The 57,671-nt window shown below is 37.6% G+C and carries 58 protein-coding genes (1 of these 58 running past the window's edge); 26 read left to right on the top strand and 32 right to left on the bottom strand.

What is annotated here, in order from left to right; genetic code table 11:
• A protein-coding gene (asd, locus tag DK865_RS07010; protein ID WP_023583371.1) for an aspartate-semialdehyde dehydrogenase crosses the window boundary here: on the bottom strand, nt 1–617 show its 5' portion. It extends 490 nt beyond the left edge of the window; only the first 617 of its 1,107 coding nucleotides appear in the window; its start codon is at nt 615–617; its stop codon lies beyond the left edge, outside the window.
• 471 nt (nt 618–1,088) lie between these two features.
• Between asd and DK865_RS07005 the strand changes: the two genes are divergently transcribed.
• Nucleotides 1,089–1,658 carry a class I SAM-dependent methyltransferase gene (locus tag DK865_RS07005; protein WP_036914532.1) on the top strand — a complete coding sequence of 190 codons (570 nt, stop codon included), beginning with the start codon at nt 1,089–1,091 and terminating at the stop codon, nt 1,656–1,658.
• 55 nt (nt 1,659–1,713) lie between these two features.
• Here the strand turns inward: DK865_RS07005 and pdxR are convergent, their stop codons facing one another.
• A complete protein-coding gene (pdxR, locus tag DK865_RS07000) occupies nt 1,714–3,189 on the bottom strand; it encodes a MocR-like pyridoxine biosynthesis transcription factor PdxR (protein ID WP_109391538.1) in 1,476 nt (491 codons plus the stop codon).
• 127 nt (nt 3,190–3,316) lie between these two features.
• Between pdxR and DK865_RS06995 the strand changes: the two genes are divergently transcribed.
• Nucleotides 3,317–3,775: a GNAT family N-acetyltransferase gene (locus DK865_RS06995; protein ID WP_109391537.1), complete on the top strand. Its 459-nt coding sequence runs from the start codon at nt 3,317–3,319 to the stop codon at nt 3,773–3,775.
• Nucleotides 3,776–3,869: 94 nt separating this feature from the next.
• Here DK865_RS06995 and DK865_RS06990 read toward each other — a convergent pair whose 3' ends face one another.
• The gene (locus DK865_RS06990) at nt 3,870–4,607 is read right to left on the bottom strand and encodes a tetratricopeptide repeat protein (protein ID WP_109391536.1); all 738 of its coding nucleotides are present in this window, start codon (nt 4,605–4,607) and stop codon (nt 3,870–3,872) included.
• Between the two features lie 108 nt (nt 4,608–4,715).
• Here DK865_RS06990 and murQ point away from each other — a divergent pair, with 108 nt between their 5' ends.
• Nucleotides 4,716–5,615 carry an N-acetylmuramic acid 6-phosphate etherase gene (murQ, locus tag DK865_RS06985; protein ID WP_109391535.1) on the top strand — a complete coding sequence of 300 codons (900 nt, stop codon included), beginning with the start codon at nt 4,716–4,718 and terminating at the stop codon, nt 5,613–5,615.
• 35 nt (nt 5,616–5,650) lie between these two features.
• On the opposite strand, the gene DK865_RS06980 is transcribed toward murQ, so the two are convergent.
• Both DK865_RS06980 and DK865_RS06975 read right to left on the bottom strand, forming a co-directional pair.
• Nucleotides 5,651–5,872, bottom strand: coding sequence for a type II toxin-antitoxin system Phd/YefM family antitoxin (locus DK865_RS06980; RefSeq protein ID WP_109391534.1), 222 nt, complete (start codon nt 5,870–5,872; stop codon nt 5,651–5,653).
• Between the two features lie 169 nt (nt 5,873–6,041).
• The gene (locus DK865_RS06975; RefSeq protein ID WP_036914536.1) at nt 6,042–6,905 is read right to left on the bottom strand and encodes a YicC/YloC family endoribonuclease; all 864 of its coding nucleotides are present in this window, start codon (nt 6,903–6,905) and stop codon (nt 6,042–6,044) included.
• Between the two features lie 126 nt (nt 6,906–7,031).
• Between DK865_RS06975 and rph the strand changes: the two genes are divergently transcribed.
• Nucleotides 7,032–7,748, top strand: a complete 717-nt coding sequence (gene rph / locus DK865_RS06970) for a ribonuclease PH (protein WP_036914539.1) — start codon at nt 7,032–7,034, stop codon at nt 7,746–7,748.
• Nucleotides 7,749–7,829: 81 nt separating this feature from the next.
• Nucleotides 7,830–8,474 carry an orotate phosphoribosyltransferase gene (gene pyrE, locus DK865_RS06965; RefSeq protein ID WP_099073912.1) on the top strand — a complete coding sequence of 215 codons (645 nt, stop codon included), beginning with the start codon at nt 7,830–7,832 and terminating at the stop codon, nt 8,472–8,474.
• A gap of 308 nt (nt 8,475–8,782) precedes the next feature.
• On the opposite strand, the gene slmA is transcribed toward pyrE, so the two are convergent.
• The 3 genes from slmA to coaBC form a co-directional block, all read right to left on the bottom strand.
• On the bottom strand, nt 8,783–9,385 hold the full coding sequence (gene slmA / locus DK865_RS06960; protein ID WP_023583381.1) for a nucleoid occlusion factor SlmA: 603 nt from the start codon (nt 9,383–9,385) through the stop codon (nt 8,783–8,785).
• Between the two features lie 112 nt (nt 9,386–9,497).
• A complete protein-coding gene (dut, locus tag DK865_RS06955; RefSeq protein ID WP_006534255.1) occupies nt 9,498–9,956 on the bottom strand; it encodes a dUTP diphosphatase in 459 nt (152 codons plus the stop codon).
• The gene (gene coaBC, locus DK865_RS06950) at nt 9,940–11,151 is read right to left on the bottom strand and encodes a bifunctional phosphopantothenoylcysteine decarboxylase/phosphopantothenate--cysteine ligase CoaBC (protein WP_109391533.1); all 1,212 of its coding nucleotides are present in this window, start codon (nt 11,149–11,151) and stop codon (nt 9,940–9,942) included. Before coaBC ends, dut begins: the two co-directional genes overlap by 17 nt.
• A 302-nt stretch (nt 11,152–11,453) precedes the next feature.
• On the opposite strand from coaBC, the gene radC reads away from it, so the two are divergent.
• The 7 genes from radC to DK865_RS06910 all read left to right on the top strand — a co-directional run bounded on the left by radC (nt 11,454) and on the right by DK865_RS06910 (nt 17,480).
• The gene (radC, locus tag DK865_RS06945) at nt 11,454–12,125 is read left to right on the top strand and encodes a RadC family protein (RefSeq protein ID WP_109391532.1); all 672 of its coding nucleotides are present in this window, start codon (nt 11,454–11,456) and stop codon (nt 12,123–12,125) included.
• A gap of 247 nt (nt 12,126–12,372) precedes the next feature.
• Nucleotides 12,373–12,609 carry a 50S ribosomal protein L28 gene (gene rpmB, locus DK865_RS06935; protein ID WP_036914542.1) on the top strand — a complete coding sequence of 79 codons (237 nt, stop codon included), beginning with the start codon at nt 12,373–12,375 and terminating at the stop codon, nt 12,607–12,609.
• A gap of 11 nt (nt 12,610–12,620) precedes the next feature.
• On the top strand, nt 12,621–12,788 hold the full coding sequence (gene rpmG / locus DK865_RS06930) for a 50S ribosomal protein L33 (protein WP_006534250.1): 168 nt from the start codon (nt 12,621–12,623) through the stop codon (nt 12,786–12,788).
• A gap of 148 nt (nt 12,789–12,936) precedes the next feature.
• On the top strand, nt 12,937–14,064 hold the full coding sequence (locus DK865_RS06925) for a glycosyltransferase family 4 protein (RefSeq protein ID WP_109391531.1): 1,128 nt from the start codon (nt 12,937–12,939) through the stop codon (nt 14,062–14,064).
• A gap of 138 nt (nt 14,065–14,202) precedes the next feature.
• Entirely contained in the window at nt 14,203–15,204 is a 1,002-nt protein-coding gene (locus DK865_RS06920; protein WP_109391530.1) for a glycosyltransferase family 9 protein, read from the top strand.
• 3 nt (nt 15,205–15,207) lie between these two features.
• Nucleotides 15,208–16,311 (top strand): glycosyltransferase family 4 protein, encoded by a 1,104-nt coding sequence (locus DK865_RS06915; protein ID WP_109391529.1) that lies wholly within the window; start codon nt 15,208–15,210, stop codon nt 16,309–16,311.
• The gene (locus DK865_RS06910; protein WP_109391528.1) at nt 16,311–17,480 is read left to right on the top strand and encodes a glycosyltransferase family 4 protein; all 1,170 of its coding nucleotides are present in this window, start codon (nt 16,311–16,313) and stop codon (nt 17,478–17,480) included. The genes DK865_RS06915 and DK865_RS06910 overlap by 1 nt, the downstream gene beginning before the upstream one ends.
• 1 nt (nt 17,481) lies before the next feature.
• Here DK865_RS06910 and rfaL read toward each other — a convergent pair whose 3' ends face one another.
• Nucleotides 17,482–18,750 carry an O-antigen ligase RfaL gene (rfaL, locus tag DK865_RS06905; RefSeq protein WP_109391527.1) on the bottom strand — a complete coding sequence of 423 codons (1,269 nt, stop codon included), beginning with the start codon at nt 18,748–18,750 and terminating at the stop codon, nt 17,482–17,484.
• Nucleotides 18,751–18,849: 99 nt separating this feature from the next.
• Between rfaL and mutM the strand changes: the two genes are divergently transcribed.
• Nucleotides 18,850–19,674 (top strand): bifunctional DNA-formamidopyrimidine glycosylase/DNA-(apurinic or apyrimidinic site) lyase, encoded by an 825-nt coding sequence (mutM, locus tag DK865_RS06900; protein ID WP_109391526.1) that lies wholly within the window; start codon nt 18,850–18,852, stop codon nt 19,672–19,674.
• Here the strand turns inward: mutM and coaD are convergent.
• The 6 genes from coaD to rfaQ form a co-directional block, all read right to left on the bottom strand.
• Complete coding sequence (gene coaD / locus DK865_RS06895; protein WP_109391525.1) at nt 19,671–20,156, bottom strand: pantetheine-phosphate adenylyltransferase; 486 nt, start codon at nt 20,154–20,156, stop codon at nt 19,671–19,673. The genes mutM and coaD overlap by 4 nt on opposite strands.
• Nucleotides 20,146–20,925 (bottom strand): glycosyltransferase family 2 protein, encoded by a 780-nt coding sequence (locus DK865_RS06890; RefSeq protein WP_109391524.1) that lies wholly within the window; start codon nt 20,923–20,925, stop codon nt 20,146–20,148. Before DK865_RS06890 ends, coaD begins: the two co-directional genes overlap by 11 nt.
• Entirely contained in the window at nt 20,925–22,202 is a 1,278-nt protein-coding gene (waaA, locus tag DK865_RS06885; protein WP_023583392.1) for a lipid IV(A) 3-deoxy-D-manno-octulosonic acid transferase, read from the bottom strand. The genes DK865_RS06890 and waaA overlap by 1 nt, the downstream gene beginning before the upstream one ends.
• An 81-nt stretch (nt 22,203–22,283) precedes the next feature.
• Nucleotides 22,284–23,387 (bottom strand): glycosyltransferase, encoded by a 1,104-nt coding sequence (locus DK865_RS06880; protein ID WP_109391523.1) that lies wholly within the window; start codon nt 23,385–23,387, stop codon nt 22,284–22,286.
• Nucleotides 23,384–24,517: a glycosyltransferase family 4 protein gene (locus tag DK865_RS06875; RefSeq protein ID WP_109391522.1), complete on the bottom strand. Its 1,134-nt coding sequence runs from the start codon at nt 24,515–24,517 to the stop codon at nt 23,384–23,386. The genes DK865_RS06880 and DK865_RS06875 overlap by 4 nt, the downstream gene beginning before the upstream one ends.
• Nucleotides 24,517–25,584, bottom strand: a complete 1,068-nt coding sequence (gene rfaQ / locus DK865_RS06870; RefSeq protein ID WP_109391521.1) for a putative lipopolysaccharide heptosyltransferase III — start codon at nt 25,582–25,584, stop codon at nt 24,517–24,519. The genes DK865_RS06875 and rfaQ overlap by 1 nt, the downstream gene beginning before the upstream one ends.
• A gap of 159 nt (nt 25,585–25,743) precedes the next feature.
• On the opposite strand from rfaQ, the gene DK865_RS06865 reads away from it, so the two are divergent.
• Complete coding sequence (locus DK865_RS06865; RefSeq protein WP_109391520.1) at nt 25,744–26,706, top strand: polysaccharide deacetylase family protein; 963 nt, start codon at nt 25,744–25,746, stop codon at nt 26,704–26,706.
• 1 nt (nt 26,707) lies between these two features.
• Nucleotides 26,708–27,781 (top strand): glycosyltransferase family 9 protein, encoded by a 1,074-nt coding sequence (locus DK865_RS06860; protein WP_109391519.1) that lies wholly within the window; start codon nt 26,708–26,710, stop codon nt 27,779–27,781.
• 21 nt (nt 27,782–27,802) lie between these two features.
• Here DK865_RS06860 and rfaC read toward each other — a convergent pair whose 3' ends face one another.
• From rfaC to rfaD, 3 genes are read right to left on the bottom strand one after another with little or no spacing between them, the layout of a single operon-like run.
• Complete coding sequence (gene rfaC, locus DK865_RS06855) at nt 27,803–28,762, bottom strand: lipopolysaccharide heptosyltransferase RfaC (RefSeq protein WP_109391518.1); 960 nt, start codon at nt 28,760–28,762, stop codon at nt 27,803–27,805.
• Complete coding sequence (gene rfaF, locus DK865_RS06850; protein WP_109391517.1) at nt 28,759–29,811, bottom strand: ADP-heptose--LPS heptosyltransferase RfaF; 1,053 nt, start codon at nt 29,809–29,811, stop codon at nt 28,759–28,761. Before rfaF ends, rfaC begins: the two co-directional genes overlap by 4 nt.
• 9 nt (nt 29,812–29,820) lie before the next feature.
• Nucleotides 29,821–30,759, bottom strand: a complete 939-nt coding sequence (gene rfaD / locus DK865_RS06845; RefSeq protein ID WP_023583401.1) for an ADP-glyceromanno-heptose 6-epimerase — start codon at nt 30,757–30,759, stop codon at nt 29,821–29,823.
• 270 nt (nt 30,760–31,029) lie between these two features.
• On the opposite strand from rfaD, the gene DK865_RS06840 reads away from it, so the two are divergent.
• Nucleotides 31,030–32,229, top strand: a complete 1,200-nt coding sequence (locus DK865_RS06840) for a glycine C-acetyltransferase (RefSeq protein ID WP_109391516.1) — start codon at nt 31,030–31,032, stop codon at nt 32,227–32,229.
• Nucleotides 32,230–32,238: 9 nt separating this feature from the next.
• Nucleotides 32,239–33,264, top strand: coding sequence for an L-threonine 3-dehydrogenase (gene tdh, locus DK865_RS06835; protein ID WP_109391515.1), 1,026 nt, complete (start codon nt 32,239–32,241; stop codon nt 33,262–33,264).
• A gap of 50 nt (nt 33,265–33,314) precedes the next feature.
• Here tdh and DK865_RS06830 read toward each other — a convergent pair whose 3' ends face one another.
• From DK865_RS06830 to rimO, 3 genes are all read right to left on the bottom strand, one after another.
• Nucleotides 33,315–34,280 carry a divergent polysaccharide deacetylase family protein gene (locus DK865_RS06830; protein WP_109391514.1) on the bottom strand — a complete coding sequence of 322 codons (966 nt, stop codon included), beginning with the start codon at nt 34,278–34,280 and terminating at the stop codon, nt 33,315–33,317.
• A 2-nt stretch (nt 34,281–34,282) separates the two neighbouring features.
• Nucleotides 34,283–35,575, bottom strand: coding sequence for a murein hydrolase activator EnvC (envC, locus tag DK865_RS06825; protein WP_023583404.1), 1,293 nt, complete (start codon nt 35,573–35,575; stop codon nt 34,283–34,285).
• Between the two features lie 215 nt (nt 35,576–35,790).
• Nucleotides 35,791–37,119: a 30S ribosomal protein S12 methylthiotransferase RimO gene (rimO, locus tag DK865_RS06820; protein WP_109391513.1), complete on the bottom strand. Its 1,329-nt coding sequence runs from the start codon at nt 37,117–37,119 to the stop codon at nt 35,791–35,793.
• A 359-nt stretch (nt 37,120–37,478) separates the two neighbouring features.
• On the opposite strand from rimO, the gene DK865_RS06810 reads away from it, so the two are divergent.
• The 5 genes from DK865_RS06810 (at nt 37,479) to DK865_RS06790 (ending at nt 40,933) form a co-directional block, all read left to right on the top strand.
• A complete protein-coding gene (locus DK865_RS06810; RefSeq protein ID WP_023583406.1) occupies nt 37,479–37,916 on the top strand; it encodes a rhodanese-like domain-containing protein in 438 nt (145 codons plus the stop codon).
• A 69-nt stretch (nt 37,917–37,985) separates the two neighbouring features.
• Complete coding sequence (gene secB, locus DK865_RS06805) at nt 37,986–38,456, top strand: protein-export chaperone SecB (protein ID WP_006534205.1); 471 nt, start codon at nt 37,986–37,988, stop codon at nt 38,454–38,456.
• Nucleotides 38,456–39,472 carry an NAD(P)H-dependent glycerol-3-phosphate dehydrogenase gene (gene gpsA, locus DK865_RS06800; RefSeq protein ID WP_109391512.1) on the top strand — a complete coding sequence of 339 codons (1,017 nt, stop codon included), beginning with the start codon at nt 38,456–38,458 and terminating at the stop codon, nt 39,470–39,472. The genes secB and gpsA overlap by 1 nt, the downstream gene beginning before the upstream one ends.
• Before the next feature lie 94 nt (nt 39,473–39,566).
• On the top strand, nt 39,567–40,388 hold the full coding sequence (cysE, locus tag DK865_RS06795) for a serine O-acetyltransferase (RefSeq protein WP_036914561.1): 822 nt from the start codon (nt 39,567–39,569) through the stop codon (nt 40,386–40,388).
• Nucleotides 40,388–40,933, top strand: coding sequence for a serine acetyltransferase (locus DK865_RS06790; RefSeq protein WP_109391511.1), 546 nt, complete (start codon nt 40,388–40,390; stop codon nt 40,931–40,933). The genes cysE and DK865_RS06790 overlap by 1 nt, the downstream gene beginning before the upstream one ends.
• 30 nt (nt 40,934–40,963) lie before the next feature.
• On the opposite strand, the gene DK865_RS06785 is transcribed toward DK865_RS06790, so the two are convergent.
• The 10 genes from DK865_RS06785 to cpxR form a co-directional block, all read right to left on the bottom strand.
• The gene (locus tag DK865_RS06785) at nt 40,964–41,947 is read right to left on the bottom strand and encodes a hypothetical protein (protein ID WP_109391510.1); all 984 of its coding nucleotides are present in this window, start codon (nt 41,945–41,947) and stop codon (nt 40,964–40,966) included.
• A 115-nt stretch (nt 41,948–42,062) separates the two neighbouring features.
• Entirely contained in the window at nt 42,063–42,566 is a 504-nt protein-coding gene (gene trmL, locus DK865_RS06780; RefSeq protein WP_109391509.1) for a tRNA (uridine(34)/cytosine(34)/5-carboxymethylaminomethyluridine(34)-2'-O)-methyltransferase TrmL, read from the bottom strand.
• 33 nt (nt 42,567–42,599) lie between these two features.
• Entirely contained in the window at nt 42,600–43,391 is a 792-nt protein-coding gene (locus tag DK865_RS06775) for a glycosyltransferase family 2 protein (RefSeq protein WP_109391508.1), read from the bottom strand.
• A 36-nt stretch (nt 43,392–43,427) separates the two neighbouring features.
• Entirely contained in the window at nt 43,428–44,594 is a 1,167-nt protein-coding gene (locus DK865_RS06770; protein ID WP_109391507.1) for a nucleotide sugar dehydrogenase, read from the bottom strand.
• Between the two features lie 36 nt (nt 44,595–44,630).
• Nucleotides 44,631–45,788 (bottom strand): glycosyltransferase, encoded by a 1,158-nt coding sequence (locus tag DK865_RS06765; protein WP_109391506.1) that lies wholly within the window; start codon nt 45,786–45,788, stop codon nt 44,631–44,633.
• Entirely contained in the window at nt 45,772–46,983 is a 1,212-nt protein-coding gene (locus DK865_RS06760) for a lipopolysaccharide biosynthesis protein (protein ID WP_109391505.1), read from the bottom strand. The genes DK865_RS06765 and DK865_RS06760 overlap by 17 nt, the downstream gene beginning before the upstream one ends.
• Entirely contained in the window at nt 46,973–48,214 is a 1,242-nt protein-coding gene (locus tag DK865_RS06755; RefSeq protein WP_109391504.1) for a hypothetical protein, read from the bottom strand. Before DK865_RS06755 ends, DK865_RS06760 begins: the two co-directional genes overlap by 11 nt.
• Nucleotides 48,198–49,334 carry a glycosyltransferase family 4 protein gene (locus tag DK865_RS06750; RefSeq protein ID WP_109391503.1) on the bottom strand — a complete coding sequence of 379 codons (1,137 nt, stop codon included), beginning with the start codon at nt 49,332–49,334 and terminating at the stop codon, nt 48,198–48,200. The genes DK865_RS06755 and DK865_RS06750 overlap by 17 nt, the downstream gene beginning before the upstream one ends.
• Nucleotides 49,335–49,663: 329 nt before the next feature.
• Nucleotides 49,664–51,055, bottom strand: coding sequence for an envelope stress sensor histidine kinase CpxA (cpxA, locus tag DK865_RS06745; RefSeq protein ID WP_109391502.1), 1,392 nt, complete (start codon nt 51,053–51,055; stop codon nt 49,664–49,666).
• A gap of 12 nt (nt 51,056–51,067) precedes the next feature.
• On the bottom strand, nt 51,068–51,766 hold the full coding sequence (cpxR, locus tag DK865_RS06740; RefSeq protein WP_023583423.1) for an envelope stress response regulator transcription factor CpxR: 699 nt from the start codon (nt 51,764–51,766) through the stop codon (nt 51,068–51,070).
• Between the two features lie 198 nt (nt 51,767–51,964).
• Here cpxR and cpxP point away from each other — a divergent pair, with 198 nt between their 5' ends.
• Together cpxP and DK865_RS06730 are read left to right on the top strand one after the other, a co-directional pair.
• Nucleotides 51,965–52,507 (top strand): cell-envelope stress modulator CpxP, encoded by a 543-nt coding sequence (cpxP, locus tag DK865_RS06735; RefSeq protein ID WP_023583424.1) that lies wholly within the window; start codon nt 51,965–51,967, stop codon nt 52,505–52,507.
• A 395-nt stretch (nt 52,508–52,902) separates the two neighbouring features.
• Nucleotides 52,903–53,952 (top strand): glycosyltransferase, encoded by a 1,050-nt coding sequence (locus tag DK865_RS06730; protein ID WP_109391501.1) that lies wholly within the window; start codon nt 52,903–52,905, stop codon nt 53,950–53,952.
• Between the two features lie 65 nt (nt 53,953–54,017).
• Here the strand turns inward: DK865_RS06730 and fabG are convergent, their stop codons facing one another.
• Nucleotides 54,018–54,773 (bottom strand): 3-oxoacyl-ACP reductase FabG, encoded by a 756-nt coding sequence (gene fabG, locus DK865_RS06725; RefSeq protein WP_109391500.1) that lies wholly within the window; start codon nt 54,771–54,773, stop codon nt 54,018–54,020.
• Nucleotides 54,774–55,305: 532 nt separating this feature from the next.
• Here fabG and pfkA point away from each other — a divergent pair.
• On the top strand, nt 55,306–56,283 hold the full coding sequence (pfkA, locus tag DK865_RS06720; RefSeq protein WP_023583426.1) for a 6-phosphofructokinase: 978 nt from the start codon (nt 55,306–55,308) through the stop codon (nt 56,281–56,283).
• Nucleotides 56,284–56,551: 268 nt separating this feature from the next.
• On the top strand, nt 56,552–57,553 hold the full coding sequence (locus DK865_RS06715) for a sulfate ABC transporter substrate-binding protein (RefSeq protein WP_109391499.1): 1,002 nt from the start codon (nt 56,552–56,554) through the stop codon (nt 57,551–57,553).
• The last annotated feature ends 118 nt before the right edge of the window (nt 57,554–57,671 follow it).

Here is a 57,671-nt window from a genome sequence, read left to right as displayed (position 1 = left end):
TGAGTGACTTTACGTTCAATATCTAAGATTGCAGATGCTGGGTTTTCTAGCTCTTTAACCACTTGATTATGTAAAGAGCCCATCTGTGACAGTAACTCTCTCATATGGCGAGCACCCGCCCCAGAAGCGGCTTGATAAGTCGATACGCTTGCCCATTCCACTAAATTGTGAGTAAACAGTCCACCTAATGACATCAGCATTAAACTAACGGTGCAGTTACCGCCAACAAAGGCTTTAATACCTTTATTTAAGCTGTCTTGAATATGCTGTCCATTAACAGGATCGAGAATAATAACAGCATCATCATTCATACGCAGTGCTGATGCGGCATCAATCCAATAACCTTGCCAACCTGCTTGGCGAAGTTTCGGATAGATTTCATTAGTGTAGTCACCACCTTGGCAACTAATAATAATATCGAGTGATGCTAAGGTATCAATGTCATAAGCATCTTGCAGAGTGCTACGGTGATGACCATAAGCGGGTGCTGCTTCACCTAATTGAGATGTGGTGAAGAAAACAGGGTTTATCCCATCAAAATCGCGTTCTTCAACCATTCTTTGCATTAAAACGGAGCCGACCATACCACGCCAGCCCACAAAACCAACATTTTTCATTGTAATTACCCTGTCTTTATCTGTAGGAATAGTGAGAGACCTCACACTAACCTGACAAAATATAGAGATAGGTGCAAGTTAATTTATTGATTATTTACCAAAGAATTAGAAGTGTTTCTTATAGTCTTCGTAGAGTTAACAAAAGAAAGCCACAGAACGAACAAATATCAATGAGTTGTTAAAAAAGAAAAATAGAAAACATAAAAGTGTAAGAATATTCTGCTATATCTTATTTTCTTTTTTAGGATAAATAAAAATATATTCTTGTTTAAGAAAATAGAGTAAAAATAGAAAAATGTAAAATAGTGTAATATATAAGAAAAACGTATTTACTTAGAGATGACTCCAAGCTTTATACTGAAAGTCATTATTCACTAGATGATGTATTTTCATAAATAAAAATAATGATGAATGTTCTTCATTTAATCTAAATTTTATTTTACCTTAATTAAAAGGCACTGGGAGGCGAAGATGGATATATCCACATTCATTCCATTATCCACATACTACTCATATTTAAAACGGTTTGTGATCTCACCAACCACGATGGGTACTATCGCGCCTTCATCTCGTTGGTTATGTTATGAAATGTTAGATAAACTTAATTGGCAGCAGGATCTTCAGGTTGCGGAGTTAGGTGCTGGCACAGGTGTTATTACGCAACAAATCTTAAAAAGAATGTCGGTAAACTCATCATTAGATGTTTTTGAAATAGAACCCAGTTTTGCGACAGAGTTAGATAAAATTAACGATAATCGATTGAAGGTTTATACCGCATCAGCAGAGAAATTAAATAGTCATTATAATATGATTATTTCAGGGCTACCTTTTTTATCTATTCCTAAAAAAACAGGTTTAAGAGTTTTAAAACGAGTGCATAACGAGTTATTAAAAACCCAAGGTTGTTTTGTCTTATTCCAATATACAACTCGATATGAAAAAACGTTATCTCGTTATTTTCATTTAGAAAAAAAATTAGTTATACGGAATGTTCCCCCTGCTTGGGTTTATTATTGTACGCCAAAAAATAAAATAGGGTAAATGTAATGCTTGCTCGACATTTATATTGTCAATGATAATTAAGAATAGATGTTATTTATTTAGACAATGTTTGAGCAAGCAAAACAATACACTTTTCAATTTCAATAGGATCATGAGCAGCATATCCTAATAATATGCCTTGTTTCGGATAAGGTTGAATACAGTAACGTGATAAAGGCTGTATGGCTAATCCGATTTCGCGTGACTTTTTCACGATATATTCTTCTGTATAGCCAGCCTGAAGCCAGCAGACAATATGGATGCCAGAGTCTGTCGGTTCAACACAAAAAACATGAGATAGATGGGTTTTTATCGCATTAGTTAACACTTGATAGCGTTCATAGCAGGCTTTTCGTATACGCCTAACATGACGTGCATAATGCCCTTGAGAAATAAATAGCGCTAATGTTGCTTGCTCTAAAAAGCCAGAATGTGAATCGGTGTAGTATTTAGCGACTTTAAATGTATCAACTAAAGGTAAAGGAACCACTAAAAAGCCTAAACGAAACCCGGGATACATCATTTTTGAGAACGTACCGGCATAAATAACGCGCTGGTATTTATCTAAACCTTGTAGAGATTGAATGGGTTTAGAGTGATAACGAAACTCGCTATTGTAGTCATCTTCGAAGATCCACACATTATTGGATGACGCCCACTCTAATAACGCAAGACGGCGTGAAAGTGAAAGCGTATTACCTAAAGGAAATTGATGTGAAGGGGTAGTAAAAACAAGTTTTGTTTCTGGGCATTGCTCGATCCCTTGGGCAATATCCATTCCATCGATATCTGAATTTATTGGGTATGATTTTATACCATAAGACGTGAAGATCCCTCGTGCGCTGTCATAACCAGGATCATCTAACCAAACGGTATCACCTTCTGTTAATAATACTCTGGTGGTGAGGTTAATCGCTTGCTGTGTTCCATTTACAATAATGATTTGTTCAGGTTGGCAATAAAGACCTCGAGTTGATTGCATATATTGGCATATCATCTCTTTTAATGGTGTATAGCCTGTTGGTGAATTAAATGTGGCAAGTGCTTTTTTTGATTGTCGCCAAACTCGTCCTAATAATCTTCCCCAAAGCTCATGTGGGAAAAGATCTACACACCCAACACCAACATGAAATATCGGATTACTATTGATATTTGGTTGCGACTGTTGCCAAAACGCTTGTGCTTTTTGCATATTGGGATTTAGCGTTTCAATGGATGGTGAAGAAGTCGCGTGAGTTGTTTTGATCCACTTATCTGAAATAATAGCATCAGGGATTGTGTTTGCCACGAAAGTTCCTGCACCGCGTCGAGTCAATAAATAGCCTTCATCAATTAAACGTTCAAATCCTGCAATAACAGAATTACGGGAAATCGACATCATTTCAGCTAAAGTACGGCTAGAGGGTAGACGACTGCCTGATGTTAAGCGCCCATCTAAAATAGCCTTTCTCATCGCGTGATAAACCTGAGAACCAATAGGCCCTTCTTCTAAAACAAGGTTAGGAAAATAAGCTGTTTTTTTCTGTTTCATAAAGTGGACCCTATAAAAACACAAAAAGTGTACCTTATTGAGAGCCAAAATTAAACGTACCATGACCACGATTAAAGGCAGGTGATACCGTGTTATCGCATTTATAAAAGTAGAAGGAAGTGAAAAGATGAGCACAACACCAATAACTGTTTCAATTCAGTTTGTTGAACAAGAGCATTATGCTCAATGGTTGCCGCATTGGTTAAATTATCAAGCATTTTATAAAGTTGAATTATCAGAAGAGATAACATTAAAAACCTGGGCGCGTTTTTTTGATGAGAAAGAGCCTGTTTATTGTGCTGTCGCGATGGAAAGTGAAAAGGTATTGGGTTTTGTTCATTATCTTTTTCATCGTTCAACATGGGCTGAACGCGATTTTTGTTATTTAGAAGATTTATTTGTTTCACCAGATACCCGCGGTCGCCATGTAGGTAAGCAACTTATTGAGTTTGTAAATCAACAGGCTAAACAGCGTGATTGTGCTCGTTTGTATTGGCATACGCAGGAAACCAATTTACGAGGTCAGCGCTTATATAACTGGGTTGCCGAAAAACCGGGTGTGATTGAATACCGTATGGCGCTATAAAAGAACGTTAGGTAGGACAGATAGGGTATAAAAGAGAGGGCAAGATTTGCCTTCTCTTTTCTGAGTTAGGGTTATTTATTCGATTTAATTTGGGTTAATTAAACGCTTGTTGGCAATAAAACTCATTGCCAACTTTTTTTGCTTCTTCACAAGCCTGTTTCATTAATTCGTCAGCTTTTTGCTTATTCGGTTCAATAATATGATATTGACCAGAGAACATAAAAGAAGCCATTGCTTGAGCAAATCCTTCAAAAGTCATTTCGTTCGCTTTCGCAAACCACATATTCGCTTTTTCCGTATCTACAGGCACAGTACCCACCCCGCTATAAAGAACACCTAACCAAATTGGGGCATAGACAAATTCGGTTTGATGAGTTGTTGCTGCTTCTTCTAGTAATACAATGGCTTTTTTGTAATCTGTTTCACCAGATAAAGGTGATATCAGCGCGGTTGCTAGGCTTATTTTTCCTCTTATACTTCCTTTATCCGCTGCAATGGTTGCTAATTTTCTCGCTTCAACATAATGGTTTTTAAAATAAGGATCAGTACTGAATAAATAGAGATCAGCAAGTAATGCATAGGCATCGGCATAGTCGTTTTTTATAGACTCATTTGCCCACAATTGTGCGTTAAATAAGTTTTTTTCAACACCGGTTCCCATTAAATACATTTCAGCTAATTGATATTGAGCCTGTGCATTATGGTTTAGTGCTTCTTTGCGAGTATCTTCAAATTTTCTTTTGTCTTGTTCTTCAAAATTAGCATGCAAAGAAAAGGAGAAAAAAAGTGTCAGTAGACTGATAAAGGTCGAAATGGATTTAATAAATGTCATGTAGAGTACCGTTTGTAATGATTTTGAAAATCTTACCAATAATAATGGTATAAAAGCAGTTTATTTCTTCGGCTTAACCAAATAAATAACAATCTAGGGAGAGTAATAATGGCGATTGACCTTAGCAATCTTGTTACTGAAAGTAGAAATCATAACAGTAAAAATATAGACACGCTTTCAACATTAGACATGCTAAAAGTTATTAATAATGAAGATAAAAAAGTGCCATTAGCTGTCGAGAAAACGTTACCTGACATTGCTCAATTAGTTGATAAAGTTGCAATTGCTTTTTCTCAAGGTGGTCGTCTTATTTATTGCGGAGCAGGCACCTCGGGACGATTAGGGATTTTAGATGCCAGTGAATGCCCTCCAACTTATGGCACACCTCATGACATGGTGGTGGGGTTAATTGCCGGGGGGCATAAAGCCATTTTACAAGCGGTCGAAAATGCCGAAGATGACCAAGAACTTGGTGAGCAAGATCTACGTCAGCTTAAATTTAATCAGAAAGATGTGCTGGTGGGTATTGCAGCAAGTGGCAGAACACCTTATGTGATTGGTGCATTGAATTACGCTAAATCATTAGGTGCAACAACAGGGGCGATTAGTTGTAATCCTGAAAGTGCTATCGCTAAAATTGCCGATATCGCTATTACACCTATTGTGGGGGCTGAAGTTATTACCGGTTCATCACGCATGAAAGCAGGCACGGCGCAAAAACTTATTCTTAATATGATCACGACAGGTGCGATGATCAAAATGGGTAAAGTTTTTGGTAATTTAATGGTGGATGTTGAAGCCACTAACGCTAAGCTTGTTGAGCGTCAAATTCGTATCGTTATGCAAGCCACTGAGTGTGAAAGATCTGTCGCTGAAGCGGCATTGTCACAATGTCAGCGTCACTGTAAAACGGCGATTTTGATGATCTTAGCAAATATAGATGCCCCACAAGCGACAAAAATGCTTAATGAAAATAGAGGATTTATTAGAAAGGCGTTAGGTGAGTGATTAAAAAGCAATGACTTCTTTTGCATTTACCCAACTCATCGGTTTGTTAATGCCTTTATTGTATGCCCATGATGTTGCATTATTATATTGAATTCAGTATCCAGTTTTGCGCTTTGGTATGCTTCAAATTCAACCTTACTAATAACTACGGCAGATGTATCATCTCTGCGGGTTATTTCTACAGGCTCACCATGAATAGCGGTGTCTAAAACTTCAGAAATATGAGCCCGAGCTTGAGTCGAGGGATAAGTATGCATAATATTTTCTCACATTATTTAATGTACATTTGAATTGTACATTTTAGGTGTATAAATTTTCATTTATAAAAATGAAGCTAACTAAAATTAGAAAATTTTTATAACAAAAAAGCCAGCAAATACAAGGTATCTACTGGCTTAATGATGGGCTGTAAACAGCTAAGAAATCTTACTCAATATTTTGGATCTGCTCGCGCATTTGTTCAATTAAAACTTTTAATTCAATGGCTGAATTGGTGACTTCTGTATTAATTGATTTTGACGCTAATGTATTCGATTCACGGTTAAATTCTTGCATCATAAAATCAAGACGGCGACCTACCGCTTCTTTTTTAACGAGGATTTTGCGTGTTTCTTTAACGTGAGCTTCTAATCTATCCAGCTCTTCAGCGACATCTAAGCGTTGCGCTAACATCACTAACTCTTGTTCTAAACGATTATTATCAATTTGAACTTGCGCTTCTTCTAATTTGCTGGTTAAGCGTTCACGTTGCCATTGTAAAATTTCTGGCATTTGTGCTCTTACTTTAATAACTTCTTCGCTAACTGCATCTAAACGCTGCTCAATTAGCGCTTTAAGTGCTTGCCCCTCGGTTTCACGGCTCGCAATAAAAGCATCAATTGCCAAATCTAATTCCGCTAAAAGCTCAGTACCAATGGCATCTAAATCTTGCTCTTGTGCTGAAATAACACCGGGCCAACGTAAAATATCAAATGGGCTAATAGTGCCTTCGTGGCTGTGGCTTTTTACCCAGTTGGCAGAAACAATGAGTTGTTTTGCGAGATTTTCATCCAGGTTAAGTTCGCCTTGAAAGCGAGCATTAAGATCAAACCGTAAGTTACATTCAATTTTACCGCGTGTTAAGCGATTACGTAGACGTTCACGAATAACAGGTTCTAAACTACGTAATTGCTCAGGTAAACGAATATAAGTTTCAAGGTAACGTTGGTTTACGGAACGCAGTTCCCATGCAGCGCTACCCCAGTCTTTTTTAATGTCTCTGCGAGCAAAAGCGGTCATGCTACGGATCATAATAGGGTCTCAATAGTGTAAAAGATGATACGATTATAACCCTATGCATCAATACAAGGATAGGCATAAGCCATTTTAGGTCGTATAATGCGCCCCCAATATGTCAGAGAAAGCGGAGATAACACCATGCGTCCAGCAGACAGACAAGCAAACCAAGTACGTCCTATTACCATTACTCGCCACTATACAAAACATGCTGAAGGTTCTGTATTAGTTGAATTTGGTGATACTAAAGTCTTGTGTAATGCCACTGTAGAAGACGGTGTACCACGTTTTCTTAAAGGACAAGGGCAAGGATGGGTGACCGCAGAATACGGCATGCTTCCTCGCGCAACAAATAGTCGAAATGCACGTGAAGCGGCTCGTGGTAAACAAACGGGTCGTACTATGGAAATTCAGCGCTTAATTGCACGCTCATTACGTGCTGCTGTTGATTTAAAAGCATTAGGTGAATTTACCATCACTGTCGATTGTGATGTTATTCAAGCGGATGGTGGTACACGGACTGCCTCTATTACTGGTGCTTGTGTCGCATTAGTTGATGCTTTAAATAAAATGGTTGAAGAAGGTAAACTGAAAAAGAGTCCTCTTAAATCAATGGTCGCTGCTGTATCTGTGGGGATTGTTGATGGTGAACCATTATGCGATCTTGAATATGTTGAAGATTCTGCCGCAGAAACAGATATGAATGTGGTGATGATTGACGATGGTCGAATGATTGAAGTTCAAGGCACGGCAGAAGGTGCACCATTTAGCCATGAAGAATTACTTGCTTTACTCGCCCTTGCAAAGGGGGGATTAGAGAAAATATTTGAAGCGCAAAAAGAGGCGCTTAAGCAATAAATTCTATTTTTAAAGGCGACTGAGAAGTCGCCTTTTTTATGCCTAAAATTTGTCATCAAGTAACGTAGAGAGGAGAAAAAAATGAAAGCCTACCAACGCCGCTTTATCGAACTAGCATTAGCAAAAAATGTCCTGAAATTTGGTGAGTTCACGCTGAAATCAGGAAGGGTGAGTCCTTACTTTTTTAATGCCGGTTTATTTAATACAGGGCGTGATTTGGCTTTGTTGGGGCAATTCTATGCGCAAACATTATTAGATAATAATGTGTCTTGTGATGTGCTGTTTGGACCCGCTTATAAAGGGATCCCGATTGCAACTACAACGGCAGTCGCATTGGTTGAACATCATGATATCGATATCCCTTACTGTTTTAATCGCAAAGAGGCTAAAGATCATGGTGAAGGAGGAACATTAGTAGGAAGCCCATTGAAAGGTAATGTAGTGATTGTTGATGATGTGATTACAGCAGGTACTGCAATTCGTGAGTCAATGGAAATCATCAAACAGCATGATGCAACGCTGTCTGCGGTGTTATTAAGTCTGGATAGACAAGAGAAAGGGCGAGAAGAACTTTCTGCAATACAAGAGTTAAAACGTGATTATCAATGCCAAGTGTATTCGATTATTACTTTGGATGATTTAATTAGCTACCTTAGTGAGAGTGAGACTCTGTCTGAGCATTTACCTGCAGTTAAAGCTTATCGTGAGCGCTATGGTGTGAATTAATAAAGTTAATACGCGATAAACGAGTTGGTCGATTATAAATAAAAAAAAGCCCTCGCCCAATTATGGGCGGGGTGAGTAGTACAATGAATCTTCTGTGACAAATATCACAGATATTGAAATATAAAAAGGACTTTTACAGCAGGGGCAAAGCGAGTCGCTAATGCCACAAAATAGGAACTGCACGAGTGCCATTCCTGATAAATACATTTAGGTAACTCTGTACCAGAGGACGCATGTTAACACAAATAAGAAAAAAACGGCATATCTGTAAATTTCAAATTGTTGAGTTAAATCACGAGTCCATCATTTCATTGTAACTGTGCCAAAATTAATGGCCAGCGAGCTTCAAATTCTTGAGTGGGTTGATAGCGAAACTCTGTACGAACAAAGCGTGCTAGCATACCTTCACAAAACGCGAGTAGTTGTGAAGCAAGTAACGCTTCATCATGCAAGAAAGCACTACCTTCACGAATTTTACGCTCTTTAATGACCTGTCGTAGTTGAACCTCAATGCGCTCATAAAGTTGGTTTATTCGCCCTTGCAATCTGTCTTGTTCAAACATCAATGCATGACCAGTCAAAATTCGAGAGAGTCCTGGGTTTTTCTCAGCAAAACCGAGGATCAAGATAAGAATTAAGCGAATTCTTGCAACAGCGTCTTTTTCGTCTTTTAAAATCAAATTAATACGGGAGACTAAGCTATCTTCGATAAACTCAATTAAGCTATCAAACATTTTAGTTTTACTTGGAAAATGTCGATAGAGCGCAGCTTCAGATACACCTACAGTGGCGGCAAGCTTTGCCGTTGTGATGCGCTGACTACCATCACTTGATTCCAACATTTGGGCAAGTGACTGTAAGATTTCATCCCGTCTATTTCTTTTCTTTTTGGTTTCTTTTTCTTCTGCCATGACTGATAAGGCCCCTGCTAAAAGCAAAACAAATCAGTAAACCTTTGCACTAAGGTTGTTAGTGCAAAGGGAGTGATATCGTCATTGATATAATTAATGCAAGACGTCTTTATTATTGGCGGCCAGAGTGACCAAAGCCACCGCTACCACGTTCCGTTGCGGTAAAATCTTCAACAATATTAAATTCAGCTTGAACTACAGGTACGATAATCATTTGAGCAATACGCTCACCCGGTTCGATGGTGAACGCTGTTTGACCGCGGTTCCAAACTGACACCATCAGTTGACCTTGGTAGTCAGAATCAATCAGCCCGACTAAGTTACCCAATACAACACCGTGTTTATGACCTAAACCTGAACGAGGAAGCACCATTGCTGCTAATCCTTCATCGGCAATATGTACAGCAAGACCTGTAGGTAATAATTCGGTTTGCCCTGGTTCAAGAACCAATGGTGCATCAAGGCAAGCACGTAAATCTAAACCAGCAGAGCCTGTTGTGGCATAAGCAGGAAGTGGATATTCTTGACCAATACGTGCATCAAGGATTTTAACATCAATTTTTTTCATCATAATGTTTGGCTATCTCGTCAAGTAGGCGATGGCTAAGTTGTGCTTTACTACTGTGTGGTAAGCGCGTTTCTCCATTAGCCCAAATAAGGTGTAATGCATTGTTATCACTGTTAAAGCCTTGATTTTCTACTGAAACATCATTGGCACAGATTAAATCGAGCTGCTTTTGTTCTCGTTTTTTGCGGGCATATTCTTCCACATTCTGGGTTTCGGCTGCAAATCCAACAACAAAAGGACGGTGTTCAACCATTTTTCCGACACTCGCGACAATGTCGGGGTTTTTTACCATAGTGATGGTGACTTCATCACCTTGTTTTTTTATTTTTTCAGCCGCGATAAGTTTAGCGCGGTAATCTGCAACCGCAGCGCAACCAATAAAAATATCTTGTGAAGGTGCAATTAACATCACTTGTTCGTACATTTCTTGTGCGCTTTCAACGTCAATACGTTTAACACAAGCCGGTGTCGGTAATGTGACAGGCCCTGCGATAAGCGTGACATCAGCACCACGTAATGCGGCTGCATGTGCAATCGCAAATCCCATTTTCCCTGAGCTATGATTACTGATAAAACGCACGGGATCTAAGGCTTCGCGAGTAGGCCCTGCGGTTATCGTGATTTTTTTACCTGCAAAATCTTGTGGTTGTAAAGCAAGTTGTTTTTCAGCTAATGAGACGAGTGCCAGAGGATCTAACATTCGTCCAGGTCCTACATCACCACAAGCTTGACTACCAGAATCAGGTCCCCAAATGAAACAGCCACGTTGCTCTAAAGCGGATAAATTTTCTTGTGTAATTGTGGCTCTGTACATTTGCTGATTCATTGCTGGCGCAATAGCGATAGGTGCGCTACTCGCTAAACAGAGTGTGGTAAGTAAATCATTTGCCATACCCACTCGTAAACGTGCAATAAGATCGGCAGTCGAGGGTGCAAGTAAGATTAAATCAGCCCATTTGCCTAACTCAATATGCCCCATAGCGGCTTCTGCAGCAGGATCAAGTAAATCATCAGCAACAGGAAAACCCGAAACAGCTTGTAGTGACAAAGGCGTCACAAATGCATGAGCCGCGGGTGTCATTACAACTCGTACAATTGCGCCTTTTTCACGTAAACGGCGTACAAGTTCGGGTGCTTTATAGGCCGCAATACCACCACTGATGCCAAGAATAATCTTTTTGTCGTGAAGTGTAGTCATGATGAAATGCCTAAGTACATAAATAATTGTCCGTAATTTTACCACAAGGTAATCGTGAATTCGGAATTCTATGTAACTTCATGTTTTATAGATTAAATTTTTGCGATTTATCTCGCAGAAATTTGATGTGTGTCTTTTTTATACAAGATGAGCAGTTTATAGTAATTTAGCTGTATAAAACAACAGTTGTTTTATGATTGGCATTTTATGATGACTAATGCTTCACCTAAATACTAATGTTTATGTGAATAAATAAAATAGATCATTAATACCACAGCCTTTGCTTATTAAGGAGTCCACGGATGGAAAATCAATCGGTTAGTGAACTTTTACCTAGAGAGAAATTATTACTGTATGGCGTGGAATCACTCACTGATATTGAGTTATTGGCGCTCTTTTTACGCACCGGCACTTATGAAAAGTCTGTATTAGAATTGTCGGCTTTTTTACTTAAAGAGTGTGGTTCTCTTTATCACGTTATTAATGCTGATTATGAAACATTAGGGCGTTTTAAAGGCGTTGGTATGGGAAAGTTTACTCAGTTGCAAGCTATCAATGAAATGGCACAACGCTTTTCGACAACACAATTTATGTATAAAAATGTACTTTCTTCTTCTGAAGATACAAAGCATTACTTACAAAAATTACTTCATTGGCGAGACCGTGAGGTGTTTGTGGTCCTTTTTCTTGATAATCAAAATCAATTGATTGCTTTTGAAGAGATGTTTAAAGGAACAATTAACCGAGTAGAAGTTCATCCGAGAGAAATTGTCCGTCAATCAATAAAAAAGAATGCAACATCTATCATTCTTGCTCATAATCACCCTTCTGGTATTTGCGAACCAAGTCTCGCAGATAAAGAAATAACAGAAAAAATTTTTACTGCTTGCCAATTAGTGGGTGTAAATGTACTCGATCACCTTGTGATAGGGCATGATGATTGTGTTTCTTTCGCAGAACGAGGTTGGTTGTAGCAAATATTTTTGTAATTATTGTCAATCTTTATTTGTACGGGTCTTGAGCGTTGAGGCCATTGGGCGTATACTACGCCACCTTTGAGGATCTTGGGTTTGGCGAGAAGAGCCTATCTCAGCAAGTTTTTTCTGAGGTGTTTACACAGTTTTTCAATCGTTAAAAGTTGCTGAGATGGGCTCCAAAGCCTGACGAGGCGGTCAAACCTGATATTAAAGCTCGAGCTGATTAGATTTTTGGAGAATAGACATGTCCCGAGTCTGCCAAGTTACCGGCAAGCGTCCTGTGAGTGGAAACAACCGCTCTCACGCATTAAACGCGACTAAACGCCGTTTTCTGCCAAACCTGCACTCTCACCGTTTCTGGGTTGAGTCTGAGAAACGTTTCGTAACTCTGCGTGTATCTGCTAAAGGTATGCGTGTGATTGATAAGAAAGGCATCGAATCTGTATTAGCAGATTTGCGTGCCCGTGGTGAGAAGTTCTAAGGAGCTGAAAAATGGCTAAAGGTATTCGCGAGAAAATTAAACTCGTTTCTTCTGCTGGTACAGGTCACTTCTATACCACTACGAAGAACAAACGCACTATGCCAGAAAAACTGGAAATGAAAAAATTCGATCCAGTTGTTCGTCAACATGTGCTTTATAAAGAAGCTAAAATTAAATAATTTTAGTTTTCTTAAAAAACCCGACCTTAGTGTCGGGTTTTTTGTTATCTGGAGCCTGCTAAGTATAGCAAAGTAAAGCTATTGTGATCTTCGCTTGCTCTTTAGTTATACTATGGTTCTTTTAAATCATCAGGTGAATGGATTGCGGATGAGTAAGTCAGCACTATCAATATTACATACAGAATCATCTTGTGGATGGGGTGGTCAGGAAATTCGTATACTGACGGAATCTCAAGGCATGATCCGCAGAGGACACCGAGTTGCATTAGTGTGCTGTCCTACCTCTAAAATTGCTAAAGCTGCGCCTGATTATGGTATTGAGGTTTTCACATTACCCATTGAAAAAAAACGTATTTCATCATTAAAAGCACTTCGCCAATGGCTGAAATTACATCGTCATCAATTTGATGTTATCAACACTCATAGTTCAACGGATGCATGGCTAGTTGCCTCTTCTTGTGCCACATTACGCCATTCACCAGTGGTGGTTCGAACTCGTCATGTTTCTACGGATGTTTCACGCTCATTACCAACACGATGGCTGTATCTTTCATCCAGTGCCCATGTTGTGACAACGGGGGAGAAATTACGCCAGACGCTCCATCAGCATAACAAATTCCCATTAGAAAAAATGACATCGGTGCCTACAGGGATCGATTTGCAACGTTTTTTTCCACAAGATAAACAACAAGCTAGAGAAAAAATTGGCATACCGAATAAACCGACATTAGGTATTGTGGCGACCATGCGAGTGTGGAAAGGGCATAAATATTTGGTAGAAGCTTGGAAATCATTGCATCAACAGTTTCCTGATTGGCAATTAATTTTTGTTGGTGATGGACCTCAGCGTAAAAATTTAGAGCCGATGGTGAAAGAGGCGGGGCTAGAACAAAGTATCTTTTTCCTTGGCAATCGTAATGATGTACCCGATTGTTTAAATACAATGGATCTTTTTGCATTACCGTCTTTTGGGAATGAAGGTGTACCTCAAGGGATTATGCAAGCGATGGCATGTGGTTTACCTGTCGTATCGACGACGGTTGGTGCGATTAGCGAAGCCGTTATTGATGGTAAAACCGGTTTTACATTAGTACCGCAAGTACAAGAATTATTAACCCGTCATTTAGCTAAATTAATGATCTCAGATGAGTTGCGTGAACAGATGGGTAAAGCTGCGCTTGAACATGCCATTTCACGATTTGGTTTAGATAATATGTTAGATAAGATGGAAAGGATCTTTATTCAGGCAATCAACGGTAAAAATAAATCAGTATGATTAATGTTGATAATAAAGTCGTGAAACGATTATCTCTATTATCAACTTGGTATATTCATCTTATTGATGAATATTTGTAATACTTTTTAGTGTATAGTCTGAGAAGTAAATGTATCATTTAAGCCAAATAAAAAGCATATGGATCCAAAAAATATATTGGTTATAGCGGTAGCGCGTTTTGGTGATACATTACTTATCACCCCCGTTATTCATGCCTTAAAACAGCATTGGCCCAATGCTCATATTCATGTACTTGCACATAAACGTAGCGCATGCATTCTTGAGCATAACCCTGATATTGATAGCATTAGACCTTTTTCTAAAAAAAGGGCGATTTGGACAGGTTGGTTACCCCATAAGCCTTATGATTTAGCGTTAGTATATGGCAATGATAGTGAACTGGTGAATTATGCTCGTCGCCAATCTCATCATACCGTTGCTTTTGCTGATATTTCTCAGCAGCAAGGCAATGTGACTTGGGTTGCGCGTCCTAAGTCGCCAATGGTGGCACAAGAAGAACGTGCCTTATTAATTAATGCATTAGGGATTTATCCGAGTTGTTGGCAATTACGTTACTTTATCAATGAGGAAGAAACGACTTTTGCACAACAGTTTTTAAAAGATAATTCATTAATTAATAAGAATATTATTGGTTTTCAATTACAGAGTTTTCCGGCTAAAGCCTATCGAGATTGGCCTGTGGGAAATTTTCTGCAATTAGCAAAACAGATTATTACCCATGACGCGAGTACGTACTTTTTGCTATTAGGTAGTAAGGAAAGCGAACAATTATCCATTGATTTAGCTAAAAAAATCGGTGAAGAGCATTGTTTAGCCTTGGCGGGACGTGTTTCAATGCGACAAAATGCGGCAATTATGGCAAATTTATCGCTTTATGTTGGTGTTGATACGGGACCTACACATTTAGCGGGTGCTTTAGATATCCCAATGGTGGCGCTATATCATAGCTATCATCCTGGATGCTATTTAGCCCCTCTACAACATTCTTGTTGTCAGGTTATCCAACATCCAACATCATTGGATAATGCCCGCCGTGAAGACGATATGGCTGAAATATCAGTCGAAGAAGTGTGGAATGCTGTGCGTAAAATCATGAATGGAATGAAGGTGAAAAAGTAATCCATGAAGATCGGTATAATTGATGTCACAATCACCATGTCTTATGGCGGGATCCAAACAGCCGTTTGGGAACTGGCTAAACAATTGCATGATGCTGGGCATGAAGTTCATCTTTATGGTGGCAATGGCGATATTCGGCACAATCTGGCAGGACGCCAAATACAAGTACACACTTACCCTTATACACCGCGGGATAAAGTTATCGATCTCGGTGGACGTTTTCGCCGTATTGTTGAGCGTTACACTTTTGCACGACACGCTAAAAAAGATGTTATCAACCAACATTTTGATTGGGTGATTTTAACCAAACCGTTTGACTTTTTTTGGCCTTCTATGATGCCTAAATCATCCTCAACTCGCTTTTGTTATATGAGTGGCGGCACCAGCTTTTTTAAAGGTGATCGTAGATTAGGTAAGAAAATCTCAGCATGGGTTGCATGTAGCCATTTTAATGCTTGGCAAATCCAACACCATTTTAAGCAATTCCCGAGCGTAATTTATAATGGTGTGGATATTGAAAAATTTCAGCCGATGAGTACCTCGTTACGTGAGCAACTAGGAATAAGTCAGTCTACATTTTTACTCTCATTTGCAGGTCGATTAGTCGGTTGGAAAGGTTTAAGTGTGGCGATTGACGCCATTGAAAAACTAAAAGGTGAAGATATTAAGCTCTTGATTATCGGTGCTGGAGATGATCTAGAACGATTGAAGAGTAAAGCGGTGGCGAAAGGTATTGCTGAACAAGTCATTTTTCATCAACCTGTTGAGCATAATCAATTACCTGAATTTTATGCAGCCAGTGATGCAGGCATTTTCCCAAGTACTGGAGATGAAGCCTTCGGTATTACGATTGCAGAAGCCATGGCGTGTGCCAAACCCGTTATTGCGAGCCATATCGGAGGTATTCCTGAAGTTGTCGGCAATGAGGGTACTGCGGGGTTATTGGTCGCCCCTGGCAATGCAGATGAAATTGTGATGGCAATTAATCATCTTCGTCAATTACCTGATAGAGGCAAAGCAATGGGCGAGAGTGCACGTATCCGTATAGAGACGCGTTATACCTGGCAACATTCGGCGCAACGTTTATTACAGGCATTGGCGTTATAATTATGAAAATTGCCTATCTTGACCCTTACCCAGTGCCTGACTTACGTGTGGCTTCATTACAAATTTTACAAAACGTGGATGCATTTGCCAGAGCGGGTGCACATGTCACTTTAGTCACACCTAAAGGGCAATATCGAGATAGTGATATATTAGGTCGTTCAATTCATACTAATGCGAATTTAGTTTCTTTAAGAGATATTCGCCGTAAATGGTATTTCCCATTTAATTCACAAAAACTTTTTTCATTACAGATTACTCGCTGGGTAAAGCAAAATAACGTTGATGCGTTGTTTACCCGTAATTTAAAACTAGCGTGTTATCTCTGTGAAAATTATCCAGAAACTCCCCTCTTCTTTGAAAGCCATGAAATATTTGCACAATCTTTTGCAGAGTCTCATTCATTTGAGAAAAAAAAGAATCGTGCCAAATACCATAAGCTATTAAAGATGGAGAAGTTGGTTTATAGCCGAGCGACGGGGATTTTTGTTCTTACTTCATTACTAAGAGATGATATTGTTTCGCAATATCAAGTTACTACGCCAATAACAGTGGTTCCTGATGGCGTTGATTTACATGCTGTGGCTGACTATCAAGTCAAACCATTAGTTTCTGAGAAAAGCGTTACTGAGGTGTTATATTTAGGGAGCTTGCATAAATGGAAGGGGATTCCAACCATGATGCGAGCAATGAAATATCTTGATAATGCAAGGCTTAATATCGCTGGAGGGACACCAGAACAGATTGAAGGATTAACTTTATTAGCTCAAGAAATGGATGTAAAAGATAAAGTGAATTTCTTGGGATTTATTGATCCCAAAAAACGTTTTGAAGCAATTGGTCAACATGATATTTGTGTACTTCCACTTACGTTAACGAGTATTGGAAGTCGTTACACTTCACCACTTAAGTTATTTGAATATATGGCGATGGAAAAACCTGTGGTAATTTCAGATTTTCCTTCAATTCGTGATGTTGTAGATGAAAAAGCGGTAAGTTTTGCAGATAGTGGCGATGCGCAGAGTTTTGCAAAACAGATAATACAGCTAAGAGAAAACCCGCAACGAGCTAAAGAAAAAACCACTCATGCCCGTTCTCTGGTTGAAAATTATTACAACTGGGATAAACGGGCTGAAGTTATTCTAAAAGCAATCGAGGCGTTAATTCGGTGATCTATGGCTGTTTATCTGGCGATGTTGCTGATTGATTATTGAGTAAAGCGTGGCGCAACGCCAACATTAATCCAACCAAAATACCCACTTGATTGATATAGGCATTTTCAAATAATCCCCGCAACACATAGACACCTAAAAATGACATCAGTAATACTAAAGCGGCTTGGCGAATAATCCCTGAATTTTTTCTTATTAGCTGAATACCTTGCGCAATAATGGAAGAACAAAGATAGAGAATACCCAATAGCCCTAAAATACCACCTGCAAACCAAAAAGCTAAAAAGATGTTATGGGGACCAATGGATTTTTTAAATTTCCATTTTGGATAATCTTTAACGCGCTCATTATAGACATTATGGTAAAGTTGATTACCGTAGCCATAACCTTTATTGGGGTTCTCTAGAATAAGATTAATTGCTGAATGGTATGTGCCATTGATAAAACGATCACCACTATCAAATTGCGTTAATTTATATTGTAGCCTAGATGGATTTCTTTTATCTAAGGGAGTTTCCGGCGTTAATTGTATAATTACAAAAAGTAAGATAATACTGATAAAAGTGCCTATAGTTGCAAGTAGCCACTGGCGATTGATCAATAAGATTAAGAATGAAACAACTAATAGAGATATCCAAGCACTTCTAGCCAAAGTACCTAGCATAAGTAGCAAATATGCTACTCCCCCAAAATATAGTAAACTTTGCTTTATAAAAAAATGTTTATTTAATACTAAAAAGACAAGAATGATAGGATAGAAAAAGAGTAAGGCATAAGATATTTCTCTGTGAAATTTATGACTTTTAGACTCAAAAGGCCAAATACCTTTCTGATACTCTAAATAATACTGCACTAACTCTTTTGCCATAATTACCAGCAACCCAATCGCAAAAGCCACCATTACCATCTTAGCAATATCAGTTGGTTTTTCTTTATATAATACAATCGGAAAGGTAACAGCAAAAAGCAGTAAGCCATTTAAAATGGGTTTATTCACCTCTTTAATGCTGATGCTTGGATCAACTGAGATTAGGATGGAATAACCAATAGTCAGCAATAAAAACAGTAGCGAGAAAGCCAGATTATTTTTAAAGATTTTACAGATAGTTTTAAAATCACGTACCAGATACCACAGTGCTGTTGCACCAATCAATCCCATCACAATATTTTTATAACGGGTGATATCCGGTAAGTAGATCAATATAATGTAAAGCCCAATAATGGATAAATTCCACAGGGATTTTTTACTATAGTCTTTAAACACCATCATAATAATCTGCTATCGTCCTTTATACTTTTAGGGAAGCTGATCATACAATAAAAATGATGTTATCGCTGTATCTCTTATCTGATAATCATGGAGTCACCTGTGCCAGAATTACCGGAAGTCGAAACCAGTCGCCGAGGTATTGAACCTCACCTTGTGGGTAATGTGTTGCACTACGCCATTGTACGCAACAGTAAATTACGCTGGCCTGTTTCAGAAAAAATAAAAACCTTACTGGATGAGCCTATTTTAAGCGTAAAACGGCGTGCTAAATATTTGTTAGTCGAGCTTAATACAGGATGGATCATTATCCATTTAGGAATGTCAGGAAGTGTGCGCATATTATTAGAGGAACAACCTGAAGAAAAACATGATCATATCGATTTAGTTTTTCGTGATGGCAAGGTACTGCGTTATACCGACCCACGACGCTTTGGTGCTTGGCTATGGTGCGAAGATTTAGCCACAAGCTCTGTATTAGCTCACTTAGGGCCAGAGCCGCTTTCGGATGAATTTAATGCTGAATATCTCTATCAACAATCCAAAAATAAAAAAACAGCCATAAAGCCGTGGTTAATGGATAATAAATTAGTGGTTGGTGTGGGTAATATTTATGCTAATGAAGCACTGTTTTCATCAGCCATTATGCCAGATAGAAAAGCCAATAGCTTAACGCAAGAAGAGTGTAGGGTACTCGTAACGGCGATTAAGCGAGTATTAACTCGCTCCATTGAGCAAGGTGGTACAACACTTAAAGATTTTCTGCAATCAGATGGTAAACCCGGTTATTTTGCGCAAGAGCTCTTTGTTTATGGTCGTAAAGACAAACCTTGCTTGATTTGTGGACATACAATTGAAAGTATTAAGCAAGGGCAACGTAGCACATTTTTCTGCCGACATTGCCAACATGGTGAAAATGAGCGCTAAATTTTACCGAGTTTTTTTAGCATGGCGGTGGTGACAACGTTAGGTAAAAACGTAGAGACATCACCGTCATGGCGTGCCACATCTTTAATTAAAGATGAAGAGACAAATGAAAGATTTTGAGAGGGTAGCAAAAACACGCTATCAAGATCGGGTGCAAAATGACGGTTCATATTGGCAAGTTGCCATTCATATTCAAAGTCAGAAACGCTGCGGACACCGCGAATTAAAATGGTGGCTTGTTGTTGCTTAGCAAAGTTAGCCATCAGTTCACTAAATCCAACGACTTCAACATTAGGTAAATGACTCGTTACCTCTCTAGCTAAATTAACCCGTTCTTCTAAGGTGAACATAGGGTGTTTACGGGCGCTATCAGCAATCGCTAATAAAACCGTATCAAACATACCTGCCGCACGCGTTAAAATATCAATATGACCATAAGTGATAGGATCAAAGGTTCCGGGGTAGATAGCTTTATTTTTCATGATTGATGGTCTTTTGGCTGAGTTCCCATAAAGAGGCGTATTTATTAAAGGTATACTGTGCGTTAACAAATGCCAATATCAACCCCTGTTTCCCGTCTAAAAAACCCGCTCTTAACAACCAAGTTTTAAAAAAGGCACCTAACGTATGACTTAAAATGGAGCCGAAATTAGCCTTTTTACCTTGTTGATAACGCTCTTTTGCCCATTCGGAGGCATATTTTAGCTGTTTTTGCTGAAATTCTATTAAATCACGGCAGGTAAGATGTAAGAGATCACCTTGTAAGGTTTTCACTGTTGCACTTTGGGTTTCTAATGATTCATGCACTAAATTGTCGTTATATTGATAACGTTCACGAGCATATAAACGGGTCACTTTATCAGGATACCAGCCACTGTGTTTCATAAAGCGCCCCATAAATAAGTTACGGCGGGCACAGTTATAAACCACATTTTCTTCAGGTTGTTGCAATACTGCGAGAATACTGGTTTTGAGTTCAGGTGTGACACGTTCATCACTATCGATCATAAAAACATAATCGCCAGTGGCATATTGTTGCGCTAGTTGGCGCTGTTTACCAAACCCCGGCCATTCACTGTTGATAAAGACTTTTGCCCCTTTTTCTTTGGCAATATGGCAGGTGTTATCTTGGCTACCTGAATCTAGCACAATGATTTCATCAGCCCATTGTACGGAATCCAAACATTCACCAATGACATCAGCAACATTTTTACTGATCATCACCACAGAAAGGCGCTGACTTTGGCTCATTAGTGACTCCGAGGAGGAAGATAAGGTGAAAGTAAAGTCAGTAAACGCAGTAATGCCCCTTGGTTTTCATGAAGCACTTCCACGGCATGGCGACCGTAATAACGGCGATAATCTTCATCATTAAGCAATGAGGCAATCGCCGTCGCCATCGATTCACTGTCTGTAACCGTAATTAATCCTTCAGCTTGATCAAGCTTGGCACAGATATTTTTAAAATTAAAAGTATGAGGTCCCATAATAACAGGGATAGCGTGAGCAGCAGCTTCTAAAGGGTTATGACCACCACGCTCTACTAAACTGCCGCCAACAAAGGCTAAATCGGCAATACCATAGAGCAACATCAGCTCGCCCATTGTATCACCAATAACCACTTGAGTTTGTGCATCTGGCACAGCATCTGTGCTGCGTAAAGTATATTTTAACCCTGCTTCACGTGTTAATTGTTCGGCTTTAGGGAAACGTTCTGGGTGGCGGGGCACTAAGATCAATAAAAGTTGAGGAAATTGTGTCAGTAGCTTTTTATGTGTCTCTAAAATAATAGTTTCTTCACCTTCATGAGTGCTTGTCGCAATCCAAACTGGGCGATGAGCAGCCCATTGACGGCGTAAAGCAACAGCTCTGGCGGCTAATTCTGGGGTGACAGAGATATCAAATTTTAGGCTACCCGTGACATGTAAATGCGAACGTTTTAAACCCAGTTCGATAAAACGCTCGCCATCTTCCTGATTTTGCGCGGCAATTAAGGTGATTTTTTGGAGCATCGTTTTAACGAAACTGCCTAATTTCTGATAACCAGCGGCAGAGCGCTCAGATAAACGGGCATTGGCGATAATCAACGGAATTTTTCGTTGATGCAGTTTTGAAATTAGGTTAGGCCAGAGCTCGGTTTCCATAATGATCACCAATTTCGGGTCAACCGTGTTAAGAAAACGATTAACTGAACAAGGTAAATCATAAGGAAGATAGACATGATAGACATCATCACCAAATGCAGAACGAACCCGTTCTGAGCCTGTTGGTGTCATGGTAGTGACAGTAATGGGTAAATCAGGATAGTGATGACGTAGGGCGCGAACAAGTGGTACTGCGGCAAGTGTTTCACCGACAGATACGGAATGCAATAATATCCCTTGAGGCACGACTTTGCCTTTGCAAAAGCCATAGCGTTCTCCCCACCGTTTACGGTAGGCGGGTGCTTTACGGCTACGTAATAAAAGACGTAACCAAATCAGAGGTTGAATAAGGTAAAGAAGTACCTGATATAAACGCAACAACATGCTATCAAATTCACTTATCTAGACGAACGCTTATAGTATCACACTGTGTGGGAGAAAGTGTGTAAAACAAGTAAGCGCGGATTAAGGAATTAAAGCGATATACTGCTTTAAAATATGGTTTAGTTCAAATTTTGCATAGGATGATGGCAATATTTGAGGTGGTGAATAATATGCAAGGCGAAGCTTTTCTGCGAGAGAGCTACTATCCATTGTAGAAAGGTAATCAGAAAGTTGGTCTGTCATAATTTCGCTGACCCCACCAGGGCATCGAGTACTGACGATAGGTACACCACAGATTAATGCTTCAATTAATACCGTAGGAAGTCCTTCACTATCAGAGCTTAATGCAACCACTTTAGCGCCTTTAATTGCAGGGAGAGGGTTTGGGATAAAACCTGCAAGTGTGACTTTCTCTATTAAGTTAAGTTGTTTAATTTGAGCTTCTAATCGTTGTTTAACAATGGGTGTGCCTTCACCTAAAATAATGAGTTTGCAAGGTAAATCCGCTTTAGCAAAGGCTTCAATTAATCTATCTTGCCTTTTTACTTCATGTAATCGACCCACATGTAAAATATAATCTTGTTGAGTAAATACATTAGGTTGTGTTGCTTTTTGTTGTATTTCTTCAATATTAAAAGGGTTATAGATAGTGTTTAATTGGCGAGCATGAATACCAATTGCATTGATTAAATCATCTTTAACCGCATTGGATACACAGACGAGATTTTTATTCTTATACACTCGCTGAATTTTGGTTTTTTTCAACCAATATGAAAATCCAGATTTATTCCCAAGATAAGATTGAGAGTAAATACCATGAATACAGTACCAAACATTACAGCTTTTTAGTTGTTTGGAACGGCAAACAATACGGTCTGTTTTATGTAAGTTAGAAAGAACAAGCGCAGGATGTCCCTTCTTTGCAAAAAGTTGTATTAGTACATTATCAAGGGATTTTGCTCTACGCGATATTTCAGTCAATTTCCTGAAAATACCGCGATAGTTATCATGATCAACAATATAATCAATAAAATCAGGTAGTTCATACGCTAATTTATTATGTAAGGATAGCAATGTGACTTGATATCCTGCTTGATGAAAACCATTAGCTAGCCTGAGCGTGACATTTTCAGCACCACCGCCCGGTAATCCATCAATAATAAAAAGTATATGTTGTTGACTCACAAGGCTAATATCCGTTTATAAAGTGAAATAAGCTCGCCTGATAATCGTTGTGGCGTATAAGGGAGGATAGTCTCTCTCGCCACCTGTGACATTTCAGTCCACGCTGTATTTTTGGGGATTTGCACTATTGCATCAGTTAATGCTGATATATCTAATGCATCACAAACAAATCCATTTTTACCATTTTGAATAAATTCCGCACCACCACAAGTTGTCGAAGTGATCACGGGTAAACCGCACGATAATGCCTCAAGGATCACATTAGGGAAAGGATCGTAAAGAGTAGGAAGAAGCAATGCATCCGCCATTTGATAAAAATCGAGCGTTTTTTTCTGCATACCTAAAAAGAAAATACGTTGTTTACAACCTAATTGTGTTGCGATTTGTTCGTATTTTCGCTGATTTTTATCACTTCCAACAACTAACAATATAGCTGATGTCTTCGCTATTGCTGAAATAGCAGCAGCTAATCCTTTGCGTTCAAAACCTGATCCCACATAAATAAAACAAGGCACATCTTGTGGAATATCATATTGTGTCTTTAATTTCTGTTTTTGAGAATTTTTTGCAGGTACGAAAACATTATGGTCAATTGCATTATAAATGACAGTTATTTTATCGGCAGAGACACCAAAATCCTCAATAATTTCATTTTTTACCATCTGTGAATTGCAGATAACTTGTTTTAATGCAGGATCAGCATACATCTGCTTTTCTGCATTCATAACATAGCGATGGTATCTATCATAAAATAGCCAGCGACCTTTCCAATGAGGCAATATTCTTTGGCGTTGTAATAGCCATCGGCGATGTACACCATCACCAGCACGAAAAATATCACAACCTGCAATACGTTCATGACTTTGAACAATATCAAAGTCATGTTCTTGCCAACAGGCTCTAGCGGCTTTAGCGAAACCCGATTCCCGGCTAATTCTGCCTAATTTTCGAGGATTACATAAGTGAATATGCCAGTCTGGGTTAGTTTCACCTTGCCATTCTCGCGTGATCACATTGAGTTCAAGATCATCGTTTGATAATGCATCTAATGCGCGGGCAATAAAGCGCTCAGCACCACCATCAGGGCGATATTTTTGTCGAACAATGGCGAGTCGTAATGGGTGATTCATTAAGATAAATGCCTTATAGCTGTGTTGTAAACTACATCAACAGGAATAGCGGAAAGATAGCGTTGTTGGGTGTCTGTTTTTATATGATCTGGGTGTGGAATATCGTCATAATCACCCGCCCATATTGTTTCGCCTATCGCTTGCCAAGGATGCCAATGTTCAAGTTTAGAAGGACCAAAAAGAGCAACTAAAGGGGTTTTTAATGCGGCTGCCATATGCATTGCAACAGAATCAACACCAATAAAAAGTCCTGCATTATCAATTAATACAGCTAGTTGAGATAAAGATGTTTGCCCTGCTAAAACTGTTATCATTTCTTTGTTAGGGCATTGTGTCAAAATAGTTTCTATCATCTCTAATTCTTTTGCTTCTGGACCTGAGGTTAAAACAACGGAATAATGGTTTTGCTGAAGCATTGTAATTAAAATCGCTATTTTATCTTCATCCCAGCATTTAAAAAACCAGCGAGATGTTGGTTGTATAACGATATAGTTTTTAGGGAGATGATATTTTTCAATAGTCTCAGTTAACCACTGTTTGTCTGCTTCGCTATAAGCCATCATAACATTTGAAATGATAGGAATATTAAGTGGAGCAAGAAGACTTAGGTTTTGTTCAACAGTGTGTAGTTGTCCATGATCTGCTGTAGAAACAATGATGTTATGGCATTTTTGCCAAAATTGGCTACCTTTACGCTTTTCAAATTCAAAGCCTAAACGTGTTTTTGCTTTGGTAAGTAAAGCAAAAATAGCCGCTTTCCATTGATCGGCTAAGTTTACCACTAAGTCGTACTGCTGTTTTTGTAATGTTCGACCAAGTTCCCACTCTTTTTTTAATCGAGTCAATTTACCTTGATGTTTCCAATTACGATCAAGATAAAAAATATTATTGATTAATGGGTTGTGCTCAAGCATAGGTAATGTTTCTTTGTATAATAAAACATCAATCGTTGCATTAGGATAAGCTGATTTTAATGAGCCTATAACGGGCGTCGTTAATAACATATCTCCATGATGTTGGAGTTTAATAACCAGTATTCTATTAAATGATTGATTTATATTAGTCATAATTACTTTAGCTTTAGTGAGATACTCTAATTGTAAACAAATCCACAGAATGCATCTACCATACTGTATTTATATTGATTGAATTGCCGTTTTCTACTGCGTAACATAGAACAATTCATTCAATTATGAACCTATAATCCATAAGTTGGCGGGGAATGCATGACTAAACCAGCATTTATTATCACATTAGATACCGAAGGCGATAATCTTTGGGAAAATGAACGTGATATTACTACACAAAATACGCATTTTTTACCCCGTTTTCAGCAGCTTTGTGAGCGCTTTTATTTTAAACCCGTTTGGCTAACAAACTATGAAATGGTAATGGATGAAGCTTACATTGAGTTTGCTCGTGATGTCATTGCCCGCAATACGGGTGAAATTGGTATGCACTTACATGCGTGGAATAGTCCACCAATAATGTCTTTAACAAATGACGATTTACACTATCAGCCTTATTTAATTGAATACCCTAAAGCACAAATGCGAGAAAAAATCGCATTAATGACGGACTTACTTGAAGATAAACTACAAACTAAAATGTTAAGTCATCGTGCCGGTCGTTGGGCATTTAATGAGGTTTATGCACAACTTTTAGTTGAATTTGGTTATCAAGTCGATTGTTCTGTCACGCCTAAAGTAGATTGGCGATTTACCAGAGGCGATCCTGCACAATCAGGAGGCACTAATTACACTGATTTTCCAAGTCATGCTTATTTTATGGATCTAGAGAATATCACTAAACCTGGTAATTCAACGTTGCTAGAAGTGCCGATGAGTATTCAATATAAACACTCACCGTTAATGAATAAAATTAAGCAGGGTTACGATAAATTAAGAGGGAAACAGCGAGCACCTTCTGTGAATTGGTTACGCCCTAAAGGTGGCAATGCGCAGCAAATGATTGAAGTAGCAGAAAAATCGTTAGCTCAAGGCCATGATCATATAGAGTTTATGTTGCACTCGTCTGAATTTATGCCGGGGGGGAGCCCGACATTTCGTACTGAAAAAGATATTGAAGGGCTATATCACGATTTAGAAACTTTATTTAGTTTCTTATCAGATAAAGTGCAGGGAATGACGTTAGCTGAGTATTATCAAAGTAAGGTGCAGGCAAAATAAGATGAAGTTAAAGAAATTAAAATGGGTACATAACTTCCTAAATATTTATAACCCACTTTTGGGCAAGATGAAAAAAACAGATACGTTTTCATCTGATATCCAATTTAACAGTATTCTTATTTTTTCTACGACTGCGCTGGGGGATTTTATGTTTAATACTCCCGCAATTAGAGCGATCCGATCCCACTATCCTGATGCACATATCACATTGGTTTCAAGTGAAAAAAATAAATTACTCGTCGAAAATTATGACCAAATAGACAGTGTGGTTTATTGGGATAATAAAATTAGAAATCTACTCCCTATTGCATTACAGGCAAAAAAATATAAACCCGAATTAGCGATTATTCTCCATTCTCATCTTCCTTACGATGTATTATTTGCTGTTATGGCAGGTTGTCAGTATATCTTACGTAATACTTTTCATATTATTCCAGAATGGTTTCAAAAATGGATTGTTGCTGAGCATCAGCCCCCTAATTGCCATGTTATCCAAAGTAAACTTAATATTATTCGTTATTTAGGAATAGATAGTGCTGATACAAAAATGGAAATTCCTTGTGAAATAGAACAATTAGATAAAGGGAACTATCATATTGTTGGATTTCAGATGGGGGCATCAACGCAAGAGCGTAGGTGGCCTATTAAATACTTTGTAGAGTTAGCTCAAAAACTTATTGATAGAGACTCATCTTTACAGATTAAGTTAATTGGCTCATTAAGAGAGCTAGAATTACCAGAAGCATTTTTTGTATTGTTGCCGGAGCAATATCATAACAATATTGAAAACCTAGTAGGTAAAACGTCATTACCTAGTTTACTAAGTCAGATCAAAATAATGGATGTATTAGTCACAGGAGATACTGGACCTCTGCATTTAGCAATTACATTACAGCGCCCAACCGTGAGTTTATTTGCAACAGCAGATCCTAAATGGACGGGGCCTTATCAAGATCTTCATTTACATACCATTATTAATAAGAAGCCTAGCCCAAATGAGGGAATATCGGCATCAATGGATCTTATTACAGTTGATGAAGTTTTTGATGCCGTCAATAAAACCTTAAAAGACTAATCGCTTTTAAGGCTTATTAAACTAAATATCAAGAAGGTCGAATATTTGCTGTGGCTTTATCTCACCAATATCCCCACCTTCTGCTTTTATAGCTGTTTGTGCCTTACCGTAACCGCCAATTAAACCGGGATCGGTAGGGCCAAATAAGGTGATATTCGGTTTATCTAATGCAGCGGTTAAATGGCTTAATCCGGTATCCACAGACACAACACTTTCCGCACCCGCAATCACTTGAGCAACATCAGCGAGTGACATCTTTGGCAATACATCAACATAGTCAAAATCTTTGGCTAGGCGAATAGCGCGTTGATGCTCATGCTCTGCGCCCCAAGGCAACTTAATTCGCAACCCTGAATCGACAAGTAGGGCAATTAACTCTCGCCAATGAGATTCAGGCCAATGTTTCTCATCACGTGTCGTTGCGTGTAAAAAGACTAAATAAGGGAGCTCATCAGCGGATGGAAGAGAGAGAAAATGCTGTGCAATCCCGTAATCACCTTGAGATTGTGGAATGGGATAATTTAAGCTTAAGGCAAATAGTTGGCGAATACGTTCAACCGCATGCATTTTTTTACTGACATCGTGGCGAATATCGTAAAAGAAACTGGCTAAAGGTTCTCGGGCACATTGACGAGAATAGCCGTGTTTAGTGCCTTTGGCGTAGCGAGTCACTAAAAATGCACTTTTCAGTAACCCTTGCGCATCAATCACGGCATCATAATGATGTGCTTGAATAGCGCGCCGAAATTGCGCCCGTTCAGCGCGAATAGGCGCACTAAACCAATTTTTACGCCAACGACGTATTGCCACCGGAATAACCGTATCAACGGCTTGATGCCAGCTTGGGATCTGCGCAAAACCCTCTTCGACTACCCAATCAAAGCGAATATCAGGATATGCATTTATGGCATCAGTTAATGCTGGCAATGTATGTAACACATCGCCCATGGAAGAGGTTTTAACGATTAATACCCGCTTCACGCTGAAGGCTCCGTTGACAGTAAATTTTCTAACTCAGCAAAAACCTTCTCTGGCTGAATATCTATCAAACTTTGGTGATAGCCTTGTTCTGCATCCCCTTTACGCACTTTGTGATAACCCGTAATTAAACGGATCACACGCGCTTTATGGGATAACGGTGGCGTAAAATCAGGGCTACTTGGGCCATAAAGTGCCACTAACGGGCGCTCTAATGCTGCCGCCACATGCATTAAACCAGAGTCATTACTGACAACGGCTTTACAAGATGCAATTAGATTCACTGCTTGTTCAAGGCTGGTTTCGCCAGCAAGATTAAAACAGGCTTCACGGGCTTCTGGCGTTAAGGCTTGCTTTATCTCTTCACCCGCTTCTTTATCTTTTTGAGAGCCAAAAAGGAAAATCTGATAACCTTGCTCAGCAATTAATTGTTGTGCTAAAGATGCATAATGATAATGAGGCCAACGCTTAGCAGGGCCAAATTCAGCGCCGGGGCAAAAACCAATCGTAGGGCGTTGGGGTGATAATGAAAATTGAGTCAATGTGGTAGAGATATCACGTTCTGTGACAGATAACTTAGGCCAAAGTAGAGGTTGAGGTAAATCTGTCGCTTTTTTTACTTTTTGCTTGTCATAAGCTAACGCGACATAGCGTTCAACCATCAAAGGAAATGCATCTTTATCTAAAGGTCGCAAATCATTTAATAGACCATAACGCATTTCTCCACGCCAACCTGTGCGCTTGGGAATATCTGCAAAGAAAGGGACTAATGCCGATTTTAATGAGTTAGGTAATACATAAGCGTGCGTGTAACCATTCTCTCTTAATTGTTTTCCTAAACGACGGCGTTCACCAATGGCTAAAGCTCCATGACCTAACGGCATTGGAATTGCGTTATCAACTTCCGGCATTTTTTCTAATAATGGACGGCACCACGCCGGTGCCATCACATCAATGGTTGCCGCAGGATGTAATGCTTTTAATGTCCGATAAAGACTTTGAGACATCATCATGTCTCCGACCCATGAAGGCCCTACCACAAAGATTTTCATAAACAGTGATTACTTACCTTGATTTAACCATTGCATATAAAGCTCGACGCCTTCAGCAACTGTTTTAAAAGGTGCGGTATAACCCGCTTTACGTAAATTTGTCAGATCAGCTTGCGTAAAGGCTTGGTAACGACCTTTTAATTTTTCTGGGAATTCAATATGTTCGATAGAGAGATCTTTATCTTTATGATGAGCAATAACCGCATCTGCAACCGCTTGGAATGATTCCGCTCGGCCTGTACCACAGTTAAAAATACCGGATACATTATTACGCCAGAACCATAAATTAACCGCAGCCACATCCCCCACATAAATAAAATCGCGTTGGAAGGTTTCGCTACCTTCAAATAATTTTGGATTTTGACCTGCATTGACTTGGTTATTTAAATGGAATGCAACACTTGCCATACCACCTTTATGTCCTTCACGAGGGCCATAAACATTAAAATAACGGAAGCCACAAATCATCGAATCTGCTTCAGGTAAAATCTGGCGTACATATTCATCGAATAAGAATTTTGAATAGCCATAAACATTTAAAGGCGCTTCATATTTTCTCTCTTCAATAAAGTTATCTGTACGACCGCCATAAGTGGCAGCAGAAGAGGCATATAAGAAAGGAATTTGGCGCTCAAGACAGAAATGAAGTAGCTCTTTAGAATATTGATAGTTGTTATCCATCATATATTTGCCATCCCACTCCGTGGTAGAAGAGCAAGCACCTTCATGGAAAACCGCATCTATATCACCAAAGTCATCACCAGCAACAATGCTGGCAATAAAATCTTCTTTATCCATGTAATCGGTGATATTCAAATCAACCAAATTCACGAACTTGGTGCCATCTTTAAGGTTATCAACAACCAATATATCGGTATAACCTTCATCATTTAATGCTTTAACAATATTGCTGCCGATAAAACCTGCACCGCCCGTGACGATAATCATGTGGCTACCCCTTCATATAAAAATCTAAAAATTAGCTCTCGCTCTATAATAACACTGAACAGCGTTAACGGTAGTATTCATCACGGAACAATAGGCTGAAATTCTCGAAAAACACAGTGTGTATTAGTGATCTTAATTACACAAATAACATTATTTATTTACATTTGTCGTTTTTAATAGAGTAAAAGCATAGAATAAGAAACAATAACGACTACATTATAATCAAAAGTGTATGTTACCTCTTTTCGCCCTGCTGCCTTAGGAGAAAGTATGTCTACCCACTCTTTCTATCAACAAATTAATCAACAACTCGAACAAACTCGTCAAGATGGTCTGTTTAAAAATGAGCGCATCATCACTTCTTCACAAAGCGCAGATATCGCCGTTGCTGACGGAAGCCATGTTATTAACTTCTGTGCTAATAACTATCTCGGCTTAGCCAATCATCCAAAATTAATTGAAGCCGCAAAAGCAGGTATGGATAGCCACGGTTTTGGTATGGCGTCAGTCCGTTTTATTTGTGGTACACAAGATTCACATAAAACATTAGAAAATAAAATGGCTGAATTTTTAGGCATGGAAGATGCCATTCTGTATTCATCTTGCTTTGATGCGAATGGCGGATTATTTGAAACATTAATGGGGCCTGAAGATGCGATTATTTCTGATGCTTTAAATCATGCTTCTATTATCGATGGTGTGCGTTTATGTAAAGCAAAACGTTATCGCTATGCCAATAACGATATGGCAGAGCTGCGCACACAACTTGAAAAAGCTAAAGCAGATAATGCTCGCCACATTATGATCGCCACTGACGGTGTATTTTCAATGGATGGCGTGATTGCCGATCTTAAATCTATCTGTGATTTAGCGGATGAATTCGGTGCATTGGTGATGGTCGATGATTCGCATGCCGTGGGTTTTGTGGGCGCTCAAGGTCGCGGAACCCATGAATATTGTGATGTGATGGGGAGAATTGACATTATCACGGGTACTTTAGGTAAAGCATTAGGTGGGGCATCAGGTGGTTATACCGCGGCACGTAAAGAAGTAGTTGAATGGTTACGTCAACGTTCTCGTCCTTATTTATTCTCTAACTCGTTAGCGCCTGCGATTGTTTCAGCCTCTATTGCTGTTTTAGATATGCTGAAATCAGGTGATGAAATTCGTGCCCGCTTATGGCGCAACGCTTCACTTTTCCGTGAAAAAATGAGTGCGGCGGGTTTTACATTGGCGGGCGCAGATCATGCCATTATTCCAGTTATGTTAGGAGAGGCTAAATTAGCCCAAGAATTTGCAACACGCTTACTTGATGAAGGGATTTATGTCACAGGATTTTTCTATCCTGTTGTACCTCAAGGGCAAGCACGTATTCGTACTCAAATGTCGGCAGCGCATACTCCTGAACAAATTGAGCGCGCAGTGGCGGCATTTATCAAAATTGGCAAAGAACTTAATGTGATTGCATAAGGTTATTCTATGAAAGCATTGTCAAAATTAAAAGCCCAAGAAGGTATCTGGATGACCGATGTTCCAGTACCTGAGCTTGGTCATAACGATGTGATGATCAAAATTCGCAAAACAGCAATTTGTGGCACTGATGTTCATATTTATAACTGGGATGAGTGGTCACAAAAAACGATCCCTGTTCCTATGGTTGTTGGTCATGAATATATCGGTGAAATTGTTGCGATAGGGCAGGAAGTTAAAGGCTTTAATATTGGTGATCGCGTCTCAGGTGAAGGGCATATTACTTGTGGTCACTGCCGTAATTGCCGTGGTGGTCGTACGCATTTATGCCGTAATACCATTGGAGTTGGTGTAAATCGTCCAGGCTGTTTTGCTGAATATCTGGTTATCCCTGCCTTTAATGCATTTAAAATTCCAGACAATATTCCTGATGAATTAGCGGCTATTTTTGATCCATTTGGTAATGCTGTACATACCGCATTATCTTTTGATTTAGTGGGTGAAGATGTGCTGGTTTCCGGCGCGGGTCCTATTGGGATCATGGCAGCTGCAATTTGTAAGCATGTTGGCGCGCGTCATGTGGTGATCACCGATGTTAATGAATATCGCCTTGATCTCGCAAAAAAAATGGGTGTTACCCGAGCCGTCAATGTCAGCAAAGAAAACTTAATCGATGTGATGAAAGAGTTGGGCATGACAGAAGGGTTTGATGTTGGTCTAGAAATGTCGGGGGCACCTCCTGCGTTTCGCACCATGCTTAATACCATGAATCATGGTGGTCGTATTGCGTTGTTGGGTATTCCTCCTTCTGATATGGCTATTGATTGGGGACAGGTTATCTTTAAGGGACTGTTTATTAAAGGTATCTACGGTCGTGAGATGTTTGAAACATGGTATAAAATGGCAGCACTTATCCAATCTGGTCTTGATCTCTCGCCTATTATTACCCATCAATTTCCGATTAATGAATTCCAAAAAGGCTTTGATATCATGCGTTCAGGTCAATCAGGTAAAGTGATTTTAGATTGGCAGTGATCTGTGATAATGCAGCTAAAAAAGAGCCTTTAACGGCTCTTTTTATTGCGTTATTTTTCAACTTCACCGATTTCGTTCGGCACAGGTGTATTCGGTATTTTCTTTTTTTCTGATGAGCTAAATCCACGGGATAATGTATTAATCAACGTACTTTTTTTCATCGAAATAATTGCTTCTTGTGCGGGTTTTAACCAAGACGCTGGTTTGGGCTCTTTCGGTTGTTCTGTGGGGGGGACAACTTTAGGCGGTTCGGGTTGTATTGGTTTTTCTGTCTGTGGCTTTAAAAGTGTACTTGGTGCAACCAGTTGAATATCAGCAGGTAATAAAGGTAACTGTTGCTGTAATGCTCTAACCGTTGAGGGATGAGGATGGCCGATAGCAATGGCGGAGCCATTTTTGCGCGCTAAAGTAATCGCGCGAGCGAGTTGTTGCCTTGTTTCTGCTTCTGTTTGTACGTTATCGAGAAAAACATGACGACGCAAAGAGGGAACACCTGCAGCTTTTGCCGCAATGGCGGCTTGTGTATTACCAATAGTCACGCTATCTAAAAAATAGAGATTAGAGTGATTAAGCGCTTTGATAACTCTATCCATTGCTTGCCTATCGGAGGTCATCGCACTCCCCATATGATTATTCATACCGACAGCGTAAGGCACATTACTGATAGCATGTTGAATAATGCGACTAATTTCAGCCTGATCCATGGATGGTTTTAGAGTATCGCGCTCTAAAGGTTGTTTGCTAATAGGAGCCATTGGCATATGGATCAGAATTTCACGCCCTTGTGAATGTGCTTTTGTCGCGATTTCTTTTCCATGAGGAGAATCAGGCAAAATAGCGATAGAAACTGCAGTAGGCAGTTGTAGGATCTGGTTATCTTCTTTTTTTCGATAACCAAAGTCATCAATCACAATGGCTAATTTGGCTGCAAAGGCAGGTGTACTCACAACCAGACTTAGCAACATTAAACTAAGTAAAAACGGACGCTTGCGTTGTAATGTGCCAAGTAATTTCAAACCTACCTCCCAAGCCAAGGAACAGGGTTCACTGCTTTTCCTTGACGTCTGATTTCAAAATAGAGTGCTGAACGCTCTTGTCCACCACTGTTGCCCACTAAAGCAATAGGCTGGCCGGCTTTAACCTGTTGACCAACATTCACTAAAGCACTTTGGTTATAACCATAAAGGCTCATATCACCTTTACCATGTTCAACCACAACCACTAAACCATAACCTTGAAGCCAATCAGCTAATAACACTCGCCCATCAGCAATGGCTTTTACTTCGGTCCCTTGTGCAGCTGGTATGACAATGCCTTTCCAACGTAATTCACCAGAACCAGAGATAGATTCACCAAAGCGATGTAGTAATGAACCACGAATAGGCCAAATTGCTTGCCCAGCGGGTTTACCTAAGCCACCAGTTCGAGACATCAGCGACTGTTCTTCTGCGGTTGGCTTGTAGGTTGAACCACGTTGTTGGGCTTCTCGTTGTTTAGCTGCAATCCGTGCCGCTTCTCGAGCTTCACGTTCTGCACGAGCTTTGGCTTCGCGCTCAGCTTGAGCAATTTTATTTCTTAATTGGGCTTCGTTAGCTCGCATCGTTGCTAAGTTTTTCTGATCTGCTTTTAAGGTTGATTCAAGTTGAGTTAGCGTTTTTTGTCGAGCGGCTAAGGCATTATCAAGTTTTTGTTTTTCTTGCTGTTGTTTGGTAAGAACCTGTTTTTGCTCATTCTGTTTTGCTTGTTGTGCGGCTTTTTCTGCCTCAAGTTCTTTTGAGGTTTGAGCAAGTTCTGCCATTGTTTCTTTGCGGGCATCATTAATATAGCTGTAATACGCTAAAATACGCTCTTCACGCTGGCCTTCTTCACCACGAAATAGCAGCTCTATACCTTGGTGCTTACCTTGACGATATGCTGCATCCATTTGGCGCGCTAATAATTCTTGTTGTGACTGATACTGTTTTTGTAAGCGTGCAATATTTGCGGTAATGGTTTTGATCTCTTTACCCAATGTTTGTAAGCGGTTTTGGGTTTCATGCACCGAGCGACCCGCATTCGAAATTTGGGTTTCTTGTGTTTTTAATTGATTCAGAAGGGCTGTACGTTGTTTTTGTTGTTCTTGAACCTGTTTTTCTTTTTCAGCAATCGTGGTTTGCAGATCTTTTAGCTGATTGCGGTTATCTGTTAATGAATTAGCAAAAACAGGGGATGCAGAAAAGAGAGAGGTGCTAATAAGCAACGTGATTAACGGTAAAGAAAATACACGATAAGACGGATGTGTTTTTTTTTGAAGATCCATTTTCTCTGCCATCTGACCAACGTACCTTTCATAACAGTTTATAAGATTATTTCATGTCACAAAACAACTGACCAGCTAACACGAAATAAAGCCGAAATTTCAGATAATACCTAACAGGTAATCTATTCAATTAATAAGAGATTATAAAGCAATAATAATCGGAGAGAGGAAAAAAGAGGTATTCTGTGTGACAGCGCAATAGAATATCACGCTGTCCACGAGAGAGATTATTCGACGATAGTACCCCAAAGATCATATTCGTCTGCATGTTCAATAAGAACACGAACAATTTGCCCCGGTTCTACATCAAATTGCTCATTGAGATAAACCGCACCATCAATTTCAGGCGCATCAGCCATACTACGACCAATCGCACCTTCTTCATCCACTTCATCAATTATAACAAGCAACACTTTGCCGATTTTCTCTTGCAGGCGTTCTGTCGAAATTTGTTGCTGTAATTGCATAAAGCGATGATAACGCTCTTCTTTCACTTCTTCAGGTACTTGATCAGCCAGCTCATTTGCTTTTGCACCCTCTACAGGGCTGTATTTAAAGCAACCTACGCGATCTAAACGTGCTTCGGTGAGGAAATCCAATAACATTTGGAAATCTTCATCTGTTTCACCCGGAAAACCAACAATAAAGGTAGAACGTAAAGTTAATTCTGGGCATATTTCGCGCCAGCGTTTTACGCGCTCTAATGTACGCTCAACGGCACCTGGGCGTTTCATTAATTTTAAAATCTTAGGGCTAGCATGCTGTAATGGAATATCCAAATAAGGCAAGATTTTACCTTCAGCCATTAAAGGAATAACATCATCAACATGTGGATATGGATAAACATAATGTAAGCGAACCCAAATCCCTAATTTTGCCAGTTGTTCACATAAACTGACCATACTGGTTTTGACAGGCATTCCATCCCAAAAGCCGGTTTGATGTTTAGTATCAACACCGTAAGCTGAGGTATCTTGAGAGATAACCAGTAACTCTTTTACGCCCGCATTAACCAATCTTTTCGCTTCACTTAAAACGTCACCGATTGGACGGCTATCTAAATCGCCTCGCATTGATGGGATGATGCAGAAAGTACAACGGTGATTACAGCCTTCAGAAATTTTTAAATACGCATAATGACGAGGCGTTAATTTTACACCCTGTTCAGGAACAAGGCTGAGAAAAGGGTTGTGATCAGGTTTTGGTACATAGTGATGAATATGAGATAAAACTTGTTCATAACTATGAGGCCCTGTGATTTCGAGGACTTTAGGGTGCACTTCACGAATTTGGTTCTCTTTTGCACCTAAACAGCCAGTGACAATAACTTTACCGTTTTCATCGAGTGCTTCACCAATCGCTTCTAGCGATTCTTGTACTGCGCTGTCAATAAACCCACAGGTGTTGACGATGACTAAATCAGCATCATTATAGGTAGGAACAACTTGATAACCTTCTGTACGCAGTTCGGTTAGGATACGTTCAGAGTCCACTAAGTTTTTAGGGCAACCTAATGAAACGAATCCAATTTTAGGCACTTGATTTGTTTGCGACATGCTCGTGTTCTCAATACTTTTAAATAAATAACAGATAGTTGTTGTATCTCAGACAGGTATAAATCTTACGTAATATGGGTGATTTTATACGTAAGTAGCCACTATTAGGGATGCTGATTTATTAATAGCTTGCCTGAAGAGGGATCCTGTAGAGTAAAAAGGCAAGGCCTTTTCAATTCATCATTTTTCACGGAACCGACGCTAATGGTACATAAATCCGTCAATAAAAAAAATGATTGTTGAGAAACTTTCCGCAAAAATAGAAAGAGAAAAGCAGGAATAGGCTGTAATTGCGCCATGACAAAGGTATACTTTGGCTCTTTGATACTATTTTTAACCAACGAGAGTGATTGCATCCTATGCTGCAAGAAGTAATGCAATTTTTCAACCGGCACACCCTGTTAAGCTTTGTCTGGGTCGCGTTGCTGGTGGCGGTCATTGTATTGACCTTTAAAGGGCTTTTTTCTAAGACGAAAAATATTTCCCGTACAGAAGCGATTTCTTTGATAAACAAAGAGAATGCGGTGTGTGTTGATATCCGTAGCCGTGATGAGTTCCGTAAAGGACACATCATTGATTCTATCAATTTAACGCCTTCTGAAATCAAAAATAATAATATTGCTGAGCTGGAGAAATATAAATCACAGCCAGTTATTGTTGTATCACCATCAGGTATTGAAGGTGCAAAACCGGCAGAAAGCCTCATTAAACTCGGTTTTGAAAAAGTCTTTATCTTAAAAGATGGTCTTTCAGGCTGGAGTGGTGAGAATTTACCACTGGCTAAAGGTAAAAAATAACGCGCGGGCAGATTGAGTTCTATACTTACTGCTATTCAATTAATAAGGATATAAAAAGGTAAGATTATTATGTCAGAACAGCAAAACCAAGAGATGACTTTTCAAATTCAACGTATCTATACAAAAGATATCTCTTTTGAAGCGCCTAATGCCCCACAAGTTTTCCAAAAAGAGTGGCAACCAGAAGTTAAATTAGATCTGGATACTTCTTCTAATACTCTAGCTGAAAACGTGTATGAAGTTATTCTGCGTGTTACTGTAACTGCAACAATGGATAACGAAACTGCATTCCTGTGTGAAGTTCAACAAGCAGGTATCTTTACCGTTGAAGGTATCGAAGGCACTCAATTAGCACATTGCTTAGGTGCATACTGCCCTAACGTTCTGTTCCCTTATGCTCGTGAATGTATCACTAACTTAGTTAGCCGTGGTACTTTCCCACAACTGAACTTAGCACCAGTTAACTTTGATGCGTTGTTTATGAACTATTTACAACAGCAACAAACTGATGCCGCTAATGAAGGGGCTGAAGAAGCTTAATGAACGCTTCTATGACAGTTATCGGTGCCGGTTCATACGGCACCGCTTTAGCGATTACCTTAGCGCGCAATGGTCATGATGTTGTGCTTTGGGGTCATGATCCTGAGCATGTTGCAGCATTGGAACAAGCACGCTGTAATCAGGCATTTCTGCCCGATGTTTCCTTTCCTGATAGTTTATACATGGAAGCTTCTTTGCAAAAAGCCATTGAAGCTAGCCGTAATATTCTAGTTGTGATCCCAAGCCATGTTTTTGGTGATGTATTGCAACAGATCAACCCCTTTTTACGTCAGGATGCACGTGTTGTTTGGGCGACAAAAGGACTTGAGGCTCATACTGGTCGCTTGTTGCAAGATGTAGCGCGTGAAGTATTAGGTAATGAAATCCCGCTCGCAGTTTTATCTGGTCCTACTTTTGCTAAAGAGCTTGCGGCGGGTTTACCTACTGCGATTTCGGTCGCATCAACGGATAATACGTTCTCTGAAGAGCTTCAACAGCTTTTCCATTGTGGCAAAAGCTTCCGTGTTTATAAAAATCCTGACTTTATCGGTGTGCAATTAGGTGGCGCGGTAAAAAACGTGATTGCGATTGGTGCCGGTATGTCTGATGGTATGGGCTTTGGCGCCAATGCGCGTACAGCGCTTATCACCCGTGGTCTTGCTGAGATGAGCCGCCTAGGTAAGGCTTTAGGTGCAGATGCTGCAACGTTTATGGGAATGGCAGGTTTGGGGGATTTAGTTTTAACCTGTACCGATAACCAATCCCGTAATCGTCGATTTGGTATGATGCTAGGTCAAGGATTGGATGTTGATACTGCTCAAGAGAAAATCGGGCAGGTCGTTGAAGGTTATCGTAACACCAAAGAAGTTCGAGCATTAGCTGAGCAGGTTGGTGTTGAAATGCCTATCACTGAACAGATCTACCAGATTTTATATCAGCATAAAGATGCCAAAGAAGCGGCATTATCTTTATTAGGCCGTGCAACAAAAGATGAGATAGACAGCAATCTATTCTAAGTCTATTTTAGATAATCGGTTATTTGTTTCTGTTTTAAACATAAGAAGCCTAAGTTTTTACTTAGGCTTCAATGTAAAAAGAATGAGAGTGAGTATGTCGCTAGAAGAATTAAAAAGAGTCTGGGATCATATTAAAAATGAAGCAAGATGTTTGGCAGATTGCGAGCCAATTTTGGCGAGTTTCTTCCATGCGACATTACTCAAGCATGAAAATTTAGGTAGCGCGTTAAGTTATATGTTGGCGAATAAGCTAGCAACTCAGACAATGCCTGCGATCGCTGTTCGTGAGATTGTCGAAGAAGCCTATCGTAGCGATAATTCTATGATTGAATCTGCGGCTTATGATATTTCAGCTGTGCGTTTACGCGACCCCGCAGTGGATAAATACTCTACGCCACTGCTTTATTTAAAAGGCTTCCATGCCTTACAAGCGTATCGCATAGCCCATTGGTTATGGGGGCAAGATCGTAAAGCATTAGCTATTTACCTACAAAACCAGATTTCTGTCACCTTTGGTGTTGATATTCATCCAGCAGCTCGTATTGGCCACGGTATTATGCTCGACCACGCAACAGGTATTGTGATCGGTGAAACCGCTATCGTAGAAAATGATGTCTCTATTTTACAATCTGTCACCTTAGGGGGAACAGGTAAAACGTGCGGTGATCGCCATCCTAAAGTTCGTGAAGGCGTGATGATTGGTGCAGGTGCTAAAATACTCGGTAATATTGAGATTGGTCGCGGTGCCAAAATTGGTGCGGGATCAGTGGTCTTACATGAAGTGCCCGCACACACCACGGTTGCTGGCGTTCCCGCGCGTATAGTGGGTAAACCAACCAGTGATAAGCCTTCACTCGATATGGATCAACACTTTAATGGTGTAGTACCCGGTTTTGAATGTGGTGATGGTATTTAATGGCATTAACAGAAGTGACATTTTCTGAACTAAAGGCTTGTTTACACGCCGAGTATATTGGTGATAACAAGCCTTTTAGTTGGATAAGACTTTTTCACCGAGTTTTTTTCTGCCAACGTTCTCGTTATCTGTTTTGGTGGCGTATCGCTCAATTCTTTTATTTCTCTAACAATCGGTTTCTTAAAAAGTTAGGCGCTCGCATTGGCGCTAAAAATAACCGTAAATATTGCAACGATATCTCACTAAGAACTCGTATCGGTAAAGGTCTTTCATTACCGCATCCTATTGGGATTGTACTGACTAATTACTGTCAGTTAGGTGAGAATGTGACGTTAATGCAAGGTGTGACTATTGGAGTAAAAGAAAAAAATGGTGAGGCGGATATTCGAGTTGGTAACCATGTTTATATTGGTTGTAACTCATCGATTATCGGCGGAGAGATAGAGATTGGTGATAATGCGATAATTGGTGCTCACGCATTAGTATTAAAGGATGTGGGGGAGGGGTGTCGCTATATCAATAAGATAATAGTAAATATCAATTAAGGTATCATTAATTGATAGTACCCATTCAAGTTATATAGAAAGTAGAGTATTTAAAATTAGCCTGTCAGGTTTTAAATAATTATTATAATAATGATTATTTTTTTCCATCATTTCATACCTAAGCTCTTTATCATTCACAAGTCTATCAACGGATTGGTATAATTCTTCTATATTTTTAAATGGAAGATAATTATTAAAATTCCCTGGTGTAATATATTCTAACGGTTCAGATATTATAGCCCGTGAAGATGCAATAAATTCACCAAATCTCCATCCTGTGGATTGATGCAAACCCGTTGATGTAATACATATCTCATGATTTTTCATCATATAGATAAAATGTCTACGATGAGTTTGAGTTTTAGGTAAAATAAAATTAGGTGCGATTTTTCTAGAATACTCAATATCATTAATGCCTATAGTGGATATTTTTTTGAAATTATCACTTAACATATTTAAAGCATCAACTCTAAGTTTATTGAGTTTCTTTATTTCATTGTATTTTTCTATTTCTATTGAATTAGACTCTTCGGATATAACTTCTGGTTCCCATAATCGGGTTAAAAATAAAACTCTGGGATTGTTTGATACTTTTGGCGTAGTTTCAAGGTCATAATGTCTTACAATCTCTTTACCCAACAGTCTTCTAATATTTCCAAAAAAATTGTCAACTATCCCGTATACAGGTTTTATTTCATAGTTAAACCCAAGAGGCCTACACTTTGGGAAATTTTTAGCAAGATTTTCAGAATAACTTCTTTTAAAATATAAATCACACCATTCATAATCAGGAATAGAAAAAAAATTTCTTTCTATATGATCACCATCATTTGCATCATAAACTATTTTCTTACCATCAACATCTGCTCTTAATATATGTTGAATACTTGCACTATTATCATCTTTATCTATTTTAGATATATTAATAATATTTTTTTTCTTTAGAAGTAAAAAACCATATATATACTGACTTATATGATGAGAGTATTTAAATGAGAGAGTCACGTTATGCATGTGGTATTTTTGCCTCAGACAATTTATAACAATTCTATACTTATAGAAAAAAGCGATTATCATATGATTGATAAGACGCTTTTTATTATTTTTTTAAAGAAAATTAAAAAATTGACTAATCTTTTAATAATGCTCCTGGATAACCTAACTGCCGCCATGCTTCAAAAACCACAACGGCAACCGTATTTGACAGATTCATACTACGGCTATCAGCAAGCATTGGGACTCTGATTTTCTGTTGCATTGGCATATTATCTAAAACATAAGGTGGCAACCCACGCGTTTCAGGTCCAAACAGGAGATAATCACCATCTTGATAGCTGACATTGCTATGTGCTGGAGTGCCTTTTGTGGTTAAGGCAAATACACGCGCACCTGTCGGCGATTGTGCATTATCAGGATTTAAACCTTCACTTTCTAAAAAAGCGTAGTAATCATGATGCTGTTTAATATCAGCAAACTCACGATAATCAAGTCCTGCACGACGTAGACGTTTATCATCCCAAGTAAAACCCAATGGTTGGATCAAATGGAGATGAAAGCCTGTGTTGGCACACAGGCGGATAATATTACCCGTATTCGGTGGAATTTCGGGTTCAAATAAGACGATATTGAGCATATAAAGCCTAATACTGGGTATTCAAAATGAGTGTTATTTTAAAACACCTATTTTTTTAGCTAAAGATGGAAATTTAGATCTAAAAAAACCGTTGAAAGCATAGTGAGAGAAATAATAAATAGAATGAAAGATATTTAATCTTTCTTCTTCTCTATAAATTCGCCATTGATACTTTGCTGCATTAAGTTTATTGGAAGAGATTGAATTTTCTCTTATATTATAATAACCAAGAGACTCATTTATCCCGTAGGCATAAGGTGTTTGTTTCAGTAGTTTTAGCCAGAGAGCATAATCTTGTCTTTTTCTTATTGATGGCATTGAAAAATCATTAAATTTCTCTTTATCAAACATTACTGTTAAACAACCAATAGAACAGACCTTTAGCATGTCTGAATAACTTACTTTTTCAGGAACCCCAATTTTACAGATAAAAGTGTTATCTTCAGAAACTCTATCATAAGCAGAAAAACAAAAATCTATCTTATTAGATAACATAAAATTAAGCTGTTTTTCTAACTTATTCTCTCGCCAATAATCATCGCTATCTAAAAAGCAAATAAAACGCCCATTAGCAAGTGATAATCCTTTATTACGAGTAATTCCAGCACCTTGGTTAGCTTCATTTTTTAATACTTTGATCCTCTCATCTTTGTAAGAAGATACTATTTCAATAGTATTATCATTAGAACAATCATCAATAATGATTAATTCAAAATTTTTATAGGTTTGTCTCAGTACAGAATCTATAGACTTACATATATACTCTCCTGAATTATAGGATGGCATAATGATAGATATTAAAAAATTAGTATTTTTGGATAACATCAGAACTACAGCCTAATCTTAAAGATAAATATATAATTAATCGTTACCAAAGAGGTCACGAGTATAAACTTTTTCTTCAACATCGTTTAGTGCTGATGACATTCTATTGGTGATAATAACATCAGAGATTGATTTAAATTCATTTAAATCACGAATTAATCTTGAGTTAAAGAATGTTTTTTCTTTCATTTCTGGCTCATAAATCACTACTTCAATTCCTTTGGCCTTAATGCGTTTCATAATGCCTTGGATAGAAGAAGAGCGGAAATTATCAGAACCTGATTTCATAATTAAACGATACACACCGACGATTTTTGGCGATTTTGCAATAATAGAGTCTGCAATAAAATCTTTACGAGTGCGGTTTGCTTCCACGATTGCACTAATAATATTATTAGGAACAGAGTCGTAGTTGGCTAAGAGCTGTTTAGTATCTTTTGGTAAGCAGTAACCGCCGTAACCGAATGATGGATTGTTATAGTGATTACCAATACGCGGATCTAAGCAGACACCTTCAATAATTTGTTTGGCATTTAGGTTGTAAGCTTGAGCGTAGCTATCTAGCTCATTAAAGTAAGCAACACGTAATGCCAAATAAGTATTAGCAAATAATTTAATTGCTTCTGCTTCTGTGGAATCAGTGAATAGAACATCAATATCTTTTTTCAGTGCGCCTTGTTGTAAAAGGTCAGCAAATTTTTGAGCCCTTTCTGATTGTTCACCAATCACAATACGAGAAGGGTATAAGTTATCGTAAAGTGCACGACCTTCACGTAAGAACTCAGGGGAGAAAATAATATTATTCGTATTATATTTCTCTCTCATCTCTTTAGTAAAACCAACAGGAATAGTTGATTTAATAATCATTGTAGTATTGGGATTATATTCTAAAACATCACGAATGACAGACTCTACAGAAGAGGTGTTGAAATAGTTCGTTTTAGGATCATAATCGGTTGGTGTAGCAATGATAACGAATTCGGCATCTTTATAAGCGAATTCTTTATCTAAGGTTGCTGTAAAGTCGAGCTCTTTGGTTGCTAAAAACTCTTCAATTTCTTTGTCTGTAATTGGCGAGATTTTTTTGTTAAGTAATTCTACTTTTTCTTTATTAATATCTAACGCAACAACTTTATTGTTTTGGGAAAGAAGTATTCCGTTAGATAGACCGACATAGCCGGTACCGGAGATGGTGATTTTCATTTTATATACCTTATTTTTTGTATAATAATATCAAAATTATTGTGTTTTTTTGAATATAGCTTCCCATTGTTCAAGTATATATTCATCATTTAATTCTGGTTTCCTTTCATTAAGGCAGTTTTCATTAAATGAATCTATATTGGAATACAATATTTCAATAGCTTTTTTGATATCTTCTATTAAGTGAGAGTTAATATCCATTCTTTCTATTTTTTTTGCATAATCGAGAGCTTTTCCTGAAAAATTGGGATTCTTAGAGTCACTATATGGGTGATATCTATTTTCTATTAAAATCCCAGTAATACCATCTATAATATACTCGGAAATTGCAAATGTATTTGTTGCTATTGATGGTTTTTTTAATTTTATAGCTTCAAGCAAAGATAAGGCATGAGTGTCAAAATATGTCGGGTGAATAATTATATCTATACTATTTATTAACTCTAAATACTCGTTTGTTGATAATCCAAATGGGATGAGCTTGATGTTTTTAAAATTTTTAGTAGATAGATTATTTATTATTTCTTCATTTGTAACTAAATATAATTCAAGATCTAAATGTTTCAAATCCTCAAAAGCTTGAATGACTTCTCTTCCGCCTTTTAGCTTAAAACTGCTTGAGCAAAATAATAATTTTATAGGTGGTGATGTTGATATAAATGTATTATTAGAAATAATTATATTTTCTGTTGATGAATAAGGGTATATAACTCCTAAATTGATATCTTCAAATGACTTTTCTATTTTAGCTTGAATGAAAATTTGTTTAGTTGATTCCTTTGACGCTTCAGAATAAAAAACGAACCCTTTAAAATTCTTCTTTTTTATTAAATTTTTGAAGAAAAATAAATTTATTTTATTGATTTTTTTCGTGTTGTAAGAAAATAATCCAATACCGCATTCTACATAAACAATATGATTTTTTTTAGTAAGTATAAGTTTAGAACCAGTTTCTACAATTAATTGAGTATTATTTGGAATTGAAGTAAGTAAATGATATGGGATTAGCCATTCTAAAGGAGGAAGCCATGGTATTGATTTAGAAAAATCTAATATTTTTTCTTTTAGCCCTTTTTTCTCAAACATTTGCTTTGTTTTTTCTTTGGAATAATTACAACCTAACTTAATAGCTAAATTTTTTATCCATTGCCTAGGAGTCCTAAAATATATGTCAACATTATTTTGTTTTTTCATTTTTAAGATATACCCCTATTTTAAAATATAAAATAATATAAAAAATTACACTGTAGATTAAATAGCAGTATATATATACTGTTGAAGAATAGTTCATATATTTTGAAAGGATTATTAAAGATATAAAAATAAGTAGTTTTATAGTTTCAAAATATAATTGATATTTATGTTTTTCTAGATATGTCAATGATTGTGATACAGGAATAACCGCACCTTGTACTATACAAAGAAGTAATATAGGTGGTAAGTATATTTTTAATTCAACCCAATTATTCATTGCTTCATTATTGAATGCTGTAAGTGCAAATGTTATAAAAAAGTAGATAAATGAAAATATTATAATATTTATAACAAAACAATAAATACTAGTTTTATAAAATAAAGATGATGCTAATTTTAATTTTTTCTTTCTTAGTTTTTCTGAAAATTCTTTATTGTAAACCTGCATAATTATTCTTAGAATAAAATTGGATGGATTGATAAATAAACGTTGCATGATATTTATCAATCCTAATACATAAGAACCGAATAAGAATTGTATGCTAATTGGTAGTATCTGGCTGGAAAAACTATTTATTAGGCTGGATATGCTATTGGTTGTGTAATAGCTTTTGTATTTTTTAAATATATATTTATATAAATTCGTTTTTTTTCTTAATCCTCTTTTTAGTACTATTAAATAAATAAGGCATAAGATAGAAAGTAAAATAGATGATAAAAAATATCCTACTATAAGACCTTCAGGATAATCATGTATCGCTAATATTAATTGTAGTATAGGAATGGAGCTGATAAATATAAATCTAATAATTGATGCTTGATAATGTTTATTGTTTCTTAACAATAGATTGGAAATAAAAACTTGTATAGCTTGAGAGAATATAGCTATAGATAGGTAAAATGAAAATTTATATTTTACTAAGAAAGTAATTAAAAAAATAATTAGAGAGACGAAAGCTATAGAAAGCAATGATAAATTAATTATATTATTTAACTCTTTATCTCTGCAAACAAGACATATAGCTTCAAAACGAAGGCATGATATAGCTAAAAACAAACCAATTAAAGAAATAAAGAAAGCGTAATCGCCAAAAATATTAGGTGTGTATTTACTCATAAAAAAAGGTGTTAGAATGAAAGTTATCCCATGACCAAATACAGGGCCTAATAATAATTTTAAAATTTTATTTTTCATTTCTTTTATTGAATAATATAGGTGCTAAGATTAAGATTAAGATTCCAGCATGAGTAAATAGAAATGTTGAAAAAGCACTACCTTGAATGGCATATATTGTTATAAAAATCAAACCAAAGTATTTAGGCGGGAAGTGAGAGTTCTTTAAAACTTTAAACACTATACTAGCTAGGCATATATTTATAAAGACGCCTAAGTGCCCTAAGTTAGCGTATCCATCACTAATATACCCATTGTTGGCACTCATTTCTTCACTATTAAAATAGGCTTTCCCAATTAATTGAGGAATTGTTTTATCAAAAGGATAATCTATAATTATTGATAAATATGAATTGGAATAATAAGTAAAAGAGGATTGGAAAAAATCAAAAAAATAATAATTTAATAGTGATGGAATGAAAAATAATCTACGTATTAATAAGGACTCTGGTTCTTCAAAATCAATTATTATTCTTAAAAACAATATTACTAAAAATAATACTAGTGTTGCTTTTGTGATTTGAGAATATTTTTCATTATAGTTATTGGCGCCAATATAAAAGCCTAAAATAACAAAAAGGGTAAGAAATACTGATTTATGCGCGGTAGTCATAAATAAGTATAGTAGTACTATACTTGATATAATAAATAATAATTTATTCTTTTTTTCCAATGCATATATAATACTTATTGGACATATTACTTTAGCTAACCAAAAGTAACCATATACAGAGAATGATGTATTAGATAGTCTAGACTCTCTTCTTATATCATATATATCTTTAAATAAAAAAACATTGAAATTCAATTTTATACCATGTGCTAAAATGACAGGGATTAAACAAAGCAACATAAGGGAAAATAAAAGAAATAAAATAGATCTTTCTGTTAGTTTTATCTTTCTAAATTTAATGCCAATAGTAAGATTTAAGATGATATTTGTTATTGGGATAGCTAATAACGACCATGTTATTATGCCAATGGTTGAGAGCTGATAGGAGTATAAAACACTATTTGGAATAGTGTTAAATATTATAATAAAGAAGCAGATTAATCGATTAAAATCGTCTTTTATGAAGATGTAGTATATAAAACAAAAATTTAACAAGCTATATGAGATGAAAAAATCAAATAAAGAAAATTTATTTAAAAAACCCATATATGAATATTTTATAGATATAAAACTTTCATAAGAGAATAAAAATATAAAAAATATAATTGTCAGAATGGTAAAGTTACTTAATTTCTTCATAAATATTAATATACTTCGTTATTATTTCTTCTAAAGAAAAGGATTCTTGGGCTTTTTTATATATTTTAGCTTTTAAGTCTGCAAGTAATGTATGATTTTCAATTAAATCTTTAAGAACAGAATATAATTCTTCTTGAGATGAAATAAAAAATGCTCCATTGTTAGAATCTAAATATCCGTCTATTCCTGTACCTTTTTTCCCAATAATAACACACCCATTAATCGCGGCTTCTATATATACCATTCCAAATGTTTCATTATCACTTGGTAATATAAAAATGTCGCTATTACTTAATATTTCTAGAACTTCATCATTTTTTTTCCAACCATGGAAGTGAATTTTTTCATTTTTTATAGATGAAAGATTTTCATATAATGGGCCATCACCAACAATGTTAAGCCTCATTTTTTTTTCATGTATATTTAATCTGTTAAATACTTCAATTACCCAATCTATATTTTTTCTTTTTATTAATTGAGCGCAGGTTGTTATTATTATCTCATTTCTATTCTTTATAGGGAGTGTTGATGGAAACTTATCTTTACTAATGCCATGTGGAATACAAACCACATCTATATTAAAAATATTTTTTATATATTCTTTTATACTTTGGTTAATGGCGATAAGAAAAGATGCATTTTCTAAGACCTTTTTATATAGCTGAAAATAAAATCCTGAATGTTTTATTTTCTTTATTCTATCTATATCGCCCTGTCTAATACTAACAACATAGTTTATATTTTTTTTCCTTGCTAGTTTATAAGCTATTAACCCATCGGGCAAAATATAATGAGCATGGATAATATCTATATTTTTAATAAAATTGTAAGTATTCTTATTTATATATAGACTAGATAAAGAGAATTCATAAAACTTTGGAAGCCTAATAAAATTATAAAATAAAAGTTGTATATTACTATCTATATAGGCTGTTCTTCTTAGATTAGAAAAAATTTTATATCTTTGGGGTAAAAAAGGAAGCTTAGGTATGTATTCTGCGGGAAATAACACTTTTTGATGAATGTTTCGCTTTTCTAATTCCTTTAAAATATTAAGAATTATAGGATTACCATCTAAGCTTTTTATAGGGATATTTCTAGTAATATGTAATATATTCATATTTAGTATAGCTACCGCACTGGGTTTACGGCCCCCAGAGCGCCAAAATTCATCTCGAAAAACCCTTATCTATATGTAACATAAGAGTTTTATTATATAAGCATACTTTAACAATATGCGAAAAACCGCACTGAGAGTAGACTCTTCAAACCAGACGGTCAAGTAATTGCTGGGTATTTTAGCATTGATTGTAGATATATAAATATCGGAATAGCGGTCGATTCAGCCAGATCATTCTGAATTGCATCATTAGATGCTAACAAAAAGAATATGCCACCTATTCTTCAATAGATGGCAGTATATTTTGATACAACAGTTTAATTACTCTATTAAGCCGTTGGCGATTTATTACCTGCACCCGCTCTTGGCAACCAAATCTCAACTCTTAACCCACCTAATGGGCTATCATCAGCTTTAACATGACCTCTGTGTTGGCTGACGGCAGTTTCAACAATCGCTAATCCTAAGCCTGTGCCTCCTGATTCACGATCTCTTGCTTCATCAGTGCGATAGAACGGTCGGAAGATATGCTCTCTATCTTCAGGGCTCACACCTGGGCCATCATCATCCACAATAATGGTGATCCCTTGGTTTTGTTCTGTGAATGCGACTTCAATGCGAGAGTTGGAGTAACGCAAGGCATTACGAACGATATTTTCAAATGCACTCGCCAGTGAATAAGGATTGCAGTAAATAGGCCATGCTCCAGGAGGTGTTGTCACTTGTAGCGTCTTATTACTTTGTTCCGCCTCAAATTTAGCATTATCTAAAATGTCATCCCACAATTCATTGGCTTTTACGGTCTCGCGTAATAACTCGTTTTTATGTTGATTACGGGAAAGAACCAATAAGTCATTAATCATACCATCAAGGCGTTGAGTCTCAGTTTCAATACGCTCTAGCTCCTTGCTCTCTCCACTACGACGACGTAACAATGCGCTGGCTAATTGTAAGCGTGTTAATGGTGTCCGTAGTTCGTGAGAAATATCAGAGATCAGACGTTGTTGAGCCTCTACCATACGTTCAAGGGCACCTATCATCTGATTAAAACTTGTGCCTGCTGCTAAAAACTCTTGAGGACCCGTTTCTAGTTCAGGGTGAGGGCGTAGGTTACCTTTAGCCACATCGTCAGCCGCATTTTTAAGCTGTCTTGCGGGTTTTGCTAAGCTCCAAGAAAGCCATACTAATAAGGGTGTGCTGATAAGCATGGTGAATATAAGTAACAATAATGGTTTATCAAATAATAAGTTGATAAAGTCAGATTGAGGGCTACTTGAAGGGCGCACGAGATAAAGTTGGTAATGATCTTCACCATCCCTTACCGAAAAGGGTCCTAACATCTCTGAACGACCATATTTTTTCTTTTTAGGGTGATCGGCGTTATCAGATTGACCAATAAAGTTTCTGACAACTTGCATCTCATTACGTTGAGCACCGATGATCCGGCCTTCACTCGTCACAATAATTAAACGTTGGCCAGGAGGTGCCCATTTATCAATGGCACGAATTAATCGACGCCACCAAAGGAGATCGTTGGCGGGATCTTGCGCTAATTCCGCTTCGATATGTTGTTCTAGCATAACGCCTTGACGGTATTCACTCTCTAAAAGAGGGGTAAGCTGGCGCGAGTCCAGCTTTGGAACCATCATAACTAGCACGAGAACTAAGGCTAGCGTCAGCCAGAATATTGCGAAAATGCGCGCTGACAGACTATTTATCATAAAGAATATTTATCAAGTTATTGAAACCATTAGATAACCGCGGCCACGTAACGTTTTAAACCAAGGTTGTCCATCTGTTCTTTCTGGTAATTTACGGCGTAAATTAGAAATATGCATATCAATCGCTCTATCAAACGGTGTTAAACGCTTGCCAAGGACTTCTTGGCTTAGATGTTCACGAGATACGACTTGTCCTAAATGCTGAGCGAGAAGATAAAGCAAGGTAAACTCAGTTCCAGTTAGTTCTAACGGTTCGTTATCAAAGCTTGCTTCTTGTCGACCAGGATTAAGTTGTAGCTTATCGACTTGTAATGTTGGAGATGTATTGCTATCAGTCTGTTTTTGTTCGCTCCAGTTTGAACGACGTAAAATAGCTCTAATACGTGCAACTAGTTCTCTATCATTAAAAGGTTTTGGTAAATAGTCATCAGCACCTAGCTCTAAGCCAAGCACTCGGTCAAGATCACTACCTCTTGCCGTTAACATAATGACAGGGGTCTGGAAATTTTGGCGTAACTCTTTGAGTGTCTCAATCCCGTTTTTACGTGGCATCATGATATCCAGTAATAACAAGTCGATAGAAGCATCTAAAAGTTTAAGTGCTTGTTCGCCATCAGAGGCGATTACAACATTAAAGCCTTCCATTTCAAGTAGTTCTTTCAATAGCGATGTTAATTCGCGATCGTCATCCACTAATAAGATTTTATGCATTCGTCAATTCCTCCAAGAGAAAAATACGATAATAAATAGCGCGAATCTATGACTTTACGTTCTTTTACACGCTCTGACGCTAGTTTGCAGCCGCAACGGTATAGTAATCCACATAGCAAAGAATTACACATATGAATTATACACATTGAGGTCGTATTAATTAGGTCGGTATTAATTTACCGAATTAGGAGTGAAGCAATGCGTAAAGTAGCAGTAGTTGCACTAGCATCAATGTTTTTAGCAGCTCCGACGATGGTATTAGCTGAAACCGCAAATACCAATCCGCCTACTGAGCAACAGTATAATGGTAATTATCACTGCGGTTATGGCTATGGAATGCATGGCGACCGTGATTATAGAGGTCACCGCGGACAACGAGGACATATGATGGATCGCAATTATGGCGAGTCACGTATGTTTAACGGTATCACCTTAACTGAGCAACAACGTACTCAAATGCGCGATTTAATGCGCCAGCATCATCAAGATAGATACAACGGAAATTTCCGTCAGCATCATGAGAATATGCATAAATTAGTGACTGCATCTCAATTTGATGAAGCCGCTGTAAGAGCACAGATGCAAGATATGGATAAGCAAGCAATTGAACGTCATGTTGAAATGGCAAAAGTCCATAACCAAATGTATCAGTTGTTAACCCCAGAACAGAAAGCGCAGTTGGAAAAGAATTACCAACAGCAAATGTCATATTTTGACCAACAAGTTCAACAGAATCAGTAATGAAGTAAGAGTGTAGTAAAGTAGTACCTAGTTAGAGAGTAAGTAGCAACAACGAAGTTTTTTCCTTGCCATAGACACCATCCCTGTCTTTTGCAGCCCCTCTGGAGAGGGGCTTTTTTTTGTTCATAAGTTTCTTGGATATGTTAGGATGGGATCCGATATTTTTACTATCTTGTATAAGTTTGGAATTATATGAAAGTACTACATTTGATTAATCTACAAGGTTTCGGTGGTGTTGAAAAAAGATTTATTAAATATTTAAATAAGAGTAAGCATAACAATATAGTTATGTGTGTTAGTAATAATATCGATGAAAGAATAGAGGAGCAATTTGTTAAAGAAGATNAAAAAGATTTATTAAATATTTAAATAAGAGTAAGCATAACAATATAGTTATGTGTGTTAGTAATAATATCGATGAAAGAATAGAGGAGCAATTTGTTAAAGAAGATATTTTATTTGTGAATAGGATTTTTAATTCTTTTAAAATTAAATGGCCATCATTTTATAGAAAAAAGATACTTATAAAAAAAATAGAAAAACAGAATGCTGATGCTATTATTGTTTGGGATTTTATTCCAAACTTAATTACCAAACCTAAATGTGGAAAGCTATTTTATTATGATTGTGGGTGTGGATGGAGATACCCGAGAAATGAAAGGACAATGTCTTTTTTTAGTAAGGTAGATGGATTTATATCAAATAGTAATGCATCTAAACGAGTTATGCAATTAAGGTATGGTCTTAATAAAGATATAAAAGTTATATTAAATAAATTAGATCTTCCTATAAAAAGCGAGCCAAAATTTTTATATAATAAAGAAAATATTGTATTGGGTACCGCATCTAGATTAGTTGGTTTAAAAGGTATAGGTATATCATTACTGGTATTAAAACAACTTTTAAATAAGGGAATAAATACGAAGCTTATTATAGCTGGCTCTGGTGAGGATGAATCAAAATTAAAAGAGTTAGCTAATAAGCTAAAGTTAAATAAATATGTTGATTTTTTAGGATACCAGAGTGAGTTATCCGATTTTTATCATAATATAAATATCTATTTGAGTACTCCTATAACAGAAGCATTCGGATTATCTTGTATTGAAGCTTTAGCAAATGGTGTACCTGTTGTTTTTCCTAAAATAGATGGTCAAATGGAAGCAATAAAAGATAACTATTGTGGTATTGGTTTGAAACCGCAATTAACACTAGAACAATATTCTGTTTTGACTGGATTATCTATTAATTTTGATAATCCTATATATGATCCAGAAACTGACAATTTGGTTGAACCCAAATTATTATTACCAAATGATTGTGTTGATGCCATAGAAAAGATAGTAGAAAATTATAACTTATTTAGTATCAACGCATTATCATGGTCAAAAATGACTATGGATTTTGATTTATTTGTCGAACAATTTGATGATGTGGTAAATAGTTAGTTTTAAGATTTCACAATATGTTACATACAAGCTTCTAATATATTTTAGAAGCTTGTTGATAATACCTACAACAACGCCTCTGGAGATTCAGGTAAAATCTGTCCGCCATCGACGATAATTGTCTGGCCTGTAATATATTTTGCTTCATTTGAAGCAAAGAATGCAGCGGCGTAGCCGATATCTTCAGGTTCACCTAACGTGTGTGTTGGGATAGAAGCCTTCATCTGATTTAAATATGCTTCGCCTTGGGCTTGTAAACCTTCAGTGAGGATATTGCCCGGCATCACCGCATTGATGGTAATACCATGACGTGCATATTCGAGTGCTGCACTCCGCATAAAACCTAATTGTCCTGCTTTACTTGCACCGTAATGGCTCCAGCCCGGATAGCCAGTAATCGCGCCCGTAATGGAAGAGGTAATGATCACTCGACCTTGTTTTTGTTTCTCCATTACACGTAGCGCTGCTTTCACTAAAAAGAACATGCCTTTTAAGTTTACGGTATGCATTTTATCCCAATCGGCTTCTGTCATCTCTTTAATGGTTGCTTGAGGGAAAATACCGGTATTGGAACAAAGAATATCGAGTTTGCCATACTCTTTTACAATATTATCAATCACGTCTTCACAGGCGGACTGATGAGTGACATCGAGGTGCATAAACTCAACATCCAATTCTTGTTTTGTTTTATTACCTGCAACATCATCAATATCCGCAATGATAACCTTAGCACCACTATTTTTTAGGGCAATGACAATTCCTTTCCCAATGCCTTTTGCGCCACCTGAAACCAAAGCGATTTTACCCGTTAAATCAAACATAAAACCTCCTATTAAGTGTGAGATCCACTGTATCAGCCTAGATTGAAAAGCGGTAAATCAACCAGAGAACTTTGTTGTTGGTCACAAATGTACCCTAGATCATTTGTTTCTTTGGAAGGAAGACATCACAAAATAGAGAGGTAAGCGCGAGATAGCACATCACATTAGCGAAAACTGAATATTTATCAAAATATGCCGATGCTGTTTTTTAGCATAAATAGCGTTTTTTTGAGATGAATGCAAAAAGGCAGTAAAGTGTCTGTATAAAAAGTGTTAACTTATTAGTGAAACACATTTGAGATAGACTAGTATAATCTTTATACAGGCTATTTGATTAGTTTAATACGCATCAAGTTTATGAAAAAAAATGTACGATAATGATGAACTGGTAAAAAATATGCGTACAATGGTATTGTTGAATCAATTCAGCATTTGCAATGTCGGAAAATTACACCAGATAAGCCGGTATTGAAATAAAAAGTTATTCCAACAATTTTGCAATAATTACATCGAATAAGAATCAGAGGTAATCATGGTCAATAGGATCAAAAGAATTGGGGTTTTAACAAGTGGTGGTGATGCACCAGGTATGAATGCCGCGATCCGTGGTGTTGTTCGTGCCGCACTAAGCGAAGGTTTAGAGGTTTATGGGATTATGGATGGCTATATGGGGCTATATGAAAATCGCATGAAAAAACTCGACCGTTTTAGCGTGTCAGACATGATCAACCGTGGTGGTACATTCCTTGGTTCTGCTCGTTTCCCTGAATTTCGTGAAGACAATGTGCGTGCTGTCGCCATTGAAAACATGAAACAAAATGAGCTTGATGCCTTAGTCGTTATTGGTGGTGATGGTTCTTATCTCGGTGCAAAAAAATTAACGGAAGCAGGTTTTCCATGTATCGGTTTACCGGGCACAATCGATAATGATGTTGCTGGTACGGATTACACGATCGGTTATTTCACTGCATTAGAAACAGCCGTTGAAGCAATTGACCGCTTACGTGATACCTCAACTTCTCACAAACGTATCTCTATTGTGGAAGTGATGGGACGCTACTGTGGTGACTTAACACTGTCTGCGGCAATCGCAGGGGGTTGTGAATTTGTTGTTCTGCCTGAATCTGAATTACCTTTTAATCGTGATGAATTGCTGGCAGAAATCAAAGCGGGTATTGAACGTGGTAAACGCCATGCAATCGTCGCTATTACCGAACACGTTTGTGATGTGCATGAGTTAGCACGTTTTATTGAAGCTGAAACTAAACATGAAACGCGTGCAACGGTATTAGGTCATATCCAACGTGGTGGTTCTCCAGTTGCTTACGACCGTATTCTTGCTTCTCGCATGGGTGCTTACTCTGTACAACTGCTATTAGAAGGCTATGGCGGTCGTTGTGTCGGTATTCAAAACGAAAAACTGGTTCACCATGATATTATTGATGCGGTTATGAATATGAAACGTGTCTTTAAAGCAGACTGGTATGAGACAGCGAAAAAACTGTATTAATAGATTTTCCGCAATACCAGAGCCTTTCTGAGTTCTATCCTTATTCGTGAACTGCTCTGATACATTTTCTTTGTGTCAGAGTAGCTTCTCGAGTGAAAATATTTCATTTAGCTATTTCTATCCTCCTTTATTTCTTCTTATCCCCTTATATTGCCCTATATTGCTAGTCATATTCCCGTTGTGTATATCCATCGGTTTTTTGTTATTTCATCGTGATAACACTTTCTGTCAGCCTAGTTAAATACTTAACGATAAAGGGTGGATAGCTATGTTTAAACAATGGGGCTTATTATCAACTGTTTTAGCGACGTTACTTTTTTCCAATACCGTATGGGCTAAAGATATTCAATTATTGAATGTCTCTTACGATCCCACGCGAGAGCTTTATCAGCAGTATAACCAAGCATTTAGTCAGTATTGGGAGCAAAAAACAGGTGATAAAGTGACGATCCGTCAATCACATGGTGGTTCAGGAAAGCAAGCGACATCAGTTATCAATGGTATTGAGGCAGATGTTGTCACATTGGCTCTTGCCTATGATATTGATGCAATAGCAGAAAGAGGGCGTATAGATAAGCAGTGGCTAACACGTTTGCCTGATAACTCAGCTCCTTACACATCCACTATCGTATTTTTAGTCAGAAAAGGAAATCCTAAACAAATTAAAGATTGGAACTCATTGATTCAACCGGGTGTTTCTATCATCACGCCAAATCCTAAAACCTCTGGTGGCGCGAGATGGAACTATCTTGCAGCATGGGGCTATGGATTAAAAGCTAATCATCAAGATAGTGAAAAAGCCAAAGCCTTCGTTAAAGCACTCTATCAGCAAGTGGAAGTATTAGATTCAGGTGCAAGAGGCGCGACTAATACTTTTGTTGAACGGGGCATTGGTGATGTCTTGATTGCATGGGAAAACGAAGCTTTATTAGCGATTAATGAATTAGGGGCAGATAAGTTTGAGATAGTCACTCCATCAGTATCTATTCTTGCAGAGCCTACGGTATCGGTAGTTGATAAGGTTGTTGATAAACGAGGAACACGAGAAATTGCCACAGCGTACTTAGACTATCTTTATTCACCTGAAGGACAAGAGATCGCGGCAAAAAATTATTATCGCCCCAGAGATAAAGCAATAGCAGAGAAATACCAAAGCAGTTTTCCAAAACTAGAACTCTTTACACTTAATGATGTTTTTGGTGATTGGCAATCTGCCCAGAAAATACATTTTGTGACAGGGGGAATATTTGATGAAATTAGCCGTCGTTGATTAAGTAAAGATGAGAAAAACAAAAAATCACCTTCTGTTGAACTGACCCCAATTTATTGGACAGTTTAAATTAGTTAGGTAAAGACTGAGTTCGGTATTGAACTGGACTCAGTCCTTT

Origin of the sequence: Proteus cibi (assembly GCF_003144405.1) — a bacterium.
GTDB classification, from domain to species: domain Bacteria; phylum Pseudomonadota; class Gammaproteobacteria; order Enterobacterales; family Enterobacteriaceae; genus Proteus; species Proteus cibi.
Note: the sequence above shows the minus strand (reverse complement) of the source record. Positions and strands in the feature narration are given on the sequence as shown.

Coding starts and splice junctions, on each gene's coding strand:
- DK865_RS06785 (WP_109391510.1), bottom strand. CDS start 41,947: ATGCATAACGTGACTCTCTCATTTAAATACTCTCATCATATAAGTCAG.
- envC (WP_023583404.1), bottom strand. CDS start 35,575: ATGGCAGAGAAAATGGATCTTCAAAAAAAAACACATCCGTCTTATCGT.
- pdxR (WP_109391538.1), bottom strand. CDS start 3,189: ATGAAACAGAAAAAAACAGCTTATTTTCCTAACCTTGTTTTAGAAGAA.
- DK865_RS06775 (WP_109391508.1), bottom strand. CDS start 43,391: ATGTTATCCAAAAATACTAATTTTTTAATATCTATCATTATGCCATCC.
- rpmB (WP_036914542.1), top strand. CDS start 12,373: ATGTCCCGAGTCTGCCAAGTTACCGGCAAGCGTCCTGTGAGTGGAAAC.
- slmA (WP_023583381.1), bottom strand. CDS start 9,385: ATGGCAGAAGAAAAAGAAACCAAAAAGAAAAGAAATAGACGGGATGAA.
- rimO (WP_109391513.1), bottom strand. CDS start 37,119: ATGTCGCAAACAAATCAAGTGCCTAAAATTGGATTCGTTTCATTAGGT.
- cysE (WP_036914561.1), top strand. CDS start 39,567: ATGTCGCTAGAAGAATTAAAAAGAGTCTGGGATCATATTAAAAATGAA.
- DK865_RS06920 (WP_109391530.1), top strand. CDS start 14,203: ATGGATCCAAAAAATATATTGGTTATAGCGGTAGCGCGTTTTGGTGAT.
- gpsA (WP_109391512.1), top strand. CDS start 38,456: ATGAACGCTTCTATGACAGTTATCGGTGCCGGTTCATACGGCACCGCT.
- DK865_RS07005 (WP_036914532.1), top strand. CDS start 1,089: ATGGATATATCCACATTCATTCCATTATCCACATACTACTCATATTTA.
- DK865_RS06840 (WP_109391516.1), top strand. CDS start 31,030: ATGTCTACCCACTCTTTCTATCAACAAATTAATCAACAACTCGAACAA.
- coaBC (WP_109391533.1), bottom strand. CDS start 11,151: ATGACTACACTTCACGACAAAAAGATTATTCTTGGCATCAGTGGTGGT.
- murQ (WP_109391535.1), top strand. CDS start 4,716: ATGGCGATTGACCTTAGCAATCTTGTTACTGAAAGTAGAAATCATAAC.
- secB (WP_006534205.1), top strand. CDS start 37,986: ATGTCAGAACAGCAAAACCAAGAGATGACTTTTCAAATTCAACGTATC.
- DK865_RS06865 (WP_109391520.1), top strand. CDS start 25,744: ATGACTAAACCAGCATTTATTATCACATTAGATACCGAAGGCGATAAT.
- DK865_RS06980 (WP_109391534.1), bottom strand. CDS start 5,872: ATGCATACTTATCCCTCGACTCAAGCTCGGGCTCATATTTCTGAAGTT.
- dut (WP_006534255.1), bottom strand. CDS start 9,956: ATGATGAAAAAAATTGATGTTAAAATCCTTGATGCACGTATTGGTCAA.
- DK865_RS06770 (WP_109391507.1), bottom strand. CDS start 44,594: ATGAAAATCACCATCTCCGGTACCGGCTATGTCGGTCTATCTAACGGA.
- DK865_RS06755 (WP_109391504.1), bottom strand. CDS start 48,214: ATGAAGAAATTAAGTAACTTTACCATTCTGACAATTATATTTTTTATA.
- DK865_RS06790 (WP_109391511.1), top strand. CDS start 40,388: ATGGCATTAACAGAAGTGACATTTTCTGAACTAAAGGCTTGTTTACAC.
- fabG (WP_109391500.1), bottom strand. CDS start 54,773: ATGTTTGATTTAACGGGTAAAATCGCTTTGGTTTCAGGTGGCGCAAAA.
- rpmG (WP_006534250.1), top strand. CDS start 12,621: ATGGCTAAAGGTATTCGCGAGAAAATTAAACTCGTTTCTTCTGCTGGT.
- cpxP (WP_023583424.1), top strand. CDS start 51,965: ATGCGTAAAGTAGCAGTAGTTGCACTAGCATCAATGTTTTTAGCAGCT.
- DK865_RS06975 (WP_036914536.1), bottom strand. CDS start 6,905: ATGATCCGTAGCATGACCGCTTTTGCTCGCAGAGACATTAAAAAAGAC.
- rfaD (WP_023583401.1), bottom strand. CDS start 30,759: ATGATTATCGTCACGGGCGGTGCAGGTTTTATCGGCAGCAATATTGTT.
- DK865_RS06925 (WP_109391531.1), top strand. CDS start 12,937: ATGAGTAAGTCAGCACTATCAATATTACATACAGAATCATCTTGTGGA.
- coaD (WP_109391525.1), bottom strand. CDS start 20,156: ATGAAAAATAAAGCTATCTACCCCGGAACCTTTGATCCTATCACTTAT.
- DK865_RS06995 (WP_109391537.1), top strand. CDS start 3,317: ATGAGCACAACACCAATAACTGTTTCAATTCAGTTTGTTGAACAAGAG.
- DK865_RS06730 (WP_109391501.1), top strand. CDS start 52,903: ATGTGTGTTAGTAATAATATCGATGAAAGAATAGAGGAGCAATTTGTT.
- DK865_RS06915 (WP_109391529.1), top strand. CDS start 15,208: ATGAAGATCGGTATAATTGATGTCACAATCACCATGTCTTATGGCGGG.
- rfaF (WP_109391517.1), bottom strand. CDS start 29,811: ATGAAAATCTTTGTGGTAGGGCCTTCATGGGTCGGAGACATGATGATG.
- DK865_RS06860 (WP_109391519.1), top strand. CDS start 26,708: ATGAAGTTAAAGAAATTAAAATGGGTACATAACTTCCTAAATATTTAT.
- DK865_RS06890 (WP_109391524.1), bottom strand. CDS start 20,925: ATGAGCCAAAGTCAGCGCCTTTCTGTGGTGATGATCAGTAAAAATGTT.
- waaA (WP_023583392.1), bottom strand. CDS start 22,202: ATGTTGTTGCGTTTATATCAGGTACTTCTTTACCTTATTCAACCTCTG.
- rfaQ (WP_109391521.1), bottom strand. CDS start 25,584: ATGACTAATATAAATCAATCATTTAATAGAATACTGGTTATTAAACTC.
- rfaL (WP_109391527.1), bottom strand. CDS start 18,750: ATGATGGTGTTTAAAGACTATAGTAAAAAATCCCTGTGGAATTTATCC.
- radC (WP_109391532.1), top strand. CDS start 11,454: ATGGAAAATCAATCGGTTAGTGAACTTTTACCTAGAGAGAAATTATTA.
- trmL (WP_109391509.1), bottom strand. CDS start 42,566: ATGCTCAATATCGTCTTATTTGAACCCGAAATTCCACCGAATACGGGT.
- cpxA (WP_109391502.1), bottom strand. CDS start 51,055: ATGATAAATAGTCTGTCAGCGCGCATTTTCGCAATATTCTGGCTGACG.
- cpxR (WP_023583423.1), bottom strand. CDS start 51,766: ATGCATAAAATCTTATTAGTGGATGACGATCGCGAATTAACATCGCTA.
- pyrE (WP_099073912.1), top strand. CDS start 7,830: ATGAAAGCCTACCAACGCCGCTTTATCGAACTAGCATTAGCAAAAAAT.
- DK865_RS06990 (WP_109391536.1), bottom strand. CDS start 4,607: ATGACATTTATTAAATCCATTTCGACCTTTATCAGTCTACTGACACTT.
- DK865_RS06760 (WP_109391505.1), bottom strand. CDS start 46,983: ATGAAAAATAAAATTTTAAAATTATTATTAGGCCCTGTATTTGGTCAT.
- DK865_RS06810 (WP_023583406.1), top strand. CDS start 37,479: ATGCTGCAAGAAGTAATGCAATTTTTCAACCGGCACACCCTGTTAAGC.
- DK865_RS06750 (WP_109391503.1), bottom strand. CDS start 49,334: ATGAATATATTACATATTACTAGAAATATCCCTATAAAAAGCTTAGAT.
- rph (WP_036914539.1), top strand. CDS start 7,032: ATGCGTCCAGCAGACAGACAAGCAAACCAAGTACGTCCTATTACCATT.
- DK865_RS06765 (WP_109391506.1), bottom strand. CDS start 45,788: ATGAAAAAACAAAATAATGTTGACATATATTTTAGGACTCCTAGGCAA.
- DK865_RS06875 (WP_109391522.1), bottom strand. CDS start 24,517: ATGAATCACCCATTACGACTCGCCATTGTTCGACAAAAATATCGCCCT.
- DK865_RS06715 (WP_109391499.1), top strand. CDS start 56,552: ATGTTTAAACAATGGGGCTTATTATCAACTGTTTTAGCGACGTTACTT.
- tdh (WP_109391515.1), top strand. CDS start 32,239: ATGAAAGCATTGTCAAAATTAAAAGCCCAAGAAGGTATCTGGATGACC.
- pfkA (WP_023583426.1), top strand. CDS start 55,306: ATGGTCAATAGGATCAAAAGAATTGGGGTTTTAACAAGTGGTGGTGAT.